Source organism: Microbulbifer maximicatervae (SeqCode) (assembly GCF_052467505.1).
Genome location: NZ_CP174313.1, coordinates 1,940,062 through 1,997,732, shown reverse-complemented (window position 1 = coordinate 1,997,732; position 57,671 = coordinate 1,940,062). Strand labels below are relative to the sequence as shown.

Here is a 57,671-nt window from a genome sequence, read left to right as displayed (position 1 = left end):
GATGTTGTACGTATTCATAAGAAACCGCATCGGTTGACACTGATCCACCCGATTGATCACAACTTTTACGAAACATGCCGTTCAAAGCTAGGTTGGCTGAACTGATGATTTCATTTCGGAGTTACTAGATATGTCTGAAGCTTTTATAAAAAAAATTAAGTCCAAAGAAACTATAGTTGGGATCGTGGGTCTCGGCTACGTCGGCTTACCACTTTCAATTCGTTTTGCTGAGGCTGGGTTCGTTACAGTCGGATTTGATATCGATGAATCAAAAGCAGAAGCAATCAATGTGGGAAAGTCCTATATAGAGCATATTCCATGCGAGCAAGTTCGTAATGCAAGCGAGAAGGGCTTAAGTGCGACTACTGATTTTTCAAAGATGCTGGAAGTCGATGCGTTGATTCTTTGTGTTCCCACTCCCCTTAATAGATATCGCGAGCCGGACCTCTCTTTTGTAACTGGAACGCTGGATAAAATGCTGCCTTATCTTCGTAAAGGGCAATTGGTATCGCTAGAGAGTACTACGTACCCTGGTACCACTGAAGAAGAAGTGGTGCCTCGAGTAGAGAAAGCTGGACTGATTGCTGGTAAGGATGTGCATATTGTCTATTCGCCTGAAAGAGAGGATCCCGGCAATAAAAATTTTAGCACTCAGAATATTCCAAAAGTATGCGGTGGATATACAGCAGCGTGCCTGAATGCCGGAGTCGCACTTTATAATGAGGTCATAGATAAAGTAGTTCCTGTTAGCTCGGTGGGAGCTGCTGAAATGACAAAGCTGCTTGAAAATATTCATAGGGCGGTAAATATAGGCTTGGTTAATGAGATGAAAATTGTTGCTGATGCCATGGGAATTGATATCCACGAAGTGATTCGAGCTGCCGCAACAAAGCCATTTGGATTCACTCCGTACTATCCTGGTCCGGGTCTAGGGGGACATTGCATCCCTATTGACCCATTTTACCTAACCTGGAAAGCAAGGGAGTATGGCCTACATACTCGTTTTATTGAGTTGGCTGGTGAAATTAATACTATGATGCCAGAATGGGTTGTAAATAAGGTAGTCGCCTCTTTAAATAGTGTAAAAAAGTCAGTAAATGGCAGTAAAATTCTGATTCTAGGTATTGCCTATAAGAAAAACGTAGATGACATGCGAGAATCACCATCTATGGAGCTCTTGCGAATGTTACTAGATTTGGGTGCGGACGTATCATATTCTGATCCGCATGTACCCTCAATTCCTAAAATGCGTAAGTATGATTTCTCAATGTCAAGCGTCAACCTTAATCAGGTTGATTTGCTAAATTATGATTTAGTCTTGCTAGCAACAGACCATGATGCGTTTGACTATGAATTACTCGCTGAAAAATCACAATTATTGGTTGATACAAGAGGTCGTTATACAAAGAAAATAGGTAATATAGTAAAGGCATAGTTATAATTAATTCGGGCTGTTAATAGATTTGGTGAGATTGATTGAGCTTAATAGTCCGAATATTCACGGTCTTGGATGTAAATTCCCAGCAACGCTCTTGTCAAGCGTGTTTATCATACGCATTGGCATTTATTTTGGTCCTGATTTTGAATGATGAACTCCAAATCCAAAGATTATAAGGCCTCCTTAATTGAAGATCCAGGCCATTATAGTTTGCTAATGCAAAAAAATATTGAGTTAAGATTACTTAAGAGAAAAGTACGTGAAATACATATGCAGCTTTTAGTTTCTGAGAAGCAAAAAGAGATATTAAAAGAGGCGTATGAGGATGTAAAAGCTGGGTTTATTTTTCGGGCAGGTGAGTTGGTAGTCAGCAGTAAAAAAAATCCGTTGTCTCTTATTCGACTAGTTAGAGACCTTTATTTATTAAGATGTGAAGTTAGAGGTGAGGTAGCATTAAAAAATGGAGATATTTAAGTTGGTTGTATGCCTGTCTTTTCAGAAGGGATTTATTGTTATAGGAAATTTCTAGGACTTTGTGTCTATCTATATTGAGGCTGGCTTACTGATATGACATTTGATTATTTTATATAAGGGTAGAATTTTATCGGCGAGCGTAAACGTTTCTTCAATAATTTCGAGCTCTGTACATGATGAATCAAAATGAAAAGTTGGGTAGGAAGGCGATAATATTAGGTGGAGCCAGCTCTGCTTTGGTAGCCGAAAGAGCTATTAATTCTTTATTGCCGCAGGTAGAGCATATAACTTATCTGAGTTTTTCTAATCGTGACAATTTAAATCAAAATTATAGCTCTCAAGTTAAATTTAAGCGGATAAATGAAAATGCTATATTGGAAGAGCTGAGCTATGAAATTGATTCGCACCACGGATATATCCTGATCTGTCATAACAGCTTGATCTACCCCAATAACTATGCTGCTTGCCTTTGTGGATATATTGAGGACTTAAAGCGGCAGGCGGTTGTGGGTATTCAAGGAGGGCTATATAAATTTGGCCATGAAAATAGCGCCATTCATCCATTTTACGCCTCAGATAAAAAAAAATCCCCTACTCAAGTCCATTTCCTTAGTATATTTGGCTCGGCCTTTCATCGTGATGTTTTTTCGAGAGGAGTTCTCGAACCCTTAAAGTCTATCAACTTTATGCTGGGATTTTATAATTGTACAGAAAACTTCCCGCCTTTATTCTTAGTTCCAGGAAATAGAGATTTAATAAACAACTCTAAAAATGATTTTGGCATTTGGCGGTTAGAGAAGAGTCTAGAGAATTTAGAGAGTGCTTGTTTTGAGGGGGCTGATAGTGATTGCACTGGTTTGCTGTCGAGTAGAAAAAGCTCCTTAAAAAAAGTACCAGGAAGAGAGAAAGTAATTATAGCCATAAAGACTTATAATCGACTAGATTATTTGTCAGAGTGCCTGAAAACTTGGTTGGCATCTGCTGACCCTAAGTATGATTGGGTGGTGATTGTGGCTGATGATGGTTCCACTGACGGCACTCTAGAATATTTAGAAATGCTCGATTTTCCATTTGAGCTGCATATTTTAAAAAATAGAAGAAAGTATGCAGTAGGCCAGACTAATACTATATTTGATCTTTGTAAAAACATTGGTTTTGATTTTGCTTTTTTGATAGATGATGACTTGCTCTTTAAAAAAAAGGGGTGGGATTCTCTCTATATTAATGCTATCAAATCAAGTGGGTATGCCCATCTATGTTATTTCAATCCAGAAATAAAGTATGAAAACGAAGACGTTAATAGTCTAGAAGATATTAATAAAAATAGAGTCGTTGATCCATCAGGTACGTGTGAGGCTTTTGTTGACTGTTATAGTTGCATGGGTTGTTTGTTTACTTTTACTGAAGTAGTACTTGAAAAGGTCGGTTATTGTGACGAGAAAAATTTTCCGGTAAGAGGTCAATGGCATATAGATTTTTCAGCTAGATGTTCTCGCTTAGGCTTTAACAAAGAGGCTTCATTTTTCGACGCCTTGGGGAGTAATCACTATATTACTCTTCAGCATGAAAACAGTAATGACTATCGTTGTGCTATTTCCTGGGGAAGCCAATATGCTTCCGTGACAAATAGAGAAGAAAAGCAGAGAAGATACAAGGTTATCTATGATGATAGCCGTCTTTTCATTCCAAAGAAAAATGTTTGATATTATGAGAAGTTGTGAGGGATAAGTTTTGAATATCTTTGTACTATGTACAGGGCGATGTGGGTCTATGTCATTTGCAAAAGCTTGTGAGCATATGATCAATTATACATCAGGGCATGAATCTCAGAGTGGTTTGCTTGCATCTCAGAGGGGGAGGTTCCCCGAATTCCATATTGAAGTTGATAATCGCTTGTCATGGATGTTGGGTTTATTGGAAAAACAGTATGGTAATGATGCGTATTATGTACACTTAACTCGAGATCGGGTTCAAACAGCTCATAGTTACAATAAAAGATGGGACTTTGAGCAAAGTATTATGCGAGCTTACTCCCATGGAATTCTGATGAGGGATTCAGGCGGGCTGGATGAATGTTTAGATTACTGGGAAACTGTTAACTCTAATATTGGTGCATTTTTGCAAAACAAATCCAATAAAATACAAATTAATTTAGATAATATTGAGGTTGAATTTCCTAGGTTTTGGTCAGATATAGGGGCTGAAGGAGATCTTGAAGCTGCCCTGACAGAGCTAACAGCTATACATAATCCTTCAAAGAAAGATGCAGTTTCAGGTTATGTTGAAAGCCAGGCGAATAATTTGAAGGAAATCTTAGAAAATGAGTTTCTTAATGTTAGGGAAACCTTAGACGAGATTATAAGTTATTCTTCACTAAATTCTGAACTGAAAGATGTAGTTAATAAAAATGAAGAGAAGCTAAAAAGGAAAGAGGAAGAGCTAAAAAGGAAAGAAGAAGAGTTAAAAAATACGAAAAGGGAGCATGAGAAATCTCTAAATAATGTAAGAGACTCATTAGGTGAGCAATACCAGTTAATCTTGAATAGCAACTCATTTAAGATTGGCCAAGTGATAGTAAAAGGTATAAGGTTCCCGCTTTTATTACCTCTAAAAATAAAAAGGTATCTTTTATCTTTTAATAGGGCCAGGCATAAAGGCTTAGATCTTAAAGAGGAGCATCAACCCAATGCTCATTTTCAAAAGGAAAAATTTGTAAATAAAACTAAGTCCACCAACAGTAGGGGGGTGCAGGTCACTAGCCTTGAAGCTGGTAGCACTGCAGAGTCGGTAAAATATAGTAATGTCCTTCCGTCGCGATATAAGAAGTTACATGGAAAGCGGGACCACTTTAGAGTAGAGCCTCTCAATGTTGAAAAGAAAAAGCCAGTTTTTGCTTTGTGTGTGACAACATGGAATAGGCAAGAGTACATACAAAAATTCATAGAAACATTTGTTGCTACTCGATCAGATAAATTTCACTGGGTTTTAGTGGTGGCAGATGATGGATCTACAGATGGTACCTTAGAATACTTACAGAATTTACATATATATAATTGCCAAATTATTTTGATCAAAAACAAGAATAAGACGATTGCGGGACAATCAAATTCACTTTTTGATGCATCTAAGTCATCAAATTTTGATTTTGGTTTGATGTGTAACGATGATATCTATTTCTTAAAAGAGGGTTGGGATTCATTATATTATGAAGCCGCAATTCATAGTGGCTTTGGGCACCTTGTGTACCACAATTCTGAGTGGAAGAAACCAAAGCATAGTAAGTCAACAGAGCTTTTAAGCTCATCGGTCTCTTCAATTGAAGCTATGGGGTGTCTATTTTCTTTTACCCCTGAAGTTCTAAACAAGGTTGGTTATTTTGACACATTGAGCTTTCCTTTTAGAGGGCATTCTCACATGGACTTTACGGCTCGCTGCTGCCGTGCGGGTTTTAATAGCAGTGAAACTTTGTGGGATGCAAAGGGTTCTGAGGAGCTTGTAGGGATGTGGCAGAGAGAAAACTACAAAGAGACAGTTGATTGGAGTAGTGAAAAAGTTAAACAAATATTAAATCCTCATGAACGAGCTCGTAGGATGGCGCTTGTACAAGATGATAGTCGCCAGTTTATACAGCTGAGCCATAAGTCTCCTTTCTCTTCGCGTAGCCAGATTCTTCTAAGCCCTCAAAACTATCACCTTGAAGCGCGATTAATAGAGAGCGGTCACTTTTCAATGGGCTATGGTTTGAATCAATACGTGGATGCCGTTTTTGTCCTAAATTTGACTGAACAAGTAGAGAAATGGAAAGCTGTTTCGACCAGATTCGCCAAACATGGAGTTCAAGTTGAGCGTTTCGATGCTGTAAATGGTTATTCTAAAAAATATAAAAAAGATTGGGATAGATACTTTGGTGGGGGGTTGACTCACCCGGTAGAGAAGCAGATTAATCGAAAATTAATACAGTCTCCCGGAGCATGGGGCTATTTATTAACAATGAAAGGCCTACTTCAAGAAGCTAAAGAGCGGAGACTAAAAAGAATTGCAGTTTTTGATGATGACGTTATCTTGCATAAAGACTTCCAAAGAAAGCTTGAGGAAGCTTGCTTCGAGCTGCCTACGGACTGGAAGCTTGTTTATTTAGGCTGCACTCAATTAGAGAGAAGTAAAGTCTCAATGTACTCAGGAAGCTTATACTATCCAGGTGGTGGAGCTGATGGGAGCTTTGCATACATGATTGATCACACTTCATTTGATTTTCTTTTAAATGAGCTTAGTAAATTTGATTGGCCTTTTGATTCTGGAGCACTTAGATCACTTAATAGATCTTATCAAGAAAATTCATTCGCCATTTATCCAAATTTGGTAATAGCCGATGTAACTGAAAGCTCAATTCGGGAAACAAGAGATCAGCTAGAGTTTTCACAAAAAGCTGGTTGGGATTTAAGTTTATACGATTTTCCGTATTATTCACACCCACTAAAATTGGGGTTAAAAAATTCTGAGCAGGAAGAATTTAATAAGTTGAGAATTGATGTTGTTATTTTGATTGACAACTGTGAAACAATGTCTCGTTGCCTAAGTTCACTTTCGAATCAATCCTTTGAACATTATTCGATCATCTTTGCACTGGAAAAAGAATTTTCTGAATATTGGTCATCTGAATTAAAGCTTTACATGAAGTATAATACTAGAGTAAGTAATATTATTTCTAAATGCGAAGGTGATTCAAGTAAGGATTTCTTCGATAGAATTATGGGAAAGTGTAAAGCAGAATTAACGACTTTTATTAATTCTACGGATATTCTTGCTAACGACTACTTAGCTCGTATGGAAGCGTTGTCAAGAGCGAGCAAAAGTATGGTTGTTCCTACTGGGGTTACACAGGGTGTGTCAGGTAAAGGGGCGACGTTTGACTCTGTAGTTCAAGGAAATTACTCAACTGTAACTGAAATATTTAGTCGTACTCTGTTTTCTAAAGAACTTCTATTGGATAAGTCAGATTCCATCTGGTCTAGTGCTCCTTGTATTTTTGAAAACCTAGAAGATCTTGTAGTAAATGGGAAAGAAAATTACTTAAAACAAGAAAGGTGCCCTTATATAGTCATCGAGACGCCTTAGAAAAGATAAATGCCGGAATAGATAATTTATTGCATTTAAAAGGCGCCTAATATTAATTAGGTGCCTATATTTTTTTATTCTTGAGATTTTAAAAAAATGGAGTATAGACGGGATATTGATGGGTTGCGCGCTTTAGCAGTTTTACCTGTCATAGCTTTCCATGCGGGAGTTACTAATATTTCCGGAGGATTCGCTGGTGTTGATGTTTTTTTTGTGATTAGTGGCTACTTAATTACAGGTATCATATTGGGGGAGATTTCCAAGGGTACATTTAGTTTTTTCGATTTTTATTTGAGGCGTGCACGAAGGATTCTCCCGTTATTATTTTTTATTGTTTCACTTTCAGTTTTTCTTGGAGTGCTCCTTTTCCCCCCTGAGAGAGTGTTAGAATTATCTATTACAAGTTTATATGCACTGTTGTTTAGTTCGAACTTTTATTTTTACTCTAATCAGGATTATTTTTCCCCTGAGGCAGAATTAAACCCGCTTCTTCATACTTGGAGCCTGGCAGTTGAGGAGCAGTATTATCTTTTCTTCCCAATTTTAATGGTTCTTTTGTGGAGAAATAACATTCGTTTTGGGGTTGTGGCCGCACTGACTACTTTCAGCTTTTTTCTAGCTGACTCACTTTCTACTCGATTTGTTAATGAAGCATACTATTTGCTACCATTTAGAATGTGGGAGATTGGTGTCGGGGCACTTTTGGCATTTAGGCGAGAAGATGTAATGCCACTTCAAAGGTATGCATCATATATTCAGATTGCTGGCTTATTATTGATTCTCTCTTGCTACTTCTTGATAGACTCAACTCTCCCCTGGCCTAGCCTATACACGCTTCTTCCGGTACTTGGTGCCGCAATGATTATAGGTTGGAAGAGTTCCGGTCTAATAAATAAATTATTATCTTGTCGTTTGCTTGTGAAAATAGGCCTTATTTCCTATAGCCTATACTTGGTTCATCAGCCAGTTATTGTTTTTTTAAAAGAGTTGATTGAAAGCGAAAATATCATTTTTTGTGTTTTTGTTTTTTTTGTCTCATTTGTGTTCGCTATTCTTTGCCATTATTTAATTGAGCGGCCTTTTCGCCAGTCCAATTATAACATTGGGAAAGTTATCGGGGTGTCTAGCTTGACGCTAACCCCGTTTATATTGAGCTTTGTGTTGATTCAAAGTCAAGGGTACCTTAATGAAAAGAAAGATGCTGTTAAAGATTTCTTTGAAGCTCATGAGAATGAAAAAAATTCAGAATTTGTGAGAGGTAAGTACAATAGCCAGTCTTTTGATAGCTTCCCTACCAGTAAGAAGCCTAATCTGCTGATCGTCGGAGATTCTTTTTCACAGGACTTATATAATAGTTTAGATTCTACTGGCGTTTTGGATTATTACAATGTGGTAACCTATTACGTTCATGTTAAGTGCCAAATTTATTTATCTCAGGCTGACCATAAAGACTCAGACTTTGAATATGTTCTAAAAGCTGATAAGGCGTTTTGTAAAAACGGTAAATCTATACGAAGAAATCTACAGATTTTTGAGGAGGCAGATATAGTAGTCTTTGCAGGTATGTGGAGAGACTGGGCTGCGGAGAATATTGATAATACTATCAATCTATTGCCTCTAAAAGAGCAACAAAAAATATTTGTAGTTGGAACTAAATGGTTCCCTAAGCCTAAGTTGGAATATTATTCTAGACTTGACAATAGGCTGGAGAGAACTTTTCAGCCGCCAGAATCAGTAAAAAATATCAACTCAATATTAAAGAAAAAAAGTAGTGAATTGCTATTTATCGATCAAATGAGCGTTTTATGTAGTGATGGCGTTTGTCCAGAGTTTGCTACAGAGGAGAGTTTAATTTCCTATGATGGAGGACATTTGACTCCTTCTGGAGCTTAAAAAATTGGCAAACTACTTATAAACTCAACTGGTTTATCTTGTCTTAAATTTTTGTGTGCTTTTAATTAGGGGAGTAGTTTGTGTAAATCTGCATTAACCTACCATGAGGAGAAGGTTAGTCCAGTTCAGATTACAATTTGTGCAAATGGGCCTACCGGTTTTGATAAGGGAGAATGAGCCTAGAGGAAGGCTCAAGGGTAGGCCCTATTAGTTATACAGACAATTGCTCAATCAAACAAAAGACAGGTTGACAAGTAGGGAAAAGCTAAAACTTGTAAATAAAAAACATTCATATACTTCTCTAAATCCACTCTGCAGTAGTGTTGGCTACTACCACTGTACTTTTAATTTATGGGTAATAGAAGGGTGTTAGAATTTCTTGGATTAACATCTAACATCTAACACCTTATAGTGTTTGGATCCGATGGGTATACTTGAATATGGTGAGACTCAGAAGGGAGGGTTAGAATACTGAACTTGACTGGACTTGACAAAGTGCCTCTTAAAAAAATGAAGTTGCCATAACAGTTCTGAGCTGAGATTCTAAGTATATGGGCGGTATAAATATGAATTTATTATTTAGAACTTCTATATTTTTTGAGCTAGCCCATAAATTTTAGTATATAAGTAGCTAAGTAAAGTCCTGAACTCCCGCGTAATAGATGTTTTGGCAGAGCTGTTCTATCAAGTCAGTCCATCATAAAACTTAAGAGCTCCGCTAATCAATATCATGAGCATCCAAGCTACCAAGGGTGCATTATGGATACCTTCATCATAAAAGGTTTGGTTTTACATAAAAGTGGTAATTGGGCCATAAGGAGAAATATTCAACCTCTTATAAATGACTGGTCGTATTAAGCTTGGTGAGCGCTTAAGGTATCAGTTGGTTAACGACTCATTACTAAATCGATTGACTTGACTAGCGGTTACATTTATCACTAACAGATTGCTTTTTTCGAAAGCGCCGATCTTTGGGAGTGGGAGAGTGATATAGCTTATGATCAAGATGACTATGTTGTGGTATTAGTTAAATTTACTTAAAAGCTACTGATCGTACATTGTGAGTAAAATGTCCTAACAAAGTCTGAAGTATACATTGGAAAATGTATAAAATAATGATTTTCGACAACTGTTGGGGGTTTTGGGGGCGCCAACCGACAATGTGGAGATTTGATCCTACCCACCAACAACGGACACACCACTAAGCGACTAGTTGTTCCTCAAACGCCTCAGGGCTGAGATAGCCATTGGCGCTGTGTAAGCGATTTCGATTGTAGTCTATTTCTATATACTCAAATACGGTTTCCCGCATGAGGCACCTTGTAGGAAAGCGGTTACCATGGATTACTTCTACCTTAAGTGAGTGGAAGAACGTTTCTGCGCAGGCGTTATCATAGCAGTTACCTTTGGCGCTCATGCTGCACCGCAGATCATAAGCTGTAATTAAAGATTGATAATCTTTAGAGCAATATTGGCTTCCCCTGTCAGTATGCACGATAACATTTGTAGGTTTCTTACGTCGCCATAAAGCCATTTGAAGGGCGTCACAGACCAATGTAGCTGTCATCGTTTCTGACATCGCCCAACCAATAACCAGCCGACTATATAGGTCTATCACTACAGCCAGATATAACCAACCCTCTTCTGTTCGTAGGTAGGTAATATCCCCGACCCATTTCTGATTCGGCGCTTCAGTATTGAAGTTCTGCTCGAGCAGATTTGGGGCCACTGGCAGACCATGTTTTGAGTAGGTTGTGGCTTTATATCTCTTGGCGGCTTTAGCCCGTAGGCCCTGTCAACGCATGCTGGCAGCAACTGTTTTTTGATTATATTTACTCCCCTCACTGGCCAATTCCCTCGTCAGGCGAGGGGCGCCACTACGTTCTTTACTGGCTATAAAGCGCTGCTGTACCAAACCATCAAGCTCCATTTGGTACTGCTGGCGCTTGGATTGATCGGCCGATCTTGACACCCAATCGTAAAACCCACTGCGAGATACGCTCAATACCTTAGCCATCGCTTTGATGCTGAACTTATGCCTGTGCTTTAGCATGAAGGCGTACCTCATTTCAGGCTCTTTGCAAAGTACGCTGCGGCCTTTTTTAAGATCGCCAGCTCCTCTGCCTGCTCAGCCAGCTGCCGCTTAAGGCGAGCATTCTCTGTGGCCAGCTCTCTCTCGGCATCCCCTCGGCTCTGATGTAACTTAGCCTTGCTTCGCCATCCGTAAATCTGGGAAGGATGTAACCCAAGCTGTTTAGCGGCAACGCTTACCCCTACCTTGACCGCCAGTGCTAGGGCATCTTTTCTATATTCCTCTGAGTATTTTTTACGAGTGGTTTTGGTTGATTTACTTGATCGTGTCATAGGGCACCTCTGCTGCGTAGTTTATCGCTTAAGAGAGTGTCCGTCTTTGGTGGGTAGGATCAATTTGACTGAAGCATTGGTCTTGCCCACAAAAAATAGACACTCTAACTATGCATATTTACGCTCATACTCTGCTGGACTTACATAGCCCAATGCAGAGTGTCTACGAACCCTATTGTAGAAAATCTCAATGTATTCAAACACCGCAGATTTTGCGTGCTCTTCGCTTTCGAATGTTCCGGCATAGACCAGCTCGACTTTTAGCCTGCTAAAGAATGATTCCATTGCCGCATTATCCCAACAGTTAGCCTGGCGACTCATACTCGGCTTGCACTTGCTTTCGGACAAGAGATCCTGGTATTTCTGCGATCGATATTGCACACCCCTGTCAGAGTGAACTATTAGCCCAGGCTTTATTTGTCGTCTCTCTAGAGCTATTTTTAATGCTCGACGTGTCAATTCATCGGTCATCTGAGAGTCGAATGCCCAACCTACAATACGTTGAGAGTACAGATCCATAACTACCGCGAGGTACAGCCACCGCTCCAGAACCCAGATATACGTAATATCACTGGTCCAGCCGCAATTTGGTCGATCCACATCGAAGCAACGCTTAAGTAGGTTGGCGGCGACATAGATATTCCCCTCGACGGGCTGGCTATATCGAAAGCCTTTGTCGTTTCTCGCTTTAATATGCTTCTGTTGCATAAGCTTAGCGACATAGCTCCGTGAGCATGGCTCACCTAACTCTTGAAGCTCGCAAGCGATTCTAGGCGCGCTATAACGACCTTTAAACTCAACAAACGTCTCTCGGATTTTCTCGATTATTCGTATCTTTCTAATCGTGCGAGCAGATGGCAGCCGCCCTCGCCATCGATAATAACCCGATCTTGAGACTTCTAAACACCGACACATCAAGCTAACCGGGAATGACCCTACATGCTCTTGTATCAGTGCGTACTTTACTCTTGGTGGTTCGCAAAGTACGCAGCTGCCTTTTTTAGAAACTCAACCTCCTGACGAGCTTCATGCAGCTCCTTCTTGAGCTTGCGAACTTCAGCGCTTTCCTGTTTGGAATAGTCGACACCGTCTAAACTATTGAACTGCTTATCAGGCAGTCGATTAAATTGACGACGCCAGTTGTAGATCTGCTGTGCGCTGACGCCTAGTTCTCGTGCCACAGAAGCCGTTGTTACTCCAGGCTTTTCCGCTCTCTTAACTGCTTCTCTACGGAACTCCTCCGTATACGCCTGAGTTCTTTTCTTACCCATGATACACCTCCGTGTTAGGCCTAAACCTAACTATACAGGGTGCCTATTAAACGTGGGTAAGTCTTGCATATAACGCTAGATCATACTACTCCTAGGAGTTCTGTTTAATCAAAATACCAATAGTTTTTCCAGACATCATTTATTGAAACGGAGGCAATTAGCTAAATGTCGAATAAGTAGGTTGGAGATGAAAGACTCCGTATCAATACTTGCCGAAAAACTATAAACTATTAGTGCCTTTGGAGTTTTTGGTGCTAAGTTTATGGCGCTGATGTTGGTGTTCTAGGACCCTAATTAACTTTCTTTTTGCCCATACTTTAAGGGTAGCAAAAATAATGGCAGATAATGAGTAACCTGAGTACCTTTGATTTTTGAGTGCTGATCTTATGTTGGAAAATGAGGCTGTAGAAGAGATAAGGTCTTTTTGTTTGTGGAGGAGTAGGTGAAGAAGCTCTTCCTGCCTTTCAACTGAGTATTTGTGACGAGTGGGGATAATATCTTCCAAGTTCACCCTAATAATGGCATCACTACTTGAAAAAACTCCATCGCCTGCCGCATAAATAGGCTTCTCATATATCAATGATTCTAACAAAACAGTACTATTTATCCCTAAAATACAGTTAGATTTTGATATTAATTGGTGTAAGGGAGTTTCATTGTCGATTTTTATTCGGCTATTTTGGGGGAGTAGGTTATATGAGGGGCTTCGGTCAAGGGGGTGCTGGCGTGTAATAATATTTGTACTGGGATCTGTGTGAGATTCTGCCCATAGGAGAAAGTCTTTCATTGTAGAAAATGGGGAAAACTTTGTAATGTTCGTGTCTGTTTCTAATTGAAGCGGGATAAATATATACCCATTGTCAGATGTATTATTGTTCTCAAAATTTTTCCTGTATGATGATTTCCATAGAGCTATGTTTTGACGTTCTTCTAAGCTAATATCTCTGGGTTTTGTAATTGCTATTTCACTTTGTGCATTTACTCCAAGGGGGTCCTCATAGTATGTAACTGACTGTGGAAACCAGCCCGCTTCCAGGAACGAGAAAGTTTGCTTTGGGTTTATCTTGCGGGCGAGGTTTATAAAGTCCTGTTGATAATGCGTTAGGCCGTTCCAGATTATTATCTTTTGCGGTTTATAGCTTTCTAAAACTCTTTGGAAGTGATCAGTTCGATAGTGCTTTATATGTTCTTGGGTTTTTTGCGGATTCTCTAGGAATTGTTTTGCCAGGATTTTATCTCTGGGTACGACGGCGAAATCAAAACCACCAGTTGCGATTTTTGCCTTTATTATGTTTGTGCAATTGACGCTATGTGGGTGATTAATGTGGTTTCTGCTGAGAAGTTGTACCTCTTCTTCAACTAATAGCAAAATAGAATTTCCGAGTTCGGACTCTTTGTGTGCAATTGCCAATATTACATCTGCGCGCCGAATGTCTGGCATCGGTTCATATATTAGGGTGCGCATTACTTTTGTGACTCTTCATAAGCTGCCACTACAGTCTTGCTATCACCGTAGCGGGCTACAACACCATTTTCAATCCATAGGGCCTTATTGCAAAGTCGCTTTACAGTTTCTGAGGAATGAGAAACTAGGACTATAGTATCTCCTGAGGTGATTTTCTCTCTCATCACCGCCTCTGATTTTTTTCTGAATCTTGAATCCCCAACGGCCAGAATTTCATCAATGAGTAAGACGTCAGTTTTTAAGTGGATTGCTACGGCCATTCCAAGCCGCTGCTTCATGCCTGTAGAGTAGTTTTTGATTGGTTGATCAAAAAAAATTCCAAGCTCAGAGAATTCATCGATTTCATTGAGTTTGCTGACAATATGCTGCTTTTTTAAACCCATCATCATACCGCTGATGACGGCGTTTTGGCGGCCAGACAGGTGCTGATCATAGCCGACTGTCAAGGAGAGCAGCGCGGTTCTGTGACCGTGATTGACCACCTCCCCGCTATCTGGTTTGATAATGCCATTTAGCAGGCGAAGCAAGGTGCTTTTGCCTGCGCCATTTCGGCCGATAACCCCGAGCGAGTCGCCCTCATACAATTCGAAACTGATATCTTTTAGCGGACTATATACACTGGTAGCGCGAGTAAATGGAATTCCCGAGCGATAGGTCACCCGTACATTCTTGAGGCTGATAGCCGATTTCTTTCTTTCATTCATCGTTGCATTAATGCCCTGGCAAATACGGGGTTAAGTTTATTCATCAATAACCTGGCTAGCGTATAAAATGACAAAACTGCGCAGCCGTAAATCGCCAAATTGAATATATCGGGTGCTTGGTTATACATTAATATGTCACGATAACTTTGAATAATCCAGATCATCGGATTGTATGCGAGAATATCTTGAGCGCTTTCCGGAAGAGAGCTGACAGCATAGAGAATGCCCGAACCATACATGCCAAGCCGTAGCAGGTGGGGGATCAAATGGGATAAATCCGGTATAAATGGAATCAGCATGCTGGCGATCAGCCCGCAGGCATAGTTCAATAGAAACTGCACGCCTAAAATCAGCGGAAGGTAGATATAGCTTAATGTAGGGGGGTATCCCATTACCCAAAGACCAATCAGTAGCAGAGAAAAAACAATACTGAATTTGAAGGTGTCCATGACGATATTGATCGAGGGGAGTACCACCTTGGGGAAATTGACTTGGCTGATTAAGGCATGGTTTTGAGTGATCGCGGCAGAACAGTGACTGACACATTGGGCAAACCACTGCCAGACAACTAGTCCCACCAGTAGGAAGGGGATAAAATCTTCTGTTCCCCGTTGAAAGACAACACCAAAAATAAAATAATAGATCGCCATTGAGAAAATTGGTTCTATGATCCACCAGAGGAAGCTCAAATAGGTTTTTGAAGCTTCGGATCTCAAATTACAGAGTGCCTTGTAGAAGACGATATCTCTATGGTGTTTTTTTAGGAAAATCACGGGATTACAATACTTTTTGGTATTCGGTTAATATTTCTTTCGACACTGCTTCGGAGGATAGCCCTAAAGTAGGGTAGCCTATTTTCGATATGTCTTTTTTTGCTACGTTTAGCAGTTCTCTCAGCCGCCTCACATCATCGACCGGGAATACGGCAGCTGGAGGAAGAAGTTCCGCGCAGCCTGGTATATTGGAGGCAAGAACGGGCTTTTTCCTAGCTGCTGCTTCAAGCAATACTTGCGGTTGATTTTCTGGTGAGTTACTAGGTATTACCAGGACATCCAGAGAGTCTAGAAATTCTTTGCTTTGCGGTTCGCTAAGTTCGCCAAAATACTGAGTATTTCCATAGGTGTTTAGGCACTGTTTTGCATATTTCTGAGCTGATGTTTTTCCAGCGACCCTGAGAGTTATTTTTGAGTCACCAAGGTCATTTAGTGCGTGGATAAGGGTATGCAGGCCTTTGTGTGGGGCAAGGGCCCCAAGAAACCCTACTACAAAGGAACTACTATTCGTTTGTCGAGAGCAGCTTGTTTCAAACCAAGTATTCGATAGACCTGCAGGGATGTAGTGGGTGTTGCTAAGTGAGAAGTATTCGCTTATAAGCCTCTGGCTTGTTTTGGAGAGGCAAATTACCCTTTTGGCTTTATTCAGGACTGAGATCAGTATTTTTTTACGATCTTTATCTTTTGGTTGGGCAGTAAATTGAGCATTCTTCAAATGCAGAATTTTGGCCATACAACCCCTGGCAGCAGGGAGCTGAGAGGCAGCTTTAACCAGTCTGTTAGGGTGTGTTTCCGCAATACATCGGAAGCAGGTTTCTTGCTCGGCAAAACCTGAGCAGAACTCGCCGGACTTAAGCGTCAATGTATGCTTTGGGCAGAGCCACCAGAAGTCGGTGATAGATATAAAGTAGGGAATCCCAAGCTTTTGAGCGGCATTTAGCAAATTAACACCAATATGGGCTGGATTTACCATATGCACTAAATCGGGTTTCAATTCCGTAAGGAGGTTTTGATAACTATCAATTGAGTCGCCTAGAGTGGTGCTCCAACCAAAAGTCGGAAGTTTGATTAGCTGAACCCCCCTTCCATCAATAAGAGAGTCATCGGTTATTATGCCTTCCGGGTCACCACCGGCAACCACGATATCACATCCCCGCCCACTTAAATCGCGAGCGAGGTTGCGAATATACTTTTCGGTTCCCTGATTATATCCGGGCCCGAATTGCATAGTACAGAACAGTATTCTCACATTGACACCGGGGTTACTGGAGCGGTTATCATACCCTAATACGTTATAAAACAATAGGTTATCTGTGGGGCTTTGGTCCCGCTGTTAAGTGAGTCTCCATTGATCCCCGAGCCTGAAATCCTACATTGCTATAGAACCTTTTATCCTGAATCTCAAGGGGGGGTCGAACAGGTAATCCTAGAAATTGCACGAAAAACAGACAAATGTGGCGTCCTGACCTTGGTGAATTCTCCCTTGCGCTTGAAGCTGAATGAGCGGTTTCCCGTGATTGCCCGAAGGCGCTGGTTTTCGGTTGCTTCGTGCTGTGTGGGGCCGGGGCTTTTCAGAGCTTTGTTTCGCTCAAAAGCCAAGTTGTTGCATTTTCATTTTCCCTGGCCATTCGGCGATCTGACTTATTTACTGGCTGGTAGGTCACGCCCGCTGGTGGTGACCTACCATTCCGATATCGTTAGACAGAGGCTGCTAGGTACTTTATATCGACCATTGATGTGCTGGTTCCTGGGGCGAGCAGATCGTATCGTGGCAACTTCATACAATTATGTGGAAACTAGCCCAGTTCTTGCCGCTTATCGGGACAAGGTAAAGGTAATACCCCTAGGGGTTTCTGAGCAGGGATATCCTGAGCCCTCGAAGAAGTCTTTGGTGAATATTGAGATGAAGTACGGCAAGAATTTTATGTTGTTTGTCGGTGTGCTCAGGTATTACAAAGGGCTGGAATATCTAATCCGGGCCGCCGCAAATCAGCCTTATCGTGTTGTTATTGCAGGTAAGGGCCCTGAGGCTAATCGCTTAAAATCCCTGGCGGACAAACTCGGAGCAAGTAACATATATTTTGCTGGATTTGTCAGTGATGAACAGAAAGTGGCGCTAATGAAATTATGCCGAGCAGTGGTTTTCCCCTCTCATTTGCGCTCGGAGGCTTTCGGAGTAACTTTGATTGAAGGGTTGATGAATAGTAAGCCCCTTATCTCCTGTGAAATTGGCACTGGGACCAGTTTTGTTAACCAGAATGGGGAAACAGGGTATGTCGTGAAGGCGGCTGACCATCTCGCACTGCGTAAAGCGATGAATAGTTTATGGTCCGACCCTGTGAAAGCAGAGGAGATGGGACGCGCCGGTCGTTGTCGTTACGAGAGGTTATTTACGGCTGACAAAATGGCCGCTGCTTATCATCAGCTCTATCGGGACGTTCTCTTGGAGAGGGGCCTGGTGGATTAGTGGCCAGAAGGGTGGTAGATGCCCGACGACTTTCGATTCCTGCCAGGGTGATTGGGCGTTACATTCCTGCTACCTTGGGTTGAATGCTGAGGCACAAGCTCTTTTGATATCTATGCAATCATACGTGGCTCCTAGTCGATCTTAAGTCTCTCATGTAATCCCTCGGCCTATAGCGAGGCACGCAGAGAGGCCATGATAAATGATAAGACTTGAGCTATGGAGCATGCCTTCCCTCGGCGTGATGAGGTTCAGTTCAAAGGGGGGGGCACGCTGCTTATCAAGAGCTTTGCCGAAGATTGCTTGGGTGTGATGTAGATAGTGCTGTGACTGAGTTGAATAGGAATTCCAATGCTTAGGATAGGGGTTGATGCCAGGCCGCTTTCAGTTACCACCACTGGGATTGGCCGTTACACAGAGGCACTTATTGAGCGCATGCTGAAGAGTGGGCATCATTGGTTTCTGTATAGCGACGCCCCCCTCCCGGATCGGTTTTCTAAGGCTGAGAACGTGTTTGTACGTTCAGGGAAGGTAGGGCGCAAATCCCTGGGAACATTTTTTGCTCAAGCCTTCTTTCCGTCTTGGGCCAAGCGTGATGGTGTACAGGTCTTTTGGTCCCCTAGGCATCATTTACCACTGATGATGCCGTCTTCGGTAAGCCGGGTTGTGACGATTCACGACGTGGTTTGGGCGCGCTTTCCTGAAACTATGTCTGTATTTGGTAAACACCTAGAGCGTGGGTTGATGCCCCCTTCGGTAAACTCGGCGCAAACGGTGATAGCGGTATCAGCATTTACCGCCGATGAGCTCACAGAGTTAATGCCAAAGTCTGTGGGTAAGACCGTTGTTATTCCTGAAGCACCTTTCTTGGGAAATACTGACGACCGCATTGATGGGGAGTATTTCCTTTTCGTCGGTACCCTGGAGCCCCGGAAAAATTTGGAGCGCCTGCTGGCCGCATATCGAGCTTACTTGGATATGGCTACTCAAGGAGCATTGCCGCTTTATATTTGCGGTGGGCAAGGCTGGGGGCTGCCTCGATTAAGTGAAGTTATTGAGGGGTTGGGTTTAAGGGAAATGGTAAAGGTGCGGGGTTATGTGCCTGATCACGAGTTAAGTGGCTTGTATCATAATGCCAGAGCTTTACTAATCCCTTCGATTTATGAGGGGTTTGGGCTGCCTATTGTTGAGGCATTTTCGCAGAACACGCCGGTTTTGACCTCTAATACTGGAGCTATGCGGGAGGTGGCTGGAGATGGAGCTATTTTAGTCGACCCTCTTTCGGTTTCTAGCATGGCTAATGGTATCCATCAGCTGCATTCAGATTTGGATTTGGTCCGTAGCCTTCAGGAATCTGCATGCGCTCGGGTAAAAGAGTTTTCTTGGGATCGAGCAGCGGAAGCCACCTTGAAGGTGTTGGAGGAGGCTGCTATCAACGGGTAGCTGGCTTTGGTTCATCTTTTTATAGCGCTAGCTTCTACATCATTTTCTTTTCGGGCGGGTCTCTGGCTATTCCCTGAAGTAAGTTTGTGTTCTGCGGTTTCAAGGTTGTGGTGCTTTAAGCCTTATCCAAATTTATTTTCTCATTGATTGTTTCGGTCTTCCCTTAAGGTTGCCTGGTTCTAACTACCCTGGCTGCTGTCGAAATTCCCATCTATCTCTCTCCTGATCCAGTTGTTGAAATCCCCGCCCATCCTGTTTGTTGGTCAATGTTGTAGGTTGCTAATTCCAAGTGTTGTGCTAATCGTTTAGTCAGTGCGTGATGATTCAAATGTCTAACAATATCTGCAATTGGTGCTGCTATGCGGGTTAAATTTTCCGTGATTGTTCCGGTCTATCAGCAGTGGCACTTCATTGAGGAGTTGGTTTGTTGCTTGGAGTCTCAAGTCATTTCAAAAGACCTTTTTGAGCTTGTACTGATATCAAACGACGGGAATTCTCCATCCTTTTTAGGGGGGGGAAGCTTCCAGGTTAAGAGAGGAAAGTGCAAAAAGCCTGGATCTTATGCGGCAAGAAACAGAGGGGCAGAGATAGCTGAAGGAGATTGGCTTATATTTACGGATGCTGATTGCCTGCCGGATTCAAAGTGGATAGCCGGAATTGATAGGGCGGTTGGGTGTTGGGGAGGGAGTGTAAAGTTATTTGCCGGTGATGTGCGAAGTCAAAAGCAACATGGATTTTCCAATATCTATGAAGTCTATGACTTTATGAGAGGGATACCACAAGAGGTTTACGTATCTGCAGGAGTTGCGGCTACAGCAAATATGGTAGTTGATCGGTTTTTGTTCCTGAAGTTTGGCGGCTTTAGTGAGAATTCCTTTTCGAGTGGTGATTTTGAGTTTTGCAGAAGGTTGAGGGTGGGAGGGTATCAAGTTTTATTTCTGAAATCTGCTTTTGTTCATCATCGAGTTAGATGCTCCTGGCAATCTGTAGCGACAAAAGCAAGGCGGATAAAGGGAGGGCAGTTTTTCCTCTCTAAAGGGGCCGGGAGGTTTAAGCTGATCCTATATACCCTTCTTCCGCCGGTAAGGTCGGTCGTATTTTTTTGGCGGAAAAGGGAAATTTATATTGGTTATAGATTGTTGGCAACTTTCGTTCAGATAAGGTTGTGGGGGGTTGAAATACGGGAGATGGCTCGCTTGATGTTAGGGGCGAAACCTGAGCGACATTGATCTTTGTAAATGTTTGGACGGTATTGGATGTGGAGAGGTGGTGCGCTTGTATACCAATAATTCTAACAGGCTGAGACATGAAAAAAGCATTAATAACCGGTGTAACAGGCCAGGATGGCTCTTATTTAGCTGAATTTCTATTGGCGAAAGGGTACGAGGTTCATGGAGTTAAAAGAAGGTCCTCTTCATTTAATACGAGCCGCATAGATCACTTGTACCAAGGGCCGCAAGATGATAGTAGAAGGTTTGTTCTTCACTATGGAGACCTTACCGATACGAGCAATTTGACCCGAATTCTTCAGGAGGTGCGACCTGATGAAATCTATAATTTGGGTGCTCAGTCACATGTTGCGGTCAGTTTTGAATGCCCTGAATATACTGCAAATGTGAACGGGCTTGGAACCCTCAGAATACTTGAGGGGATGCGTCTTCTGGGGCTGGATAAAACCAGGTTTTACCAAGCCTCAACATCGGAGCTTTACGGTGCTGCCAAAGCTTCCCCTCAGAATGAAAACACTCCTTTTTACCCCCGCTCTCCATACTCAATTGCAAAATTGTTTGCCTATTGGACTGTGGTCAATTTCCGTGAGGCCTATGGCTTATATGCTTGCAATGGGATCTTATTTAATCACGAGTCATCACGGCGTGGTGAAACTTTTGTTACCCGAAAAATAACCCGGGGTTTGGCAAATGTTGCCCAAGGTTTAGAGCGTTGCCTGTATTTGGGGGAGCTGAATGCACTGAGGGACTGGGGTCATGCTAGAGACTATGTTGAAATGCAATGGTTGATGTTGCAGCAAGAAAGTCCTAAGGATTTTATCATCTCTACAGGGCTGCAATACTCCGTTAGGGATTTTGTTCGTAATTGTGCTCAAGAGTTGGGGATAGCGATAGAGTTTCATGGAGAGGGGCAGAAAGAAGTAGGTGTTGTTGCTTCAATTGTGGGAGAAGATGCTCCAGCAGTTAAATGTGGAGATGTAATTGTTAAAGTGGACTCTCGTTATTTTCGCCCGACAGAGGTGGTGTCACTAATAGGTGACGCCTCATTGGCTCGGCAAGAACTGGGGTGGGCACCTAAAACAACCTTGAAAGATTTAGTTGGGGAGATGGTTAAGTATGATTTGAGGGAAGCGAAGCGGAATTTGTTGTTGGCTGGGAATGGTTATCGCACTGAGCCTATTTTTGAGGAGTAGTTAGTGAAATACTCCCAGAGAGTTTTTGTCGCAGGTCATCGGGGCATGGTTGGTTCGGCATTAATTCAGAGGCTGAGACCGCTAAAAAACTGTGAAGTCATTACTTGCCCTCGAGATTCGCTGGACTTGACAGATGCTGATGCTGTTTCTGATTTTTTTAATTCGGAGTCGATTGATACTGTTTATTTGGCTGCGGCAAAAGTGGGGGGCATATTGGCGAATAGCATGCTCCCAGCTGATTTTATTTACCAGAATCTGATGATTCAGTGCAATGTAATCCATCAGGCTCACAAGGCCGATATCCAAAATTTGCTGTTTATTGGGTCGTCTTGTATTTATCCAAGGGATTCCCCCCAGCCGATACGGGAGCAGGACCTGCTTGGGGGCAGGTTGGAGACGACTAACGAGCCTTACGCTATTGCTAAGATTGCCGGAATTAAGTTGTGCGAGTCGTACTCAAGGCAGTATGGACGTAACTATCGCAGTGTTATGCCGACAAACCTTTATGGTCCACATGATAACTTTGACTCTGCAAATTCACACGTTATCCCTGCATTAATACATCGTTTCCATAAGGCCAAAAATGAAGGGGTGCAGAATGTCAGGATTTGGGGGAGTGGTGATGTTCGACGAGAATTTCTGTATGTAGAGGATATGGTTGATGCGTTGGTGTTTGTAATGGGTTTGGAAGATCGAGTATATCGATCCGTGACAGAGCCTATGTGCTCCCACTTAAATGTGGGTACTGGGGTGGATTGCACTGTTAAGGAGCTGGCTTATTTAACCGCCGGGATCATTGGGTTTGAGGGAAATATTACATTTGACAGGTCAATGCCTGATGGTGTGCCGCGGAAGTTGCTAGACACCTCAAAGCTATCGAAGTTGGGGTGGGATTCCCAGACTTCCTTGGGGGTAGGGTTAAAGAAAACATACGACTGGTATAGAAGTATTTTACGTTGATCGAATGTCAGATATTGTAATTTGTACTAAAGTTCTCAAGAGAGGTTTTACTTTTCACGAAACGACAACTTGAGACTTTTTGTGATAAAAATAAGCCTGATAACGGTTTGTCTAAATAGTGCTGACACCATTCGCGACACAATACTATCCGTGTTGGCTCAAGATTATGCAAATATTGAGCATATAATTATTGATGGTGGCTCTACTGATGGAACGCTAGAGATAATATCTGAGTTTAAAGACCAAGTCGCGGCAGTTGTGTCTGAAAAAGACTCAGGTATTTATGATGCTATGAATAAAGGCATATGCCTGGCGTCTGGCGATATAGTCGGCACAATTAACTCTGATGATGTCTATTCTGATAGTCGTGTAATTTCAAATGTTGTTAATGAATTTTTAGTTTCGGGAGCCCAATCTGTCTATGCAGACCTGGAGATTGTGGCTCGCAATAACTTAAGCCAAAGAGTGCGTTTTTATGGCTCCAGTAAATTTAGGGTGTCTAAATTTCGCTGGGGCTGGATGCCACCCCACCCTACATTTTTTGTACGGCGTGACTGTTATAAAAAGCTAGGTTTATATAAAACCAACTACCGTGTTGCAGCAGATTTTGAATTGCTAGCTCGTTTTCTTCATCGGGATAAAATCAGCTTCAGGCGCTTGCCAAAATGTATTGTGAAAATGCGTGAAGGGGGTGTTAGTTCCCAGGGCGTTTGGGGGCGGATTCATCAAAATCTGGAAATTGTTAGGGCTTGCAAAGAAAATCATATCTACACAAACTTTTTCCTGATTCTATTTAAAGTACCTCTTAAACTGCTCGAATACACAGGAATTGGCCTTACCCATAGGCGGTGAAGGCCAACCTTTCCCTGTTTGATTTGAAGTGGCTCCTGTTAAGAGAACAGTGAGGGCAGGGCGCTATCCGTTTCACTGGGTTCACTTTCAGGTTTCGCGTTCACTAGTAAGTCGACTATTGCTTTCACCTTATTGATGTCCAAAGGACTAGCCGGTGACTTGTAAATAGCGGCGTCCAGAACTGCTTGGAGCTGATCCAGCTCGGGGATGTTCAGTTGCCTCGCGGTCGCAGCCAAGCTCTTCCCATTTACTTGCGGCCACTTTGCAGCAAGCCACTTTAAAGTGGCTTGCTGGATATGGATGGGATTCTCACTCTCCAGAGCTTTTTTAAGGGCACGGGTTTCACGTTGTAAGTCGGGAGCCTGGATGTGGTTGCTCGGTATTTGTTGGGCGGGTTTGCGCCTCTGAAAGAAAAAGTACAGCACCCACAGTAAGTGAGAGGCAATCGCGATAATAGCCAGGTTGCGCCAAAAATGGCTCACCGTACCGACTTGTTCAGTGGGTGTAGCTGACTGAGGTACTTTGGCACTGGTTTCATTGTCGCTGGTTACTGCAGCAGCAGTACCGGAAACTGAGAAGCGGAATGCCGGTAGTTGAGTGGTGCGTTGTCGTTGGCTTTTTGTATCCCACCAGGTCACAGTGACGGGAGGAAGCTCGTAGTCCCCGGGTTGTGTAGCCACAATCGCGGTTGTCTCAATACGGCTTCCGGTAACGCCGTTGGGCCCAACCTGGTCTTCTTGTTGCGGTTGATCGGGGTAAGTTTTAAGGCCATCCACGTTGAGTTTGGGAAGTGGGGGCAACTGTGCGGCCCTGAGCCCTTCGGCACGTACGGTAAGAATTCGGGTAATAGGTTCGCCTACGGCAAAGGTGTCCGGGTCCTGGCTCCAGCTTTGAACAATGCCGAGACTGGCAGCGGGCAGCCATTGGCTGCCAGAGTAGTCAGCGGGTTTTGGCAGCACTTCGATAGACTTCTCCTGGGAGCGAAGTCGAAGCCTTTGGCTGTTGCGATTAAATAGGGAGAAGGGGTCCCTGCGCCCAGCGATGGCCACGTAGGTTAGTGCGGGAATGCTGAGCTTGCCTGAGCTATCTGGGAAAACGGCGTAGGTAACTTCGTAAACCGCATGGCTCACATCATTGAGCTTGCGCTCATATCGCTGCTCATCGACTTTTTCTGCATGAGCGCCGGCAACCTTGAGAGGCTCTGTTGCGATATCGTGTAAGCCGATAGTGGTGTACAGGCGAATTTTTACCAGCAGTTGCTCTTGGACATATACCTTTTCCTTGTCGAGTGTTACTTCCAGAAAAGCCTGCTTTTCACCGCCGTTAGGTCCACTTTGCGCTCCGGTGACCGTGACGGGAACCGCATCGGAAACCTCTCCTTGATAGTTAAAAGAGGGGATAAACAGTTTGCCTTCCCGTTTGGGGGCTAGCGCCAGTACCCACTCGACAAAACTCTCTGCACGGCCATTGATAACGCGATACTGGTTGGACTGTTGGCGTGAGAGAATATCGAAATCCTGTTCCAACAAGTCAAAGTCCGGTTGTCCACCACTTTTGTCTCCTGAATAGCGCACACGTAAATTGACTGTCTCATCAATTCCAATCTTATCTCTATCGACCGTTGCGCTGAGATCGCTTGCTAAAACCGGTGTCGACAGACAAAGTGCTATTGCAAGAAGTAGCAAAGCGAAGGCGTGGCTGAGTGGGAGGCTCCAAAGTTTTATTCGGTTGTTAATGATTGCGTCCATAGGCATTTTTGAAATCAGTGTCCTTGAATCCAGCGACATTGTTCTACTGTTCTTTACCATCTTTGTGTCGCCCCATTTTCCGGTGGCTCCCACTCTCCGCTGCGATAGGCACGGCGCCTTTGCAGGCTCTCGTATTTGAACTTCTCGCGCATCAGGCCGGCTGGATCATCGGGAATTTGACGGAGCCATTGGTCCAGGGCTTGCTGGGTTTCCTGGTCGAGCGGGCTTTCTTCAGCGCCAGTAGGTTGCGATTCCCCTTGCGGCGGTTGCTCTTCACCCTGTTGTTCACCTTGCTGTTGTTGTTCGCTCTCCTGCTCTTCCTGGCCCTTTTCTTGGGAGCCCTGCTGCTCCTCACCTTGGGGCTGTTGCTCAGAGGACTCTGGTGAACCAGAGGGCTGTTGATTATTGCCCTGTTGTTGCTCGCTGGACTGCTGTTCGTTGTTCTCAGCTTGCTGCTCTTGGTTTTGCTGTTGTTCCTGGCTCTGCTGCTGGCCCTGCTGGTTCTGTTCCTGCTCGCTTTGCTGCTGTTCACCGGACTGCTGTTGGGATTGCTGCTGTTTTTCTTGCAACTCTTTCAGCTTTTCAGCAATTTCTCGATTGTGCTCGGCATCGGCAAACTCGGGCTGCTTTTGCAGGGCTTCATCGTAAGCTTCGATAGCTTTGTCGTAGTCCCCCTGTTGCACCAGGCTGTTGCCAAGATTGTACAGACTCTGTGAATTATTACTTTGGGCGAAATTTTCCTGGGCCTCTGCGTAATTGCCTGCGCGATAGTTGGCAGTGCCTTTCCATTCGGGGTTGTGAAATTCTTGCGCGGCCTCTGCTGGCTGTCCCTCTTCTAATAGGCGCTGGCCCTGCTGGTCTTTGCGTTGCCATAAATCCTGCCACTCAATAGCCTGGCTTTCACTTGAAATTCCAGTTAGTAGTAGTAAGGGCAGGGCGCATGCCAGAGCTCCCCGACGGAAGAGTAGGGCTGCAAAAGGTAGTATTAAAAGGAGTAATAGCGGCCCTTCATCCCGCCATTGGTCGAACTCCCTTTCAGTGAGCTGCGCTTGTTGCGGGCTGTCAGTTTGAGGTAGTAAATAGTCGATATCGCTGTCATTTACCGTAATTTTGGCAAAACGCCCCCCGCTGGACTGGGCGAGCTGGCGAAGCTCACTGGCATCGAAATTGGAGATGACGATGGCCCCTTTACTATCAGTCACAAATCCACCGGTATTCCCCCGTGGGATGGGGCTGCCCTCGCCGCTGCCCACGGCGAGTATGCTCATTTCAACTTTTGCGTTGGACAGATCTTTGGCGACCTCATCGGCGGCCATTGAGTCTATGCCGTCGGTAACGGCAAGTAATTGCCCGCGTCCTGCGGCTCCATCCTTTAACAGGCGAATCCCGGTATCGACGGCCATTTCGATATTGCTGCCGGGGACTGGCATGATTGAGGGCGATAACGCGGGTACCAGATTGGCGATTGTAGCCGTGTCCTCGGTAAGAGGGGTGACGACATGGGCTTCTCCAGCATAGGCGACGAGTGCGGTGAGGCCGTCTTTTCTCTGGCGCAAAATATCCAAAATTTTAAGGCGGGCGCGGGTTAGTCGATTGGGTGAGAGATCTGTCGCCATCATGGACGGTGACAAGTCTAGCAGTATGACCAGGGCATCCTGGTTGCTGTACACCGGGGTTGGCAGCTTGCGCCAGGCAGGGCCGGCCAGAGCGATAATCATCGCGACCAGCAGCGCAAATATTAATGCGAATAACCAGGGTCTTTTACTGCCACCGCGCAGTAGAAGGTGGGGCAGCAGATCTGGGTCTATGACCTTTTGCAGTTGAGCGCTGTTGAGCACCATCTTTGCTAACCCCCAACAGAGTAGTGCTGCGGGAATTAGCAGCCACAGAACCCCAGGGCGCAGGAAGTGGAAGGATTGGATTAGGTCGAGCATATTCACTGGGCTTGACCTCCATTGTTACGACTTACCTCTTCTCGTCTGGCAGGGAGCTGAAAATTGCTCGCCAGGGGAATCAGGGCCCAAATTCCAGCCAGCAGTAGGGCGATACTAAGGGGCCAGGTGAACAGGGACTTCATGGGGCGGTAACTTTCCGCTTCTTGTTCGACAGGTTCTAATTTATCCAGTTCGGCATAGATTTCTGCCAGCTCCTGCGGATTGTGGGCGCGGAAATAGCGGCCTCCGGTTTTGTCGGCAATTTCCTTGAGTGTCTTGCTGTCGAGATCTCGCGAAGGGTTAATTCTACGGCTGCCAAAACGGCTCCCCAGAAGGCCAGGTTGAACCATTTCGTCGGCACCTACACCGATGGTGTAAACCGTAATGCCCGCTTGTTGTGCCAGCTCGGCAGCTTTGAGCGGGGAGACTTCCCCCGCAGTGTTGGCGCCATCGGTGAGGAGTATCAGCACGCGTTGCTCTGCGGGGCGTTGGGTCAGGCGTTTGACCGATAACCCAATGGCATCGCCGATGGCAGTTCCCTGTCCAGCAAAGCCGATCTGGGCCTCTTTTAGTAGAGTTTCTACCGTCTCTCTGTCGTAGGTAAGTGGGGCTTGCAGGTAGGCGCGAGTACCAAACAGTACCAGCCCCAAACGGTCACCTTTGCGCCGTTCAACAAAGTCACCAACCACCTGTTTTACTGCATTGATACGCATCGCTGGTCGGCCATTAATTACCATATCGGGCGTTTCCATGCTGCCTGAAATATCTACGGCAATAAGGAGATCCCTTGCGCTGCTGGGTTGAGATATCGGCTCCCCATACCACCGGGGACGGGCTGCGGCGCTAATTAAAAGCAGCCAGATCAGAATCAGCAAAAAGAGATTGAGCAGATTGCTTTGTTCGCCGCCGCCGCGTTGGGATAGCTCCGAATAAAATGGCACCTTCAGGGCGCTGCTCATGGGTTTGGAGCGGGGTAGCAGCCAGCGAGCGAGCAGCGGGAGTGGGGCTAAAAAGAAAACCCATGGCCAGGCGAATTCAAACATGCGCGGCCTCCCCGCCCTGGTGTTGTGGGCTGTTTTTGGAGGGTTGTCCGTGCTGCTTCACCCATAAAATGGCATATTCCTGTAGCGCTCGGTTTTTGTCTGGGTCACAGCTGCCGCGATAGAGGTTTTCGACGAGTGCTTGTTGCGCATCAGAGGGGCACTCGAGTGGGGCTGACATTTTCAGGAATTCAACCCATGCTGTGCCGATAAGATTGCCGCACTCTGTACGGCTATAGGTTGTAACTGCCACTCGCTTAAGTATTTCATTAATTTCTGGTACTGCATCCGCCTCCTCAGTATTTACTGCGGCGAGCAGTGTGGCTGCTTCGACACGATAGCGATTGCGTTCAACTTTTTTGCGCCGCTGCCGCCACCATAGGACAGCGGCGGCCACACAAACAAGAATTAATACGGCCAACATCCACCAGCCTGGAGCGGGTGGCCACCAATTTACCGCATTGGGCTCTTGTATATCGCGGAGTTGCGATAACAATTCCTGGGCCTCGGGCGAAGGCGCTTGCGGTGTTGGGGATTGCATTTGTTTTGCCAGAAGACTTCCTTTTATCACGACTGGCCCTCAATTAAATTGCCAGTGCGTTTTGCCTTCGCTCCTTGGTTCGCCAAAACATTGGCGACTAGCTTTTTCTGCACTTTCAAACTCATTACTACTTGGGCCTTCTCGTATTTTGCCAGCCATTATTTCTTTGCCGCGAGCCGTAGACGGACATCAGTGCTGGAATAAGCGGTTGGGTGTTATCAAAGTCCAGTAACGGCAACCGATAACGTCGGCACAGTTGTTCAACCTCGGCGCGGGCTCGGGCTTGCTTTTCGGCAAAATGTTCGTGAACCGGCCGATTGCCGGCATGAAGGAATGTGCGCTGGCGACCGTCAGATATAGTGAGGGATTGGCCGGGCAGATGTTGCTCCAGCGGGTCCGATACCCTCAGCACCTGGAGGTCGGCATGGCGGGATAAAAGATAGAGTGGCTGTGAGCAGCTCTCGTCGAGATCGTGACAATCACTGATTAAAAAGAGCGCACTACCGGGACGTGCGATTCTTCGCGCTTCCTCAAGTAATGTTTTCAGCGTTTGGCTGCCCTGTTCGGGGACGGGGCTGCTCAGTTCCGCAGCGCGGGCAACCGTACTGTGAATCATCGAAAGTACGGCGTGGTGGCTGCGGCGCGGACGCACTGTGTCTATTTCCCGGTCGGAGAAAAGTAGCGCCCCGATCCGATCGCTGTGCTGTAAACCAGCCCAACCCAGCGCTGCAGCGATGCCGCTGGCCGTCACCGATTTAAATGCCCTTTTGCTGCCGAAAAACATCGGTGAGCGCAAATCCAACAGGATAACTACCGGGCGTTCGCGCTCCTCTTGGTAAAGTTTGGTGTGGGTTTGGCCGGTTCGAGCTGTTACGCGCCAATCAATGGAGCGCACATCATCGCCGGCTTGGTAGTTCCGCACTTCCTCAAAATTCATGCCGCGGCCGCGATAGCGAGTGAGCAGGCTGCCGGCCTGATCACTGCGGGCCAGGCGCGGTTTGAATAATTGCAGCTGCCGTGCGGCGTAGCGCATTTGTACCAACGGCGTTACTTCGGGATAAGCCCCGCGCAGTTCGAGCTCAGTTGGGGGTGCTTCAGCGGACATCAGATCGCAGGCACCTGTTGAAGTAATCGCTCAATTACCTGGTCGGTAGTAATTCCCGCCGCTTCCGCCTCAAAACTCAACAGGAGTCGGTGGCGTAAAATATCGGGAGCGACATTCATCACATCATCTGGGGTGACATAATCGCGCCCGGCGAGCCAGGCGTGAGCGCGCGCGCAGCGATCCAATGCAATTGTTGCTCTTGGACTTGCACCAAAATCTAGCCATGACGCCAGCTCGCTGTCATACTTCGCCGGCTCGCGAGTAGCAATGACAAGTTGGACAGTATAGGTTTCCACGGCCTCAACCATCTGCATTTCCAGAATTTGGTTGCGCGCCTGAAGAATGGTCTCTTGGCTGATAATTTCAGTGGGGCGATTTTCGCCAAGGCTAGCCTCGGATCTGGCCAGGCGCAGGATTTTTGCTTCCGCCTCCGCATTGGGATAGGCAAGATTTACCTGCATTAGGAATCTATCTAATTGTGCCTCTGGCAGAGGATAAGTCCCTTCCTGCTCAATAGGGTTTTGGGTAGCCATTACCAAAAATAACTGGGGAAGGGGATAAGTTTTTCGGCCGACACTGATCTGCCGTTCTGCCATAGCTTCGAGCAGCGCCGACTGAACTTTGGCTGGCGCGCGGTTAATCTCATCGGCCAGTATCAGGTTGTGAAACACTGGACCTGGTTGAAAATGGAACTCTCCGGTTTCCGGCCGGTAAATGTCGGTGCCGGTAATATCCGCCGGAAGCAGATCTGGCGTAAATTGAACGCGATGGAAGTCACCCTCAATAGCTTCGCCCAGTGTTTTAATGGCCTTGGTTTTGGCCAGGCCTGGCGCTCCCTCCACCAAAAGGTGGCCATCGGCCAGCATGGCGATCAGCAATCGGTTAACCAATCTCTCTTGACCGATAATCTGCTTTTCCAACCAATCGCCCAAAGCGGCGATATGATCCCTAATAGTCTGGTTTGCTTCCATAGTATCTCTTCTTCTGAGAATTTAGCCGCCGCACGGACCTGGCTGGCTTTCTACCATCTATATATAGTCGCCGCCGAGAAGGTGGCGACTGATGATTTTAGCGGCACCAAATGAAGAGGCAACTCTTGAGACGTAGGCCTCTGCCGAGCCGACTAGATTCTGAGGTGGAATGGACTTCTCCTCACTGTCTGACTGAAAGTGTAATTTTTAGGACTCGACCCTGCAGCTGCGTATGGGCTGAGATGATGACCTTTTCGGATCTACAGTGTTTGGATTCGATGTGACAAAAATGAGATTGGGAGGTTCCCCGTGAATATGGCGACGGTTATTACCGACAGCCGTGAAGAATTAGTTGCGCAGATTTGCGAGCTGATTCGTGACAAGCTGACCAGCGAAGCCGAACCCGTTGTGGCTTTTGCCCAGCAGTTCCTCAATCAGTACCCATTAGAGGATCTGGCCGGTCGTCGTCTTGTTGACGTCTATGGCTGCATATACACCTGGTGGAACTTTATTCAACAGCGCCCGGGCGGCCTACCCAAGGTGAAGGTTTTTAACCCCCGCCTCGAAGACGATGGTTGGGAGTGCTCGCATACGGTCATTGGTGTGCTGCAGCGGGATATGCCATTTCTGGTGGACTCCATTCGCATGGAGATCAATCGCCGAAATACAGTGACTCATTCGATAAAGAGTACGGTAGTTCGAGTCGAGCGCGATGCCAAGGGGAAACTGACTCGCCTGTTGCCGCCAGAGGAAGAGTTACTGGGTGAAAAGCCGCAGGCAAAAGGGAAGCGCATTACGAACGAAGCGATGATTTATGTCGAGATTAATCACGACACTTCATCTGAGTTCGCTTCAGGCATGATGACTGGCTTAAAAGACGTACTCGGCGATGTGGAGCTGGTAGTGGACGACTATGTCCCGATGCTGGAAACCTGCAGCGCAATGGAGGGGCAGTTACAGGCGGGACTTCCAGACGAAGACACCAACCTATTGGAAGCCAGTGCATTTTTGCAGTGGATGCGCGACGGTAACTTCACCTTCCTGGGGTATCGCGAATACGAGTTCAGTGTTGTCGGGGATAAAAAAATCCTCAATGAAGTTGAAGACCGCAGGCTCGGTATTTTCAAAAAGCTGGAAGAAGCTGCGCCGATGCTGGAAACCTCTTTTAGTGAGGGCAAGCAGCGTTTCTACCAAGGGCCCAATTACCTGACATTTGCCAAGTCCTCCGTTAAGTCTCGGGTGCACCGCACGGCCTATTCGGACTACGTGATGATTAAGCGCTACAACACCGATGGTGAGGTGATTGGTGAAGCGGCGTTTATGGGGCTTTATACCTCGCCGGTTTACACCGAGAGCCCGGCGAAAATTCCGATTATTCGCCGCAAGATGGCCTCGATCATCGAGTCTAGCGGTCTCTCCGGGCAGGGGCACGATGGCAAAGCCCTGCGCCGGATTCTCGATACCTTCCCAAGGGATGAACTTTTCCAGGGCAGCACCAAAGAGCTGTTTGACGTGGTAATGGGGGTGCTGCAGTTAAATGAGCGGGCTCACCTTCGCCTGTTTATGCGTCGCGACCCCTTTGGTAAATTCGTTACTGCCACGGTATACGTTCCCCGTGAGCTGTTTAACAGTGATGTGCGCGAGGTGATTTGCGCGCATATTGCCAAAGTGATTAATGCGAAGGACTCGGACTTCACCACTTTCTTCTCCGAATCCATTCTCGCGCGGGTTCATTTTGTTTTCCGCGTGTCCCCCGATGAGCCTGTTGATTTTGATGTCGCGCTGCTGGAGGCGCAAATTGTGGATATTACCCGCTCCTGGGAAGATGTTTTCCAAAGATCACTAATTGAAAATAGCGGGGAAGAAGAGGGCAGTCGTCTCTATCGTACTTTTGGCCGCGCCTTCCCGGCGGGGTACCGTGAAGACTTTGAGCCTCGTATTGCGGTGCAGGATGTAGGAGCCGTTCAGAGCCTCAGTGAAGATAACCGGGTAGCAATGAGTTTCTACCAGCCGGTGGGGGCCGCTCAGGGCAGCCTGCGGTTCAAGGTATTCAACTGGGGCAGCGGCCTGACGCTCTCCGACGTGATTCCCGTGCTGGAAAATCTGGGCTTGCGGGTTATAGGTGAATTCCCCTATACGATTCGCCCCCGTGGCTATACCGATGTGTGGATGCACGAATTCCATCTGGAATTTGGTCTGCCCACAAAAATTGATGCGCAGGCATCCCGTGGCCTGTTCCAGGATGCGTTCGCGGCGATCTGGAATCACACGGCGGAAAGCGATGCCTTCAATCGCCTGGTGCTGGCCGCCCGCCTTAACTGGCGCGAAGTATCCATGCTTCGTGCCTACGCCCGTTACCTGAAGCAAACCAAGTCCGGTGCCAGCCAGAGCTATATTGCCGCTACCCTGGCCAGCCACGTGGATATCACCCGCAACCTAGTAGCCTTGTTTAGGGCGATGTTCGATCCCCGTTTAAGCACGGGTAAGCAGGAGCAGCCCCGTGTCGAACGCTTGATCGCTAAAATTCACGATGGTTTGGATACGGTTGATAACCTGAATGAAGATTTGGTTCTGCGCCGTTATTTGGAATTAATCCTGGCGACCCTGCGCACTAACTTCTTCCAGGTGGATGATGAAGGGCAGCCCAAGGATTATATTTCGATCAAATTCAGTCCCCGGGATATTCCCGGCATTCCCGAACCCCGCCCGGAGTTTGAGATTTTTGTTTACTCCCCTCGTGTGGAAGGTGTGCACTTGCGCGGCAGTAAAGTCGCTCGCGGCGGCCTGCGTTGGTCTGACCGACTGGAAGATTTCCGCACAGAAGTTCTGGGCCTGGTAAAAGCCCAAGCGGTGAAAAATGCGGTTATTGTACCCAGTGGTGCAAAAGGTGGATTTGTCGTTCGACGTCCGCCTACCGATGGCAGCCGCGAAGCCATGATGGAAGAGGGAATCTCCTGCTACAAAACCTTTATTCGCGGCCTTTTGGATATCACTGACAATCTAAAAGATGGCGAAGTTGTGCCGCCCAAATACGTTGTTCGTCGGGATGAGGATGACCCCTACCTGGTAGTAGCTGCGGATAAAGGGACGGCGACTTTCTCAGATATTGCCAACGGCATTGCCGGGGAGTATGGCTTCTGGATGGGCGACGCTTTCGCCTCCGGTGGCAGCCAGGGATACGACCATAAGAAAATGGGTATTACAGCCCGTGGAGCCTGGGTATCGGTGCAGCGCCACTTCCGTGAGATGGGGGTGGATGTCCAGAAAGAAAACTTCTCTGTTGTCGGCATTGGCGATATGGGTGGAGATGTTTTTGGTAACGGCATGTTGCTGTCTGAGCATATCTGCCTGAAAGCGGCCTTTAACCACCTGCATATTTTTGTGGACCCCAATCCGGATGCAGAATCCAGCTTTAAAGAGCGCCAGCGTTTGTTCGCCTTGCCCCGGTCGAGCTGGAGAGATTACGAGCGCAAATTAATTTCCAAAGGTGGTGGTATCTTCGAGCGTCGCGCCAAGGCCATTGCTATTACGCCCGAAATGAAAGAAGCGTTTGATATCAAACAGGATCAACTGAACCCCAACGAGCTGATTAGTGCCTTGCTCAGAGCGCCGGTGGATCTGATCTGGAATGGCGGTATTGGCACTTATGTTAAGGCTACTACCGAAACGGACTCCGAAGTTGGTGACAAGTCCAATGATCACTTGCGCGTTGATGGTCGGGAGTTGCGTGCCAAAGTCTTTGGCGAGGGCGGCAACCTGGGTATGACCCAGCGTGGACGTATTGAGTTTGCTCTCAATGGCGGGCGTTGTAACACCGACTTTATCGATAATGCGGCCGGTGTGGATTGTTCTGACCACGAGGTAAATATCAAGATCCTTCTGGATAAAGTCGTTGCTCAGGGTGATTTGACTGAAAAGCAGCGCAATGAGCTACTGGATGGGATGACCGATGCTGTCGGTGAATTGGTGCTGCACAATAACTATGAGCAGACTTTTGCCCTCAGTGTGGCGGAATATCAGGTTGCCAAGCGCCTGGACGAGTACCGCAGAACCATCAACACTTTGGAAGACGACGGCCGATTGAACCGCGCGCTGGAGTTTATTCCTGACAACGAGCAGATTTCTGAACGCGAGCACAAAGGGCAGTCCCTGACCCGCCCTGAATTATCGGTTCTAATCTCATACGTGAAGGTCAAGTTGAAAGAAGAGCTGCAAAATGCACAAATCACCGACAATGAGCGGGTGCGTTTTGCGGTTGAGTCTGCATTCCCGGAAAAATTGGTCGAGCGTTATCGCGACCAAGTCTATGACCATCCGCTGTTGCGCCAGATTGTGGCTACCCAGGTCGCCAATGAGATGGTTAACAGTATGGGTATCACCTTCTACAACCGTATCGGTACAGCTACTGGCGCCGATGTGAACGATGTAACTGCTGCTTACGTCAGCGCTCGCGATGTGTACGAGATGCACGACTTCCAGGAGCAGCTGGCTGCGCTGGACTACAAGGTGCCAGCGGAGCTGCAAACAGAACTGCTGAACTCGATGATAGGCCGTGTGCGCCGGGCAACCCGGTGGTTCCTGCGCAATCGCCGCAATGAGTTGGAGCCAGCTACCAACTGCGAGCTGTTCCAGGAGCCGGTACAGCGGGTTATTACAGCGCTGCCGCAGGTCTTGAGTGGCGAGCCCCTTAACGAATGGGAGCAGCGCTACCAGAAACTCCTGGAAGCAGGGGTGCCAGAGGCCCTGGCCCTGCTGTCGGCGTCGCCCACCTACCTCTACTCGGCACTGGGTATTTCTGAGTCGGCGCGAGCCAGCGATACGCCCGTAGAGGAAGTTGCCACGGTTTACTTCAGGCTGTCGGATGAGTTGAACCTGCATTGGTTTGGCAATCTGATCGTCGACTTGCCGGTAGACAGCTTCTGGCAGGCGCAGGCCCGGGAGACCAGTATGGATGACCTGGACAGTCAGTTGTCGACACTGGCGGTGAACATTCTCCGCTTGGGCAAGGCTGAAAATCTTGATGTAGAGGGTGCAATGTCCCGCTGGAGCGCTATCATGGCGCCCGCAATTCAACGCTGGCACAATATGATTGCCGAGTTGAAGTCTACTTCTGTCGGTGACTTTGCCATGTTCACCGTGGCTTTGCGCGAGCTAATGTATCTCGCCCACGCCACTGCGGATCGGGAAACCCTGGCAGAACAGTAGCGAAATAGAGCCCAGGGGCCACTCAAAGGCCCCTGTAGTATCGTCATCACAAGATAGAGCCCTTCGTTTTTCTAAAGGGTTCGCCTCCCCACGTAAGGAAAGGTATGTATTCAACACTGCGTAAAGCCTTGTTTGCGCTTGACCCTGAGCGGGCCCACCATTTGTCGATTGATGCCATTGGCGCTGCAGAGCGCCTCGGTTTGATGTCCCTTTACAAAAAGTCGGTCCCGGATGATCCGGTCGAGTTGATGGGGCTCACTCTACCCAACCCAGTCGGTTTGGCCGCTGGTCTGGATAAGAATGCGCAGGCCTTTAATGGTTTCGGAGCCCTGGGTTTTGGGTTTGTTGAAGTGGGCACCGTGACACCGCGTCCCCAACCCGGCAATCCGCTGCCAAGGCTGTTTAGGGTGGAAGAGGCCGATGCGATTATTAACCGTATGGGTTTTAACAACCTCGGTGTTGACTACCTGATTGAAAGAGTGAAAAAGCGCCGTTATAGCGGTGTTTTGGGGATCAATGTGGGTAAGAACTTTGATACTCCAGTAGAAAAGGCCGCCGATGACTACTGCCTGTGTATGGAGAAGGTGTACCGCTTCGCCGACTACATCACTGCCAATGTTTCCTCTCCCAATACCAAAGGGCTACGTGACCTCCAGTTTGGTGACAGTCTCAATCGCTTGCTGGGCAGCATCAAAGACAAGCAGATGGAGCTGGCTCAAAAGAGTGATCGCTACGTCCCTGTTGCCGTCAAGATTGCCCCGGATATGGAAGGCGATGCGGTGGCGCAGATAGCCGAGGCGCTGTGTGAGTACGATATCGATGGCGTGATCGCTACCAATACGACGATCGATAAGTCTTCAGTCGCCAAGCTGCCCCATGGTAGCGAAGAGGGCGGTTTGAGCGGAAAACCCCTGAGAGCGCAATCCACCAAGGTCATCGAGCTGTTATCGAAAGAGTTGAGCAAGCAGATCCCGATTATCGGGGTTGGCGGTATTTTTGATGGTGACAGTGCGGCTGAAAAGATTCGTGCTGGGGCGACTGCCGTACAGATGTATACCGGTTTCATCTATCGGGGGCCTGAATTGATTCGTGAGGCGGCAGAGGCAATTGCTTTGGAGCGCCGCCGAACAGAGCAAGGGTAAGCTGTATCAGTTGCTGACTGCTAGGAAAAGGGGGGCTTTTGACGATAAGCCCCACTTGCCATCGCTAAATGGTGCTCCACCCGTCAGGGTATTGGATGTCGGTAGAAACGGCGCCATAAATCTCCAGTTTTTGCGCCTTGGTCACTCTGTCGAAGCCATTCCAGTAATCTTCCCGCCCCTCACGCCAACCATTGATCCACTCCTGATGAGGATCCTCTTCGACAAATGGGCAGCTATCCATAGACTTGTTGTTCAGGGCTGCCAAATAGCCCTTGTAAAATGCCCTGTCGGCGTGATTTCGTTTTTGGCGTTTCATCGTATACGGCACCTCTACTTTGTCGGTCTGTGGACAGTTTGTCGGCAGGTTCGCAAACGGCTCTATTTGGGGGTGTCTCTCAATGAATTTTAGTGAAGGAAATAAGTCTTTGAACGGACCGACCCAATCCACCTTATTAGTAAGAGTAAAGTGGCTGCGTGGGAATCGGAAAATATCTCTAGATGACAGTATGACTTATGGGGCAGGTAGTAATTAATGGCAGGGCGTATTCTCTTCTGCCACAAAATGGGATAATCGTCCTCTTTTGGGGCAAGGCGATAGCGCTCAATTTCCCTAGTTGGGGACTGTAAAGGTTTTGCCTCCAAGTTTTATTTGTGCGTACTGGCGGCGCAGACGTTGCCGGCAGCTTTAAGTGGGCAGTCTTCATTGACGCACAAAACTTCCTCCGCAGGAGGAGCTTAATGAGTAAGTATTTTGACAGATTTACAAACCGAAGAATTTGAGTTTACGGCTACGTGTCCCAAGGGAATAGAGGGGCTGCTCGCTAATGAATTACGCGACCTGGGTGCAGGGTCTGTAAGGGAGCAGCCGGCGGCAGTGTATTTTTCCGGCTCCCTGAAGCTGGCTTACCGCTGCTGTCTGTGGAGTCGCTTGGCCAACCGCATTATGCTGCGTTTGGCGCAGGTGCATGTAGTCACCGCTGAAGACCTTTACCAAGCAGTTGCCGAGCAACCCTGGGAACTCCACATTCGCCCCTCGGGCAAACTGTGGATGCAATTCTCTGGGACCAATCGAGAGATCCGCAATAGTCAGTTCGGTGCTCAAAAAGCAAAAGATGCCATTGTCGACCGCCTTCGCCGCCAGTCGGGAGCTCGTCCAAGTATTGATAAACATCATCCAGATTTGACGGTTGCCCTGCGCTTGCATCGGAATAAGTTGGATATCGCCATCGATCTAAGCGGTGACAGCTTGCATCGCCGTGGCTACCGAACCCATATCGGTGCAGCCCCACTGAAAGAGAACCTTGCGGCAGCACTGTTGCTGAGAGCCGGCTGGCCAAAGATTGCTGAGCAGGGTGGAGCCTTGCTCGACCCGATGTGTGGCTCGGGCACTATTCTGGTGGAGGCGGCGATGATCGCTGCGGATATGGCACCGGGATTAATGCGGGATAGCTTTGGTTTTGAACGCTGGCTAAATCATCAAAGCGATATCTGGAATGAGCTTCGCGAAGAGGCATTGCAGCGTCAAGGCGTTGGCCTGGCTCGCGAACTGCCAGAGATTCGCGGTTACGATGCCGATGCGAAAGTCTTGTTTGCGGCTGAAGCTAATATTGCCCGGGCCGGTCTGGAGCGCCAGGTGCGAGTGAGTTGCCGCCCAGTAGCAGGGTTTAGGGTACCGAGTCATAGAGAAGTCAAAGCGGGATTGGTTTTGACAAACCCACCCTACGGTGAGCGCTTGGGTGAGCAGGAGGCTTTGCGGGAGACCTATTTTGAACTGGGGCGGCAGTTAAAAGCGGAGTTCCCGGGCTGGTTGGTCGGTGTGTTTACCGGCAATCCGGAGCTGGGTTATGCCACCGGTTTACGCTCTCACAAGCAGTACCAGCTATACAATGGCAGTATTCCCAGTCAGTTGCTGATGTTTGAGGTTCGCGCGCAAAGCGGAGCGGCGGCGAGTGAAGCTACTGGGCCGAAGCTTTCACCTCAGGCGGAGATGGTAGCGAATCGCTTGCGCAAAAATCTGCGCACTACGGGTAAATGGGCTGCGAGGAGTGGCGTGGATTGTTATCGCCTCTACGATGCAGACTTGCCTGAGTATGCTGCGGCTATCGATATCTATAAAACCCTGGATGGTGCCATGTACGCCCATTTGCAGGAGTATCGTCCGCCGGCCACTATCGAGGAAGAGAAAGCTCGGGGACGCTTGCGCGATTTGTTAAGGGCCCTTCAGTCCGTGCTCGAATTGCCCCGCGCGAATATCAGTATTAAAGAGCGCCGTCGCCACAGCCACAAGGGCGGAGGTAAGGGTGGAAGTCAGTACCAGAAGCAGACGGAATCCAGAAAGGAGCTCTGGGTTGGGGAGTATGGTGCTGAGTTGGCGGTAGATCTGTGGAGCTACCTGGATACAGGGCTTTTCCTGGATCATCGCCCGGTGCGCAAATATCTGCGAGAGATTTCTGCCGGTAAAACATTCCTAAACCTTTTCTGCTATACCGCCAGTGCGACGGTCCAAGCGGCTCTGGGTGGTTGCAAGCAAAGCACTAGTGTCGATATGTCGCGAACCTATCAAAACTGGGCGGGACAAAATTTCCGTGCTAATAACATGGATCCTTATCGCCATCAGTTGGTCGAGGCCGATTGTTTACAGTGGCTTGAATCTGCTCAACAGAACAGGAAAGGCCATTACGATTTAATATTCATGGACCCCCCGAGTTTCTCCAATTCCGCGAAGATGAGCGGGGTATTAGATATTCAGAGGGACCACGGGAAATTGATTCGTCAGTGTATGTCCCTGTTGTCGCCTCAAGGTCGCTTGGTGTTTTCCAACAACTTGCGCAGCTTTAAGATGGACGAGGACGTTTCCAGTGAATATTCGGTAGAGAAGCTGAACCTTTTGGATAAGGACTTTCAGCGCAACCCAAAAATTCACAATGTTTGGGAGCTCCGGCTGAAGTAGGGTGGTACTAACGCTTTAGTGATTTATGGCCGGCTTGATTTAATAGCCGGCCTAAGATACCTAAGGTCTAATAGGTTTTGACCATTGAAATTGAGGGATTTTACAAGCTGGAGGTAAATCGCCGTCCAGTGTCAATTTACTTGTAATTCAATTCTAGGTTAATTTGGGCCAGCGGCTTTCAGCTAGAACTTTGCATAAATAAAAAGATAGCGAAAGTTGACGGTACAACTACAGAAACCCGATTCGCTGTGAGCTCGGATCTATTCATTCAGATCCATTACAACCCGTATCCCCACATCCTTTGAGCGCGCGGTTTCATTGAGGCCTTTTCGGTAGTCAGAAGAAATCTTACTAGAGGTATCACGCATTGAGCCGCCCCTTACAGAATGAAGTTGGCAGCCGTTAATCTTTATAGGCGCTGAAGTAGTTTTTGTTGGGTTGTATCCAGCTTGGTAGCAGTCTTCCACCCACTCAGCCACGTTCCCTGCAGTGTCAAAAAGGCCAAAAGGATTCGCCTGGTAATGCCCTACGGGAGCTGTACTGATACTGAACAGCTTTGTAAATTCGCTAGAGCAACCCCTGCGGCAATTCGCTTTTCCCCGGACGTCGCTGGAAGCCCACCAGTATTGGTGGGAACTACCTCCCCGGGCTGCGTACTCCCACTCGGCTTCACTGGCCAGCCGATACTGCTTGCCAGACTCCTTTGACAGCCACTTCACATACCTTTGTGCGTCCCGCCAGGTCACATTAATTACCGGTCTATCGCCGCGCCCCCAGCCTGCATCGCTGGGTTTAGCACTGCCGGTGACCTCGGCGAAACGATCGTATTCGGCAAAGGTGACCTCATAGATGGATATAGCAAAGTCCTGCTCTACATTTACCCTGTGCGCAGGGCTGGCCAATCGCCGCTGGTTATTGCCCATGGTAAAGCTGCCTGCTCCCACTGCGACCATTTTCGGGCCCAAGCCACCAGAGGATAATTCAGATTGAAATCGCTTGCCGATAAAGTAGGCAGGTTCCAGCTCGATTGCCACTTCGAGGTTTTGTTCTTCCAGCAAGACCCACTGGCGAACTTTACTGAAGCCCCGTTTACTCACTTCCACATCATATTTGCCTGGGCTCAATTCAAGCCCCGGCTGGTAGCGGGGGGCTATGTTCATAATCCGCACACGGGCATCAGACGGCTTTGTGTTAATCGTTAGGCTGTACAGCTTGGGTTGGTTCTCTGCTCCTGGCTCTGCAGGCTCAGGCGTGAGAACTTTTGGGGGCTCAATATTACTCCTGGCAATCAGTGCCTGATTACCACTGAGGGGTAGTTGTGCATCTGCATTGAGCGAGGAAGGTAGATTTAGCTGGGTAACTTGTACCTGTGAGTCTAGGGCATCTGCTGCTGATTCAGTTGGCGCAGACTCTGTATTTGAATTTGGAGCAATATTGGCAGGCTGCTCCGCGGTACCTAGTAGGGTGGCAGCTGTAATATCGGCAGCGCCGTCCAATATAGGTAGTCCAAGTTGCCAGCCGGTCTTGTGATCAACGATGCTATACAGGCCCCAGGTTGAGGTAAGGCCAACAGCGATAAAGCTGCTCATAAGCCAGGAGCGCTTGTGTTTTGTTGGCTCAGCGAGGAACTGCCGCAGGCGTACAACAGTATCCTGCTCCTTACGCTCTGGCTTCTCGGGCGTTTCCTTCCGTTTCCAACTGGAAGCAACTCTCCCGAGTTGGTCTGCCACACTGCCGTAAATGGTCAGTACAAGTGCTTTTGCCAAGCTGGAAGTTTTTAAAGTTGAATTGTTGAGCTGGCTGATTTGGTTGGCCGGCTTTCCGGCGAGGGCTGCAACCAAATCATCTGCGGCATCGGCGATATCCAGGCCGCGTTGAAATCGCTTATCCGGGTCTTTGGCCAGGAAGTGATCAAGTAGAGGCTGATAAAGTGCGTATCGGGCTGGCAGTCGCGGTATTGGGTCGGTGAGGTGCTTTATTGCAATGGCGACGGCTTCGTCTGCCTGATAGGGCACGGCTCCTGTGAGCATTTCATAGAAAACAACTCCAAGGCTATACAGGTCGGCACGACCGTCAACCGCTGCTCCGCGAGCTTGTTCCGGGCTCATATAGTGAGGGGTTCCCACAACCATCCCGCTGTTAGTCATACGGGTGGTTCTCGCGATAGCCCGGGCAACCCCAAAATCACTGAGTACGGCCGATCCGTCTTCGCGAAACAGGATATTCTCCGGTTTCAGATCTCGGTGTACATAGCCCTTGCTGTGGGAGTGGTCTAGGGCCATGGCTATCTGGCGCACAACATTAAGCGCCTCAAGAGGCTCAAGCCCACCTTTGCTTAAACGCTCTGCAACCGAGCCCCCAGGCATGTAGTCCATGGCGATATAGTTCAGGCTGCGGTAGCGGCCAATATCGTGAATACCGACGATATTTGGGTGTGACAGCTGCCCAACGATATTCGCTTCCCGCTGGAACCGCTCACTGAAGATTGGATCAGCGTTCAATACTGGCGACATAACTTTTAGTGCCACCTGCCGGCCCACACTGCGCTGTATAGCCAGGTAGACTGAGGACATTCCCCCCTGATTGATTTTCTTGAGGATGCGGTAGCCCGGTATCTGCAGTGAAGAGGTGCCGCTATTGACGACTTCCATGAAGTGCTTTCCCTATCTTAAAGCAGAGTTGAAAGTCCGTAGGCAACTGCGGTGGCTAAAGCGACTGTGAAGAGGAGAATGAAGGGGCGATACTTTCTGAGTGTGGAGCCGGGCAGGGTGGGCTCGCTAATTGGGTTGAGGGATGCGGTAGAAGAAGGTTGCGCTGTGGATGGGGCATCTATGACCTGAACAGTGACATTATCTTTGCCTCCTGCATCCAATGCTGCAGCGATTAGAAGTTCTGTTGCTCTGTGGGTATCACTGTTTTCCGTCAATATTTGGTTGATTGAGTTTGCTGGTACTTCCGAACTAAGTCCATCGCTGCAGATGAGTAGTCTTTGTCCTGCTGCCCAGCGATAGGAGACTCGGTCCACTTCGAGTTTGGGGTTGGTACTACCGCCGATACATCGGGTAATTACATGCCGGTTGGGGTGAATTGCGGCTTCTTCGGAGTTGATAGCGCCTGAATCCATCAACATCTGTACGTAGGAGTGGTCGCTGGTTAGTTGGGTGAGCTTCCCTGTTGTGCCTTCGGGAGCCCAGAGGTAAGCGCGGCTGTCTCCAACCCAGTAGATATGAAAGTAGTCACCCTCTTCAGCAACAACGACCGCAGTAGAGCCCATATTGGCTGTGGTTTGTTCATCGCCCAGTAAAAGGGCGTGCGCTTTTTGCAAGGCACGCTCGTAGTGCTTGTCAGTTTCCGCTGACTTTTGGATTTCTTCAACAACAGTTTTGCTCGCGAGTTCACCAGCGTGGTGACCGCCAAGGCCATCGGCTACAACCCAGATACCTTTGTCTTCCGCAGCCCAATAGGCATCTTCGTTCTGTTCACGCTTATAGCCGGTATGGGTTGCGCCGGCACTGCGTGTAGCGTCTTTGCTATGCTGAACTATCCCGCTGTGCCGTGATACTTCGCGTACTTTGGCTTCACTCACTGGCGTGCAACTACCTGTAATTTATTTAATCTTTCTAACGGTGATAACCCTCCGGTAATCACACGCCTCTTCCCTGTTGTGCTCTCGGCTTATTTAAGTTGCCGATCACTTTGTAGGTCATCGCTGAATCTGTTAAATACTAGACCATTGGGCCATTTTAAGCTGCAAACCGAATCACACGCTAATGATATCGCCCATGATAAACTCAACTTTATCAATAAAAGTGAGTGTTTCGGCTGCTTTTTAACATTAGTTAAGCTCACTGTCTTCAATAATTGGCCAATTTCACACGGCCATTTTGGCTTTAGGAGCGATTTCGATGCTCAAACTTTGTGATGTCAATGATCTCAGCCAGAGCGTATGGCTGGTATCGCCGGGAGTAACTGTGGGGCGGGCGCAGAGTAGTGACTTGTGTATTGCCGATGATTCCGTAGCGAAGTCGCACCTTAAAATTGCAGTTAATGGCGATGTTCTGACTTTGCACAATTTGTCGGGCGCGGCCCGTGTTTTGCTTAATGGTCAACCAACTGGTACACCGTGCCAGTTAAAAATAAACGATCAGGTCAAAGTGGGCAGCCGTTTACTCCAGGTAATCGACCCGAAGGTAACTAAGCTCAAGTCTGGCCCCCCTAAGGCTGCTTCGAATCAGGGCGTTGCCTGGGCGCTAAGAGCCAATCACCGGGCTATTGCAGGAAAGGTGTTCCCTGTGAAAGAGAGTGCGGTAATTGGGCGCTCCGATGAGTGTGATATAACTTTTTCGCTTTCTCATCTTTCGCGTAGGCACGCTCGTCTCGAAGTAAGGGAGGGCTTACTGTTCGTTATTGACTTAGGTTCGGCAAATGGGACTTTTGTCAATAATAGAAAGGTTAGTGAGAGTCGGGTGCGCAGGGGAGATGAGCTCCGGCTCGACACTTTAAGTTTTTCAATTGTCGGCCCAGCTGACGATAACAACCGCACGGCTGTACGCCCGGCTTTGCCGGAGTTCGAATTGCCCAGTTCTACCTCTGTCTCTGGAGAAGCCGATACAGTCCCCTACGCAGTGCAACCCAGTTTGTCCGAGGAGGTACCTGAGGAAGTCGATAAGCCAAAGGCTAAAAGTAAAACGTGGCTTTTAATAGTGGGGCTTGCGCTAAGTGTTGCGGGATATCTCTGGGGCAGCAGCCAGGGGGTTTTTGGATGAGCGATATAAAAGAGCTTTTGCTCTACACCACTTTGGGTTGCGGCCTGTGCGAAAAAGCCAAAATTGAAATTTGGCCTGCCCTGGAAAAATTCAACTTGCGTCTTCGCGAGGTGGATATCGCCGAGGATGAAGCGTTAATGGAGCGCTTTTCTATCCGCATTCCGGTGGTTGGCCTTGGAGACCCCGACGATGTTTGCGGTTGGCCGTTTGACCAGGTCCAATTGCAAGATTGGCTGAAGGAGAGGCTTTAAATTACAGCCGGCTCGCAGCTTCACTCTCCCTTAATAGTTGCAGCTTGGTGCCGCTTCGGTAGGCGTAAATTACAGAATAGGCGAGTACATTTTGCACATAATTACGCGTTTCCCGGAATGGAATGGTTTCAATCCACACATCATAGGGCAGCTGTTTTCGGGTCTCTTTTAGCCATCCCGCTACGCGGGTTGGCCCGGCATTATAGGCGGCGGCTGCCAGAAAGCGGTTATTGTCAAAGCGGTTAAGTAAGCTACTTAAGTAAAAGCTGCCCAGCGCAATGTTAGTATTGGGGCTCAAAAGGTCCCAGCTGCGTCGATAGCGCACCCCCGCTCTGCGTGCAGTAGCTTTTGCCGTGGATGGGAGCAATTGCATAAGTCCCAGGGCCCCGGAGCTGGATTTTGCATCGTGGCTAAAGTGGCTCTCTTGTCGTGCCACAGCGTAAATCAGATATGGCTCTAGTGCCGAGCTCTGGGCACCAACCTGTTTGCTCACATCGTGAACAATATCGGAAAAAGCGAGTGGGAATCGCAGCTCCAAGTCGTCGAGGTAGTCAGCCGCAAGCACTGACTGGATTGATTTATGGTACCAACCCCAGGCGCTAGCTACTTTGCCGGCCGCAAGTAATTCCTGGTGGTCCATAGCTCTTGTGGCATAGCTCCATTCCCTTCGGGCATGGAAGAGTTCGCCTATCGCTTGTAATTCTCGGGCCCTCAGCAGTTCGGGGCGCTTTGCCATCTCCTGCACTTGAATGGGGGTGATTGGTGCCGGCCGGTGCTCAAAGCTGTACTGTTGCCCCAAGGTATCAGCGGCAAGGAAACCGTAGTAACTGCGATTGCGGGCGGCTTTGCGGTAAAGGTGGGAGGAAGCTTCGGAACTTCCTGTGCCATAAAGTTCTTCCAGTGAGCGGGCTTTCCAATATATCCACCGGTCGAGTTGTTGTTTCTCCTCTGGCAGGCGGTCAATCCAGAACGCGACCTGTTGCCAATTTAATTCACGTAGGGATTGTCTGGCTAGCCACTCGATGGTACGGCCATCGGTCACTGTGTGATGTTCAACCAGCTGTTGCAAGCGCTGCATATTATCCTGGCGAGCAAATTGACGCGCCAAGTGCTTGAACATGGCTTCTTGTTGGGCATCGGAAAACAAGTAGCTGGCCTGATAGCGGTGCCACGCAGTTTCAGCTTTGATCGCGTCTTTTTTCGCCAATTGGTGCAATCCGTGCAACACGATATCGCGATATTCCAGTGGGTTGTAGGCGAACTTGGTGTCAGTGAGAAGCTTCTGTGGGTTGCGATGGACCGAGCGTAAAAGTTTGGCTTTCTCTGCTTGTGCTGGCGTCATTTTTTTGGCGATATAACGTGCCAAATCGAGATTGCCTTCTTCGACTGCCAGCAGGTGCCGCTTCCAAGCGAGTTCCTGCGTCAAGCCGCCGTTTTTTATCCAGCGGGCAAAAACGGGGTCGCACTCCTCGACTTGGGACCGGCCAACAAGCCAGAGTTCTGATATCAACTGCTGTGTTTCTGCCTGATAGCCGTCTCGGCGCGATAGGGCATCGGCGTAATAGCAGCGGAGGGAGGTGCGACTGTGTTGCGAAGGTTGGTAATAGCGCAGGTAAGTCGAGAACTTTTTTTGACTACCGAGTTGGCGCAACAACCTGACCATCATCCAGTCGCCAATAGCCGTGCCTCTGTTGCTCTCCAGGAATTGATCAACTTCTTTTAAGGGCAGCTGGTGCAGTTTTTCACTGAGCGCCCAATAGTCAATATAAGCAGCGAGGGGATAATCTTTGAGCTCAGCTTTAAGTGCTCGAAGTTGCCGTCGATCCCTGTATTTTATCGCCTGCCGGGCCTGGCGCAGCTTTTCTCTCTGCGCCGCACGATTATCTTCGGATACTTCCGGTGCGATAGCGGTTGCCTGAACAGATTGTGCATTAGTGGGCACGGCTGTGCAGAGACAGGTGATGATTAGGGCAGAAAGAAGCGCGATTCCTTTTGCGTCAGCTGACATCTCAATTACCTCAGTTGGACGTGTGTTTCCAGCTATGACTGACTATACGGTAAAAACGCGTAAAATAGCTGATTTTTCACAGAACCCGAAAGAGCCGACTTCGCTTCTTTCATCAGCGGGATTGAGGTTCGGGTTTGATAATTGTAGTGCCTATTTATGTTGCTTCTATTGGATGGGGTCAGTCTTCGTTACGGGACCCAGGTACTGGCAGACAATGTCAGCGCAAAAGTTGAGCGTGGAGATCGTATATGCCTTGTGGGGCGTAATGGGGAGGGGAAATCCAGCCTGTTGCGCTTGATCGCGGGGCAAGTTGACGCGGATAGCGGCGAGATTGTTCGTGCCAGCGGTATGGTTCAAGCGGTTTTGGAGCAGGAGTTACCTGCCGATTGCCCCGATTCTGTCTACGGATATGTGGCTATGGGATTGGGCGAAATAGGCGCTGTTTTGTCGGCGTACAGGGACTCCCCCACAGCAGAGCTACAAGCCAAAATCGAAGCGGCTCACGGTTGGGAGCTGCTGCCGAAAGTGGACAGTGTATTAGATCGTTTGGGGCTCGATGCAGACGAAAAGGTTGCCGACCTTTCCGGTGGCTGGCAGCGCCGTGCTGCTCTGGCTCGCGCTTTGGTGGTGGAGCCTGATCTGCTGATACTGGATGAGCCAACCAACCACTTGGATATTGCTGCAGTCGAATGGCTTGAGAATTTCCTCGCCAGCTATCGTGGCGCTCTTTTGTTTGTGAGCCATGATCGTGCATTGGCACAACGTTTGGCCACCAGCGTATGGGATTTGGATCGTGGACACCTGCGGACATTTCGCTGCAAGTTCGACCGTTACCAGGAAGAAAAAGAGAAGCTTCTTGAAGAAGAGGCAAAAAATGAAGCTCTTTTCGACAAGAAGTTAGCACAGGAAGAGGCTTGGATTCGCCAGGGCATCAAGGCTCGCCGAACCCGTAATGAGGGGCGGGTTAGAGCGCTTCAAGCACTGCGTCGCCAAAGGGAAGCGCGCCGGTCCCAGCAGGGTATAGCCAAGATGGCCCTGGATAGCGGTGAGATGTCCGGCAAATTGGTCGCTGAGTTGAAGGGCGTCACTTTTGCTTACCCCGATGAGCAAGCGTTGATTAGGGATTTATCATTCACGCTGATGCGTGGAGACCGCGTTGGCCTAATAGGCCCCAATGGTGTCGGCAAAAGTACCCTGATCAAATTGCTGCTGGGAGAGCTAAAGTCCCAGGGGGGGAGTGTGCGCCTGGGTACCAAGCAGCAAGTGGCCTATTTCGATCAGCGCCGGGATCAGCTGAATCCCGATTTGACTGTGCTCGATAATGTTGCCGAAGGGCGCGACTCAGTGACTATTGGTGGTAAAAGCCGCCACGTAATGTCTTATTTGGCCGATTTTCTTTTTAGTGGTGTTAAAGCCCGTACTAAAGTCAGCGCCTTGAGTGGTGGAGAGCGAAATCGCGCCTTGCTGGCAAAATTGTTTAGCCAGCCCGCCAATATTTTGGTGCTCGACGAGCCCACCAATGACCTGGATGTAGAAACCCTGGAGCTGCTTGAACAGTTACTCCTGGACTTTGGCGGAACGGTTCTGCTGGTGAGCCATGACCGTGCTTTCCTGGATAATGTGGTGGGCTCATGCCTCGCATTTGAGGGGGATGGCCGCATCCGTGAATACGTGGGTGGTTATGGGGATTTTGTGCGCCAAGGTGGCAGCTTTGTCGCTGAGCTGAAAGAAGTTAAGCCAGCTGCTAGTAAACCAAAGGAAAAGCCTCAGTCCCAGGAGGCGGCTCCAGCGAAGAAAAAGAAACTGAGCTATAAGCTTCAAAGAGAGCTGGATAGCCTGCCCGCCTTGATTGAGTCTTTGGAAGAAGAGATAGGGGCTATTGAGCAAGAGGTTGCCGACCCCAGTTTTTATCAGCAGGAGCAGGCGTTGGTGCAGGCTAAGCTGAACACCCTGACGGAAAGACAAGCCCAGCTCGAAGAGGCATTTGAACGCTGGTCAGAGCTGGAGGGGGGAGACGACTAAGTTGAAGGGGAAGCTGCAATTATTGCTGCTTCCCCCTCCCCAATTTTGAACGATTATTCGTCTTCCATATGTACCCGAATCGCCAGAACATCGCATTTGGCACCATGGAGAACGCCGTTGGCGGTAGAGCCGAGTAGTAGTGCTAAGCCGTGACGACCGTGGCTGCCAATAATGATTAAGTCAGCTTCGATATCTTTGGCTAAGCGATGAATCTCAGTAGATGGCTGGCCGAGTATTACGTGCTGGCGATCTGCGGGGATATCCAGCCGATCGGCGGCTTTTTGCAATTGCTCCTTGGCCTGGGATTGTAGTTGGTCCTGTACCTCGGAGAGGTCCATTGGGATGTCGCCGCCATAGGCAAAAGTCAGGGGCTCAATGGCGTGAAGTAAGCTTAACTCTGCACCAAATGCTTCAGCCATATCAGCGGCCCTATCAAGCACCTGGGAAGACTCTTTTGACAGGTCCAAGCCCACGAGGATGTGTCGGTATTTCGCCATAATTTACCTGCTCCTATCCCTTTTATTGACTGTGAAAAACACCCTTGTGACACCTATTTTGAGTCTACCGCAAAAAAAACCGATTGACATAGATCACGCGGAACACCGCACAATAGTCACTTTTTTCCACTGATGAGGAGTGGTTATGTCTGATTGGTTGCCGGTGATTATCGTCGGATTTGCCATCGCTTTGGTGCTGGGGCCGGTGATGTGGCTAAAGCCCAATGCCCGTGACAGCCGTCTTGCAGATTTGCGTAGCCGGGCGGCCCAGGCTGGCATTACCGTACAAATCCAAGCGCTGCCTGCGGCGTTGGGTGATGGGACTGCAGCTGTCTATTATCACCGCTGGCAGAACCGTAAAGGCCTGAGTGTGGGGTGGGTTTTGGATAAACAACGGATTGAGCACGAGCTGAATTTTTCCGGTGTTTGGGATTGGGCTGATGGCCAGCCAGCTCCGCAAGGGGCATGGAAATATTTGCGCGAGCTACTGGAAAAAATCCCTCGGGACGCCTGTGCGATTACTGCAACACCAGTGGGTCTCGGTATTCAGTGGCCGGAGTCAGGAGGCAATCAAGCCTTCCAGAAACTAATGGCGTCGCTCGATGAGTACACCCCCTTAATAGAAGAAGCTATTCGAAAAGTGAGTTCGCGCGCGGCGACTGAGGGGCTGTCTTGATTGCCGTAATAGCGGTGTAAAAGAGCGTCTACTGAGTCGCATTTAGGCGGACTGCCCAGTGCCAATTTTGGTGACTGTGAGTGGAAAATTGTCAGCTTTGCTTGACCGCGCTTGAAGTGAGGCTTATATATTCGCGCAGCACAAGCCCGATAAGAGGGCTTGAAAGACTTGCAATAGCAGTAAATTTTCATTTGAAATCAAAGGCTTATGGGTAAATCACTGGTCATCGTCGAATCACCGGCCAAAGCGAAAACCATCAATAAATATCTCGGCAAGGACTTTGTTGTGAAGTCCAGTGTCGGCCATATTCGCGATTTGCCCACAGGTGGGGGCAATAAACAGCCGGTTGACGCAAAGGAGCGCGCCCGTCGTGCAGCGGAAACACGCAAGCTTTCCCCCGAGGCGAAAGAGGCTTACAAGCGGAAGAAAAACCGCGATCAGCTGATTAAGCGTATGGGGATCGACCCAGATCACGAGTGGCAAGCCCACTACGAGATACTGCCGGGTAAAGAGAAAGTGGTGAGTGAGTTACAAAAACTCGCCGAAGGCGCCGATCATATCTATCTCGCAACGGACTTGGATCGCGAGGGAGAGGCAATTGCCTGGCATTTGCGTGAAGCAATTGGTGGCGATAACGATCGCTACCGCCGGGTAGTGTTTAATGAAATTACCAAGTCTGCGATTCAGGAGGCCTTTAAAGATCCCGGCCGTCTGAATATTAATCGGGTAAACGCCCAGCAAGCACGCCGTTTCCTCGATCGAATCGTTGGCTATATGGTATCCCCTCTACTGTGGGAAAAAGTGGCCAGAGGCTTGTCTGCGGGGCGTGTGCAATCTGTTGCGGTCCGCCTCGTAGTTGAGCGGGAGCGGGAGATTCGCGCGTTTATCCCGGAAGAGTACTGGACTCTGTTTGCCGATACGGCGACGGCAAAGGCTTCCAAGCTGCGCCTCGAGGTGAAAAAGCAGGCTGGTGAGGCTTTCCGTCCTACCAACGAAGAGCTGGCAATGAGTGCTGCCAAACAGCTTCAGTCCAGTGAGTTTGTTGTTTCCGCCCGTGACGATAAGCCAACCAGCTCCAAGCCCAGCGCACCATTTATTACTTCCACCTTGCAGCAGGCGGCCAGTAACCGCCTTGGCTTCAGTGTGAAGAAGACCATGACCCTGGCCCAGCGCTTGTATGAAGCCGGTCATATCACCTACATGCGTACAGATTCCACCAATCTCAGTAAAGAGGCTGTGGAATCTGCACGGGATTATATTGCCGAGAATTACGGCGATAAGTATCTTCCAGAAAGCCCCAATAGCTACAGCAGTAAAGAGGGCGCTCAAGAGGCGCACGAAGCGATTCGCCCATCCGATGTTCGTATCGCCCCAAATATGTTGTCCGGTGTTGAGCGGGATGCGGAGAGGTTATACAACCTGATTTGGCAGCAGTTCGTGGCCTGCCAGATGACGCCTGCCCAATTTACCTCCTCTTCAATCGTGGTCAGCGCAGGTGACTTTGAATTGCGTGCGCGGGGTCGAGTAATTCGTTTCGATGGTTTCCTGAAAGTTGCGCCACCGAGCGGCAAAAAAGATGAAGATCTGGTGCTTCCAGATGTGAAGGTAGGCGAAAAGCTATCCCTGCAACAGCTGGATCCCAAGCAGCACTTTACCAAGCCGCCTGCGCGGTTTAGTGAAGCGGCCCTGGTTAAGGAACTGGAGAAGCGCGGTATCGGACGCCCCTCCACCTATGCTTCCATTATTTCCACGATCCAGGATCGTGGTTATGTCCGCCTGGAAAACCGTCGTTTTTACGCTGAGAAAATGGGGGATATTGTTACCGACCGTCTCAGCGAAAGTTTCAAGAACCTGATGGACTACGGATTTACCGCAAACCTGGAGGAATCCCTGGATGCGGTTGCCGACGGCGATAAGGGTTGGAAGCAACTGCTCGATGAGTTTTATCAGGACTTTTCCGGGCGCCTGGAAAAAGCCCAGTCTGCCGATGCAGGTATGCGTCGCAATACGCCGACAGACACTGATATCGAGTGCACCAAATGTGGCCGCCATATGCAGATCCGCACTGGCTCCACCGGTGTATTCTTAGGGTGCTCTGGATACGCACTGCCGCCAAAAGAGCGTTGTACCAATACCATGAACCTGGTTTCTGGTGATGAGGCGGTCGATGCGGATAAGGACGAGGAAGCTGAATCCAGGTTGCTGCGGGAGAAGCGCCGCTGCGGCAAGTGCGGCACGGCTATGGATAGCTACCTGTTAGATGAGCAGCGTAAATTGCATATTTGTGGCAATAACCCGGATTGCAATGGCTACGAGATTGAGCAGGGCACTTTTAAAATCAAAGGCTATGACGGCCCCATTATTGAGTGCGATAAGTGTGGCAGTGATATGCAGTTGAAGTCTGGTCGCTTTGGCAAGTACTTCGGCTGTACCAATGAAGACTGTAAAAACACCCGCAAGCTGCTGAAAAATGGGCAGCCGGCGCCGCCGAAAATGGACCCGGTTCCCATGCCGGAATTGGCCTGTATCAAAGTTGAGGATCACTATATCCTGCGCGATGGTGCCTCGGGTCTATTCCTGGCTGCCAGCCAGTTCCCGAAAAACCGTGAGACCCGTGCGCCCCTGGTTAAAGAGCTGCTGCCTCACCAGAGTGAGATCGATCCAAAATACAGCTTCCTATTCTCTGCACCGACGCAAGATGACAGTGGGCGGGATACCGTAGTTCGATTTAGCCGCAAAACCCAGGAGCAATATGTTCAATCTGAGGAAGAGGGCAAGGCGACCGGCTGGCGTGCTTTTTATCGCGATGGCGGTTGGAAAGTAGAGGCCTCCACCAAGAGCACTGCCGCCAAGCGCAAGAAACCCGCAGCTAAAAAGACAGCGGCAAAGAAGTAGGTAATGAGTAACTCTTACACGATTCATGTCACTTCGGCTCTGCGCAAGAGCCAGCTGTTGCTGCAACAGCCGTGGGACTTGCCTCTCCAGCGCGATGCGCTGGAAGAGGCAGCGTTGATGCAGTTGTACAAGGCCTATCGGGCATTTCTGGCAGAGCAGGCCGCCCAGCTTCAGCTGGGATTTGAACCGGAGTCTCCGCAGTTGATCATTGATGCGCTGGGCGTTCAGGGTAGGGCCAGCGCGGAGGCCAATGAGCTGTCCGGCTTGGTCGGCGACCCGGAAAGCTGGTTGTCCCATATGCTTTACGCCTGGAAAGAACAGCAGAAAATATCTGTGGATGCCGATGAGAAACAGCAACAGGTTAATTTAATCCCGCTACACAACGAAGTTGCCAAGCCTGAGTTTGCACCCTTGTCCAAAGAGTTGTTGCTTCAGTGGCATCGCTCACTGAATGAATTGGTGGTGAGGCAGCGCGCTCACTTGGATGAGTGTTAACTAATACGCTTACTCGATCTCGGTGAACTTCTGAATAGGTTCGTAATATTCCTGCGAATTTTGAAGGTTGTTGATATTAGGTGCACCTCTGTGGGAAAGTCCGCTGTCCTTTGAGTGAGTTACAATAGAGTAGTTGTGGCCCACTCGACATAACCCCCAACCGGCGCAACGTGCAAAGCAATTCACTCTTCTCTTGTGATCTCTTGAGTGGTTTAGGTAATTCCTTGATATAGCGTACTGGTTATAGAAAGTCAGGAGTCAGAAGCCCTTAAACTGGATGAATGAAACTTATCGCAAGCCTGTGGTACACTGGGCGCAAACTGTTGTGCCGTGAAGGAAAAGCGAATGTCCTCCGAAACTTTTGAAATAATCGAGCTGGCTAATGGCGATGTAGCTTTGCGTCGTGCTGGCCATAAAGAGGACCCTTTGGTAAGCATTTCTTTTTCTGCGGAAAGCCTTCAGTTTCTGCGCAAGAACAAGGTTGCTGTGGCAAGGGCTATGTTGGAAGCGGGTATTGAAGCCGTACAAAATCTAGACGATCTTGAGGCTGGTTACTTCGAGGAAGAAGATGATTTAATGCCGGTAAATCATACTATTCACTAACATCAGCGTTAGTTCGAGTCTTAATAACAGCGGCCAATGGCCGCTGTTGTCGTTTTTAGGGGCTTAAGGCGTTTGGCGAATGACCCCTACGGCTAATCCCTCAATCACAAAGTTCTTATCTCTCATATCGACTTGAATTAACTCAAAGTCATTATTTTCAGGTAGCAACTGAACGGTTGCCTGATTTCCCTTGCGGCGAAAGCGTTTCACTGTGACTTCGTCATCGATACGGGCAACGACGATTTGGCCATTGCGCACTTGCTCGGTCTTTTGTACTGCCAGCAAGTCTCCATCGAGAATGCCCGCATCTCGCATACTCATACCATGCACCCTCAACAAATAATCTGCGGGGGGATGGAAGAAGCTCGCGGGCAAGTCGCAGTAATCTTCAATATGTTCACTGGCGAGTATGGGATTCCCCGCAGCTACTCTACCCACAATCGGCAAGCCGGATTGGTGATCCGGAATTCGAATGCCTCGGGAAGCGCCGGCAACCATCTCAATGGCGCCTTTTCTGGCGAGCGCTTTCAGGTGTTCCTCGGCGGCATTGGGTGAGCGGAAGCCGAGCTCCTGGGCAATTTCTGCCCGCGTTGGCGGGTAGCCTGTTTCATCCAGGTAGGACTTGATCAGGTCGAGAACCTGGGACTGACGAGCGGTGAGATTGGTCATAGATTTACCTAGTTTTCTGTATTTATATACAGTTGCTGGAATTATATACAGATTTATTGTTCGCGCAATCCTCAGGTTTTAGTCTTTGTGAGCTGCTACATTGATGGAGAAAGCAAGGAGAGAAGAAAGCGTTGAAGGAACTGACAAAGAGGGAAAAATAATGTTGGATGCAAAAATGCCGGAAGCCTGGAGAGTGCTTCGTATTCAGTCTGAATTGGTAGATGGGATAGAGCGGCTGATAGCGTTAGGTGGTGCAGTGACAGTGTTTGGAGGGGCGAGATTTACAGAGGACAGTCCTGAATATCAGCAGGGGGTAAAGTTGGGAGAGTTGCTCGCGGCTGAAGGGATCCCCGTGATTACCGGTGGTGGGCCGGGGCTGATGGAGGCTTGTAACCGAGGGGCTTTCGGGCAGCCCGGCGCATCAATTGGGTTAAACATAGAGCTGCCTTTTGAGCAGGCGGCAAATCCATATCAGGACATTAGTTTGAACTTCCGATACTTTTTTGTACGGAAATTTATGTTTGTAAAACACGCACTTGGATTCGTTGGACTTCCCGGTGGCTACGGCACGTTGGATGAGCTGTTTGAAGCTCTTACCTTGGTGCAAACGCAGAAAGTGCGACGTTTCCCAATTGTGTTGGTAGGTAAGCGTTACTGGAGTGGGCTGTACGATTGGTTGGTAGATACAGTGTTAGAGCGCGATTGTATCGATGCCAGTGATCTCGACCTTTTTCATATCGTTGATAGTGTGGAGGAGGCTGCGGCCCTGATTATGAAATATATGCAGGTGAAAGAATAATTATTCGGATGATCTTAAAATACCGAAAAAATTTTCAAAGTTATTTTTGTTAAAGCTGTCCCCGGACTAAAAGGCTATACCGGCTGGTGGGGTGGCGTACTTGCATAAGTTGGCGGGAAATCAACTCCAGCAGTATTGATCTTGCCGCCTGACATACTTTTCCCTGTTATTTTTACTCTTGCACCTTGCTGAGTGGAGGGCTTAGCTGGCGGGCTCTAGATCAGTGAGAATGTGCTACTCTGGCGTCGATTAAACGTATGTTTTAAATGGTGGTTTGATACTTATGAGCCAGATAGATACGGTCAGCCGGATACTCGATGCAGCGGAAGTGCTGTTTGCTGAACGGGGTTTTCCTGAAACCTCATTGAGAACAATTACGAGCACGGCCGGGGTTAATCTGGCGGCAGTTAACTACCATTTCGGCTCCAAGAAAGAATTGATACAGGCGGTATTTGAACGCTTTTTAACGCCTTTCACTAACGCTCTGGAAGAAGAGCTTGATCGCCGTATTGCCCTGGGGCAGCCCCTGGGGGTGGAGGAGCTGATCGAATGCCTGTATCGAGTTGGGTTGGGAAGCCTTGGGCTGGAGGGAAAGGATCCACAGCGATTTATGCGTCTTTTAGGATTGGCTTATACCCAGTTCCAGGGGCATTTGCGTCGATTTATCGTATCTCGATACGGGGATACTTACCGCCGTTTTGCCGGACTGCTGGCTGAAGCGCTACCGGGCTTGGACCCAGAAACTTTCTATTGGCGCCTCTACTTTATGCTGGGAGCGACCATTTTCACACTGTCGAGCCACGATGCGATTGAGGCTATCCTGCGGGAGGATTTCGGTTCTGACAGTACCCTGACCCAGACTCTTGAGCGATTGGTACCCGCTGCTTCGGCCATGTTGAAGGTAGATAATTAGTGGGCGCACTCTTAAATCGATAAGGAACTTAATATGTCTTTACCACCCGGACCGGTCATGGTGGATATCGAGGGGCTTGAACTCACCGAGGAAGACTGTGAGTTGCTTCGGCATCCGATGGTGGGCGGGCTGATCTTTTTTGCGAGAAACTATCGGGATCGCCAGCAGCTTATCCAATTGGTTAACTCCATCCGTGCGGTGCGACCAGAGATCCTGCTAGCGGTAGATCAGGAGGGTGGCAGGGTTCAGCGGTTTCGCGATGACTTTACGCGAATACCCTCAATGCAGGCTCTCAGTGCTGTCGCCAGTAACGAGCAGTTGCAGGATGTGGGGTGGCTGCTGGCCGCAGAGTTGCTGGCTGTAGGAGTGGATTTTAGCTTCGCGCCGGTTTTGGATGCGGATGACAGTCACAGCAGGGTGATCGGCGATCGGAGTTTTTGTCCCGATCCGGCCCAGTTAACCGCACTGGCTCGCCCCTTTATCCAAGGGATGCGCGAAGCGGGAATGGCCACGACAGGCAAGCATTTTCCGGGGCATGGCCACGTGCTGGAAGACAGTCATGTGGAGTTGCCAGAGGATAAGCGCTCGTTGGATCAGGTCTTGGCAACCGATGCACTTCCGTTTATCGATTGTATTGGAACCCAGGAACTTACCGCGGTGATGCCGGCCCATATCCGCTTCATCAACATTGATAGCCAGCCGGTGGGATTCTCCCGCTATTGGCTGCAGGATGTATTGCGGCGACAGCTGGGATTCAATGGAGTGATTTTCAGTGATGATCTGTCTATGGAAGGGGCGGGTGC

Annotated in this window: 43 protein-coding genes and 1 pseudogene (2 of these 44 only partly in view); 25 read left to right on the top strand and 19 right to left on the bottom strand. The window is 48.2% G+C overall.

The window, feature by feature from the left end:
* From ACJJIN_RS08700 to ACJJIN_RS08675, 6 genes are all read left to right on the top strand, one after another.
* Positions 1-105, top strand: partial view of an NAD(+) kinase gene (locus tag ACJJIN_RS08700; RefSeq protein WP_444897726.1) — the 3' end only. 765 nt of this gene lie to the left of the window's left edge; only the last 105 of its 870 coding nucleotides appear in the window; its start codon lies beyond the left edge, outside the window; its stop codon occupies positions 103-105.
* A gap of 25 nt (positions 106-130) precedes the next feature.
* On the top strand, positions 131-1,435 hold the full coding sequence (locus tag ACJJIN_RS08695; protein WP_444897725.1) for a nucleotide sugar dehydrogenase: 1,305 nt from the start codon (positions 131-133) through the stop codon (positions 1,433-1,435).
* Positions 1,436-1,585: 150 nt separating this feature from the next.
* Positions 1,586-1,912, top strand: coding sequence for a hypothetical protein (locus ACJJIN_RS08690; protein WP_444897724.1), 327 nt, complete (start codon positions 1,586-1,588; stop codon positions 1,910-1,912).
* Positions 1,913-2,085: 173 nt separating this feature from the next.
* Entirely contained in the window at positions 2,086-3,615 is a 1,530-nt protein-coding gene (locus ACJJIN_RS08685; protein WP_444897723.1) for a glycosyltransferase family 2 protein, read from the top strand.
* Positions 3,616-3,682: 67 nt separating this feature from the next.
* Complete coding sequence (locus tag ACJJIN_RS08680; RefSeq protein ID WP_444897722.1) at positions 3,683-7,027, top strand: glycosyltransferase; 3,345 nt, start codon at positions 3,683-3,685, stop codon at positions 7,025-7,027.
* Positions 7,028-7,123: 96 nt separating this feature from the next.
* Positions 7,124-8,920: an acyltransferase family protein gene (locus tag ACJJIN_RS08675; protein WP_444897721.1), complete on the top strand. Its 1,797-nt coding sequence runs from the start codon at positions 7,124-7,126 to the stop codon at positions 8,918-8,920.
* A 1,201-nt stretch (positions 8,921-10,121) separates the two neighbouring features.
* Here the strand turns inward: ACJJIN_RS08675 and ACJJIN_RS08670 are convergent.
* The 7 genes and pseudogenes from ACJJIN_RS08670 to ACJJIN_RS08640 form a co-directional block, all read right to left on the bottom strand.
* A pseudogene (locus ACJJIN_RS08670) lies at positions 10,122-11,284 on the bottom strand (IS3 family transposase).
* Between the two features lie 108 nt (positions 11,285-11,392).
* A complete protein-coding gene (locus tag ACJJIN_RS08665) occupies positions 11,393-12,235 on the bottom strand; it encodes an IS3 family transposase (protein ID WP_444898239.1) in 843 nt (280 codons plus the stop codon).
* An 11-nt stretch (positions 12,236-12,246) separates the two neighbouring features.
* Positions 12,247-12,555 carry a transposase gene (locus ACJJIN_RS08660; protein ID WP_444897720.1) on the bottom strand — a complete coding sequence of 103 codons (309 nt, stop codon included), beginning with the start codon at positions 12,553-12,555 and terminating at the stop codon, positions 12,247-12,249.
* A 220-nt stretch (positions 12,556-12,775) separates the two neighbouring features.
* Positions 12,776-14,020 (bottom strand): capsular polysaccharide export protein, LipB/KpsS family, encoded by a 1,245-nt coding sequence (locus tag ACJJIN_RS08655; protein ID WP_444897719.1) that lies wholly within the window; start codon positions 14,018-14,020, stop codon positions 12,776-12,778.
* Positions 14,020-14,724, bottom strand: coding sequence for an ABC transporter ATP-binding protein (locus tag ACJJIN_RS08650; protein ID WP_444897718.1), 705 nt, complete (start codon positions 14,722-14,724; stop codon positions 14,020-14,022). Before ACJJIN_RS08650 ends, ACJJIN_RS08655 begins: the two co-directional genes overlap by 1 nt.
* Positions 14,721-15,497: an ABC transporter permease gene (locus ACJJIN_RS08645; RefSeq protein ID WP_444897717.1), complete on the bottom strand. Its 777-nt coding sequence runs from the start codon at positions 15,495-15,497 to the stop codon at positions 14,721-14,723. The genes ACJJIN_RS08650 and ACJJIN_RS08645 overlap by 4 nt, the downstream gene beginning before the upstream one ends.
* A gap of 4 nt (positions 15,498-15,501) precedes the next feature.
* On the bottom strand, positions 15,502-16,725 hold the full coding sequence (locus ACJJIN_RS08640; RefSeq protein ID WP_444898238.1) for a glycosyltransferase: 1,224 nt from the start codon (positions 16,723-16,725) through the stop codon (positions 15,502-15,504).
* 93 nt (positions 16,726-16,818) lie between these two features.
* On the opposite strand from ACJJIN_RS08640, the gene ACJJIN_RS08635 reads away from it, so the two are divergent.
* The 6 genes from ACJJIN_RS08635 (at position 16,819) to ACJJIN_RS08610 (ending at position 23,638) form a co-directional block, all read left to right on the top strand.
* Positions 16,819-17,964: a glycosyltransferase gene (locus ACJJIN_RS08635; protein WP_444897716.1), complete on the top strand. Its 1,146-nt coding sequence runs from the start codon at positions 16,819-16,821 to the stop codon at positions 17,962-17,964.
* A gap of 348 nt (positions 17,965-18,312) precedes the next feature.
* Positions 18,313-19,404, top strand: a complete 1,092-nt coding sequence (locus ACJJIN_RS08630; protein ID WP_444897715.1) for a glycosyltransferase family 4 protein — start codon at positions 18,313-18,315, stop codon at positions 19,402-19,404.
* Between the two features lie 359 nt (positions 19,405-19,763).
* Positions 19,764-20,633 carry a glycosyltransferase family 2 protein gene (locus ACJJIN_RS08625; protein WP_444897714.1) on the top strand — a complete coding sequence of 290 codons (870 nt, stop codon included), beginning with the start codon at positions 19,764-19,766 and terminating at the stop codon, positions 20,631-20,633.
* A 77-nt stretch (positions 20,634-20,710) separates the two neighbouring features.
* Positions 20,711-21,826: a GDP-mannose 4,6-dehydratase gene (gmd, locus tag ACJJIN_RS08620; RefSeq protein WP_444897713.1), complete on the top strand. Its 1,116-nt coding sequence runs from the start codon at positions 20,711-20,713 to the stop codon at positions 21,824-21,826.
* Positions 21,827-21,829: 3 nt separating this feature from the next.
* Positions 21,830-22,786 carry a GDP-L-fucose synthase family protein gene (locus ACJJIN_RS08615; RefSeq protein WP_444897712.1) on the top strand — a complete coding sequence of 319 codons (957 nt, stop codon included), beginning with the start codon at positions 21,830-21,832 and terminating at the stop codon, positions 22,784-22,786.
* Positions 22,787-22,867: 81 nt separating this feature from the next.
* Complete coding sequence (locus tag ACJJIN_RS08610; protein WP_444897711.1) at positions 22,868-23,638, top strand: glycosyltransferase family 2 protein; 771 nt, start codon at positions 22,868-22,870, stop codon at positions 23,636-23,638.
* Between the two features lie 38 nt (positions 23,639-23,676).
* On the opposite strand, the gene ACJJIN_RS08605 is transcribed toward ACJJIN_RS08610, so the two are convergent.
* The 6 genes from ACJJIN_RS08605 to ACJJIN_RS08580 form a co-directional block, all read right to left on the bottom strand.
* A complete protein-coding gene (locus tag ACJJIN_RS08605; protein WP_444897710.1) occupies positions 23,677-25,425 on the bottom strand; it encodes a BatD family protein in 1,749 nt (582 codons plus the stop codon).
* Positions 25,426-25,439: 14 nt separating this feature from the next.
* The gene (locus ACJJIN_RS08600) at positions 25,440-27,320 is read right to left on the bottom strand and encodes a VWA domain-containing protein (RefSeq protein WP_444898237.1); all 1,881 of its coding nucleotides are present in this window, start codon (positions 27,318-27,320) and stop codon (positions 25,440-25,442) included.
* A gap of 2 nt (positions 27,321-27,322) precedes the next feature.
* Entirely contained in the window at positions 27,323-28,363 is a 1,041-nt protein-coding gene (locus ACJJIN_RS08595) for a vWA domain-containing protein (RefSeq protein WP_444897709.1), read from the bottom strand.
* On the bottom strand, positions 28,356-28,901 hold the full coding sequence (locus ACJJIN_RS08590) for a DUF4381 domain-containing protein (RefSeq protein ID WP_444897708.1): 546 nt from the start codon (positions 28,899-28,901) through the stop codon (positions 28,356-28,358). Before ACJJIN_RS08590 ends, ACJJIN_RS08595 begins: the two co-directional genes overlap by 8 nt.
* Before the next feature lie 127 nt (positions 28,902-29,028).
* On the bottom strand, positions 29,029-30,006 hold the full coding sequence (locus ACJJIN_RS08585) for a DUF58 domain-containing protein (protein ID WP_444897707.1): 978 nt from the start codon (positions 30,004-30,006) through the stop codon (positions 29,029-29,031).
* Entirely contained in the window at positions 30,006-30,977 is a 972-nt protein-coding gene (locus ACJJIN_RS08580; RefSeq protein ID WP_444897706.1) for an AAA family ATPase, read from the bottom strand. Before ACJJIN_RS08580 ends, ACJJIN_RS08585 begins: the two co-directional genes overlap by 1 nt.
* A gap of 315 nt (positions 30,978-31,292) precedes the next feature.
* On the opposite strand from ACJJIN_RS08580, the gene ACJJIN_RS08575 reads away from it, so the two are divergent.
* The gene (locus ACJJIN_RS08575; protein WP_444898236.1) at positions 31,293-36,182 is read left to right on the top strand and encodes an NAD-glutamate dehydrogenase; all 4,890 of its coding nucleotides are present in this window, start codon (positions 31,293-31,295) and stop codon (positions 36,180-36,182) included.
* 104 nt (positions 36,183-36,286) lie between these two features.
* Positions 36,287-37,324, top strand: coding sequence for a quinone-dependent dihydroorotate dehydrogenase (locus tag ACJJIN_RS08570; RefSeq protein ID WP_444897705.1), 1,038 nt, complete (start codon positions 36,287-36,289; stop codon positions 37,322-37,324).
* 64 nt (positions 37,325-37,388) lie between these two features.
* Here the strand turns inward: ACJJIN_RS08570 and rmf are convergent, their stop codons facing one another.
* Positions 37,389-37,640, bottom strand: a complete 252-nt coding sequence (gene rmf / locus ACJJIN_RS08565; RefSeq protein WP_108733677.1) for a ribosome modulation factor — start codon at positions 37,638-37,640, stop codon at positions 37,389-37,391.
* A 435-nt stretch (positions 37,641-38,075) separates the two neighbouring features.
* Between rmf and rlmKL the strand changes: the two genes are divergently transcribed.
* A complete protein-coding gene (gene rlmKL / locus ACJJIN_RS08560) occupies positions 38,076-40,274 on the top strand; it encodes a bifunctional 23S rRNA (guanine(2069)-N(7))-methyltransferase RlmK/23S rRNA (guanine(2445)-N(2))-methyltransferase RlmL (protein ID WP_444897704.1) in 2,199 nt (732 codons plus the stop codon).
* Between the two features lie 260 nt (positions 40,275-40,534).
* Here rlmKL and ACJJIN_RS08555 read toward each other — a convergent pair whose 3' ends face one another.
* Positions 40,535-42,925, bottom strand: a complete 2,391-nt coding sequence (locus tag ACJJIN_RS08555) for a bifunctional serine/threonine-protein kinase/formylglycine-generating enzyme family protein (RefSeq protein WP_444897703.1) — start codon at positions 42,923-42,925, stop codon at positions 40,535-40,537.
* A gap of 17 nt (positions 42,926-42,942) precedes the next feature.
* Positions 42,943-43,860, bottom strand: coding sequence for a PP2C family protein-serine/threonine phosphatase (locus tag ACJJIN_RS08550; RefSeq protein WP_444897702.1), 918 nt, complete (start codon positions 43,858-43,860; stop codon positions 42,943-42,945).
* A gap of 319 nt (positions 43,861-44,179) precedes the next feature.
* Between ACJJIN_RS08550 and ACJJIN_RS08545 the strand changes: the two genes are divergently transcribed.
* Positions 44,180-45,040 (top strand): FHA domain-containing protein, encoded by an 861-nt coding sequence (locus ACJJIN_RS08545; RefSeq protein ID WP_413662440.1) that lies wholly within the window; start codon positions 44,180-44,182, stop codon positions 45,038-45,040.
* On the top strand, positions 45,037-45,291 hold the full coding sequence (locus ACJJIN_RS08540) for a glutaredoxin family protein (RefSeq protein ID WP_413662439.1): 255 nt from the start codon (positions 45,037-45,039) through the stop codon (positions 45,289-45,291). Before ACJJIN_RS08545 ends, ACJJIN_RS08540 begins: the two co-directional genes overlap by 4 nt.
* 1 nt (position 45,292) lies before the next feature.
* Here the strand turns inward: ACJJIN_RS08540 and ACJJIN_RS08535 are convergent, their stop codons facing one another.
* The gene (locus tag ACJJIN_RS08535) at positions 45,293-47,299 is read right to left on the bottom strand and encodes a transglycosylase SLT domain-containing protein (protein WP_444897701.1); all 2,007 of its coding nucleotides are present in this window, start codon (positions 47,297-47,299) and stop codon (positions 45,293-45,295) included.
* 156 nt (positions 47,300-47,455) lie between these two features.
* Between ACJJIN_RS08535 and ACJJIN_RS08530 the strand changes: the two genes are divergently transcribed.
* Positions 47,456-49,321 carry an ATP-binding cassette domain-containing protein gene (locus ACJJIN_RS08530; protein WP_444897700.1) on the top strand — a complete coding sequence of 622 codons (1,866 nt, stop codon included), beginning with the start codon at positions 47,456-47,458 and terminating at the stop codon, positions 49,319-49,321.
* A 53-nt stretch (positions 49,322-49,374) separates the two neighbouring features.
* Here ACJJIN_RS08530 and ACJJIN_RS08525 read toward each other — a convergent pair whose 3' ends face one another.
* On the bottom strand, positions 49,375-49,818 hold the full coding sequence (locus tag ACJJIN_RS08525) for a universal stress protein (protein ID WP_282932316.1): 444 nt from the start codon (positions 49,816-49,818) through the stop codon (positions 49,375-49,377).
* Positions 49,819-49,963: 145 nt separating this feature from the next.
* Between ACJJIN_RS08525 and ACJJIN_RS08520 the strand changes: the two genes are divergently transcribed.
* The 4 genes from ACJJIN_RS08520 (at position 49,964) to ACJJIN_RS08505 (ending at position 54,487) form a co-directional block, all read left to right on the top strand.
* The gene (locus ACJJIN_RS08520; RefSeq protein WP_282932317.1) at positions 49,964-50,494 is read left to right on the top strand and encodes a hypothetical protein; all 531 of its coding nucleotides are present in this window, start codon (positions 49,964-49,966) and stop codon (positions 50,492-50,494) included.
* 207 nt (positions 50,495-50,701) lie between these two features.
* Complete coding sequence (gene topA, locus ACJJIN_RS08515) at positions 50,702-53,389, top strand: type I DNA topoisomerase (protein WP_282932318.1); 2,688 nt, start codon at positions 50,702-50,704, stop codon at positions 53,387-53,389.
* Positions 53,390-53,392: 3 nt separating this feature from the next.
* A complete protein-coding gene (locus ACJJIN_RS08510; RefSeq protein ID WP_444897699.1) occupies positions 53,393-53,884 on the top strand; it encodes a DUF6586 family protein in 492 nt (163 codons plus the stop codon).
* A 345-nt stretch (positions 53,885-54,229) separates the two neighbouring features.
* The gene (locus ACJJIN_RS08505; RefSeq protein ID WP_282932320.1) at positions 54,230-54,487 is read left to right on the top strand and encodes a hypothetical protein; all 258 of its coding nucleotides are present in this window, start codon (positions 54,230-54,232) and stop codon (positions 54,485-54,487) included.
* A gap of 63 nt (positions 54,488-54,550) precedes the next feature.
* On the opposite strand, the gene lexA is transcribed toward ACJJIN_RS08505, so the two are convergent.
* A complete protein-coding gene (lexA, locus tag ACJJIN_RS08500; RefSeq protein ID WP_282932321.1) occupies positions 54,551-55,156 on the bottom strand; it encodes a transcriptional repressor LexA in 606 nt (201 codons plus the stop codon).
* A 160-nt stretch (positions 55,157-55,316) separates the two neighbouring features.
* On the opposite strand from lexA, the gene ACJJIN_RS08495 reads away from it, so the two are divergent.
* The 3 genes from ACJJIN_RS08495 to nagZ all read left to right on the top strand — a co-directional run.
* Complete coding sequence (locus ACJJIN_RS08495; protein ID WP_282932322.1) at positions 55,317-55,955, top strand: LOG family protein; 639 nt, start codon at positions 55,317-55,319, stop codon at positions 55,953-55,955.
* A gap of 283 nt (positions 55,956-56,238) precedes the next feature.
* A complete protein-coding gene (locus tag ACJJIN_RS08490) occupies positions 56,239-56,868 on the top strand; it encodes a TetR/AcrR family transcriptional regulator (RefSeq protein ID WP_282932323.1) in 630 nt (209 codons plus the stop codon).
* 33 nt (positions 56,869-56,901) lie between these two features.
* On the top strand, positions 56,902-57,671 hold the 5' portion of the coding sequence (gene nagZ, locus ACJJIN_RS08485) for a beta-N-acetylhexosaminidase (protein ID WP_444897698.1). It continues 247 nt past the right edge of the window; only the first 770 of its 1,017 coding nucleotides appear in the window; the start codon lies at positions 56,902-56,904; the stop codon falls past the right edge of the window.

Bases quoted from the DNA above. Each gene is read 5' to 3' on its own strand.
- ACJJIN_RS08695 (WP_444897725.1), top strand. From the start codon at position 131: ATGTCTGAAGCTTTTATAAAAAAAATTAAGTCCAAAGAAACTATAGTT.
- ACJJIN_RS08555 (WP_444897703.1), bottom strand. From the start codon at position 42,925: ATGGAAGTCGTCAATAGCGGCACCTCTTCACTGCAGATACCGGGCTAC.
- ACJJIN_RS08510 (WP_444897699.1), top strand. From the start codon at position 53,393: ATGAGTAACTCTTACACGATTCATGTCACTTCGGCTCTGCGCAAGAGC.
- ACJJIN_RS08490 (WP_282932323.1), top strand. From the start codon at position 56,239: ATGAGCCAGATAGATACGGTCAGCCGGATACTCGATGCAGCGGAAGTG.
- ACJJIN_RS08650 (WP_444897718.1), bottom strand. From the start codon at position 14,724: ATGAATGAAAGAAAGAAATCGGCTATCAGCCTCAAGAATGTACGGGTG.
- ACJJIN_RS08600 (WP_444898237.1), bottom strand. From the start codon at position 27,320: ATGCTCGACCTAATCCAATCCTTCCACTTCCTGCGCCCTGGGGTTCTG.
- ACJJIN_RS08545 (WP_413662440.1), top strand. From the start codon at position 44,180: ATGCTCAAACTTTGTGATGTCAATGATCTCAGCCAGAGCGTATGGCTG.
- ACJJIN_RS08630 (WP_444897715.1), top strand. From the start codon at position 18,313: ATGCTTAGGATAGGGGTTGATGCCAGGCCGCTTTCAGTTACCACCACT.
- ACJJIN_RS08505 (WP_282932320.1), top strand. From the start codon at position 54,230: ATGTCCTCCGAAACTTTTGAAATAATCGAGCTGGCTAATGGCGATGTA.
- ACJJIN_RS08535 (WP_444897701.1), bottom strand. From the start codon at position 47,299: ATGTCAGCTGACGCAAAAGGAATCGCGCTTCTTTCTGCCCTAATCATC.
- ACJJIN_RS08685 (WP_444897723.1), top strand. From the start codon at position 2,086: ATGATGAATCAAAATGAAAAGTTGGGTAGGAAGGCGATAATATTAGGT.
- ACJJIN_RS08675 (WP_444897721.1), top strand. From the start codon at position 7,124: ATGGAGTATAGACGGGATATTGATGGGTTGCGCGCTTTAGCAGTTTTA.
- ACJJIN_RS08590 (WP_444897708.1), bottom strand. From the start codon at position 28,901: ATGCAATCCCCAACACCGCAAGCGCCTTCGCCCGAGGCCCAGGAATTG.
- gmd (WP_444897713.1), top strand. From the start codon at position 20,711: ATGAAAAAAGCATTAATAACCGGTGTAACAGGCCAGGATGGCTCTTAT.
- ACJJIN_RS08585 (WP_444897707.1), bottom strand. From the start codon at position 30,006: ATGTCCGCTGAAGCACCCCCAACTGAGCTCGAACTGCGCGGGGCTTAT.
- rmf (WP_108733677.1), bottom strand. From the start codon at position 37,640: ATGAAACGCCAAAAACGAAATCACGCCGACAGGGCATTTTACAAGGGC.
- ACJJIN_RS08495 (WP_282932322.1), top strand. From the start codon at position 55,317: ATGTTGGATGCAAAAATGCCGGAAGCCTGGAGAGTGCTTCGTATTCAG.
- ACJJIN_RS08625 (WP_444897714.1), top strand. From the start codon at position 19,764: ATGCGGGTTAAATTTTCCGTGATTGTTCCGGTCTATCAGCAGTGGCAC.
- ACJJIN_RS08690 (WP_444897724.1), top strand. From the start codon at position 1,586: ATGATGAACTCCAAATCCAAAGATTATAAGGCCTCCTTAATTGAAGAT.
- ACJJIN_RS08525 (WP_282932316.1), bottom strand. From the start codon at position 49,818: ATGGCGAAATACCGACACATCCTCGTGGGCTTGGACCTGTCAAAAGAG.
- ACJJIN_RS08595 (WP_444897709.1), bottom strand. From the start codon at position 28,363: ATGTTTGAATTCGCCTGGCCATGGGTTTTCTTTTTAGCCCCACTCCCG.
- ACJJIN_RS08605 (WP_444897710.1), bottom strand. From the start codon at position 25,425: ATGTCGCTGGATTCAAGGACACTGATTTCAAAAATGCCTATGGACGCA.
- ACJJIN_RS08655 (WP_444897719.1), bottom strand. From the start codon at position 14,020: ATGCGCACCCTAATATATGAACCGATGCCAGACATTCGGCGCGCAGAT.
- ACJJIN_RS08540 (WP_413662439.1), top strand. From the start codon at position 45,037: ATGAGCGATATAAAAGAGCTTTTGCTCTACACCACTTTGGGTTGCGGC.
- ACJJIN_RS08530 (WP_444897700.1), top strand. From the start codon at position 47,456: ATGTTGCTTCTATTGGATGGGGTCAGTCTTCGTTACGGGACCCAGGTA.
- ACJJIN_RS08640 (WP_444898238.1), bottom strand. From the start codon at position 16,725: ATGCAATTCGGGCCCGGATATAATCAGGGAACCGAAAAGTATATTCGC.
- lexA (WP_282932321.1), bottom strand. From the start codon at position 55,156: ATGACCAATCTCACCGCTCGTCAGTCCCAGGTTCTCGACCTGATCAAG.
- ACJJIN_RS08570 (WP_444897705.1), top strand. From the start codon at position 36,287: ATGTATTCAACACTGCGTAAAGCCTTGTTTGCGCTTGACCCTGAGCGG.
- ACJJIN_RS08580 (WP_444897706.1), bottom strand. From the start codon at position 30,977: ATGGAAGCAAACCAGACTATTAGGGATCATATCGCCGCTTTGGGCGAT.
- ACJJIN_RS08520 (WP_282932317.1), top strand. From the start codon at position 49,964: ATGTCTGATTGGTTGCCGGTGATTATCGTCGGATTTGCCATCGCTTTG.
- ACJJIN_RS08660 (WP_444897720.1), bottom strand. From the start codon at position 12,555: ATGGGTAAGAAAAGAACTCAGGCGTATACGGAGGAGTTCCGTAGAGAA.
- topA (WP_282932318.1), top strand. From the start codon at position 50,702: ATGGGTAAATCACTGGTCATCGTCGAATCACCGGCCAAAGCGAAAACC.
- ACJJIN_RS08575 (WP_444898236.1), top strand. From the start codon at position 31,293: ATGGCGACGGTTATTACCGACAGCCGTGAAGAATTAGTTGCGCAGATT.
- ACJJIN_RS08680 (WP_444897722.1), top strand. From the start codon at position 3,683: ATGTCATTTGCAAAAGCTTGTGAGCATATGATCAATTATACATCAGGG.